The organism is Cohnella sp. GCM10020058 (assembly GCF_042683485.1).
In the GTDB taxonomy this organism is placed as follows: domain Bacteria; phylum Bacillota; class Bacilli; order Paenibacillales; family Paenibacillaceae; genus Cohnella.
In genome coordinates, this window is record NZ_JBHUJV010000016.1 from 115,344 (window position 1) to 173,014 (window position 57,671).

General features: G+C 55.4%; 47 protein-coding genes and 1 pseudogene (1 of these 48 only partly in view). 20 read left to right on the forward strand and 28 right to left on the reverse strand.

Annotation, left to right across the window (positions count from 1 at the left end; genetic code table 11):
- A protein-coding gene (locus ACFSR7_RS26965) for a glycoside hydrolase family 78 protein (RefSeq protein WP_378167009.1) crosses the window boundary here: on the reverse strand, positions 1-1,167 show its 5' end (the start). Its footprint begins 1,470 nt before the window's first position; only the first 1,167 of its 2,637 coding nucleotides appear in the window; its start codon is at positions 1,165-1,167; its stop codon lies beyond the left edge, outside the window.
- A 270-nt stretch (positions 1,168-1,437) separates the two neighbouring features.
- Between ACFSR7_RS26965 and ACFSR7_RS26970 the strand changes: the two genes are divergently transcribed.
- Positions 1,438-2,502 carry a LacI family DNA-binding transcriptional regulator gene (locus tag ACFSR7_RS26970; protein WP_378167186.1) on the forward strand — a complete coding sequence of 355 codons (1,065 nt, stop codon included), beginning with the start codon at positions 1,438-1,440 and terminating at the stop codon, positions 2,500-2,502.
- Between the two features lie 33 nt (positions 2,503-2,535).
- On the opposite strand, the gene ACFSR7_RS26975 is transcribed toward ACFSR7_RS26970, so the two are convergent.
- On the reverse strand, positions 2,536-3,519 hold the full coding sequence (locus ACFSR7_RS26975) for an AraC family transcriptional regulator (RefSeq protein WP_378167011.1): 984 nt from the start codon (positions 3,517-3,519) through the stop codon (positions 2,536-2,538).
- Positions 3,520-3,654: 135 nt separating this feature from the next.
- Here ACFSR7_RS26975 and ACFSR7_RS26980 point away from each other — a divergent pair, with 135 nt between their 5' ends.
- The gene (locus tag ACFSR7_RS26980; protein WP_378167013.1) at positions 3,655-5,070 is read left to right on the forward strand and encodes an MFS transporter; all 1,416 of its coding nucleotides are present in this window, start codon (positions 3,655-3,657) and stop codon (positions 5,068-5,070) included.
- Between the two features lie 267 nt (positions 5,071-5,337).
- Here the strand turns inward: ACFSR7_RS26980 and ACFSR7_RS26985 are convergent, their stop codons facing one another.
- Positions 5,338-5,802: a hypothetical protein gene (locus ACFSR7_RS26985; RefSeq protein ID WP_378167015.1), complete on the reverse strand. Its 465-nt coding sequence runs from the start codon at positions 5,800-5,802 to the stop codon at positions 5,338-5,340.
- 171 nt (positions 5,803-5,973) lie between these two features.
- On the opposite strand from ACFSR7_RS26985, the gene ACFSR7_RS26990 reads away from it, so the two are divergent.
- The 5 genes from ACFSR7_RS26990 to ACFSR7_RS27010 all read left to right on the forward strand — a co-directional run bounded on the left by ACFSR7_RS26990 (position 5,974) and on the right by ACFSR7_RS27010 (position 12,055).
- Positions 5,974-7,038 (forward strand): LLM class flavin-dependent oxidoreductase, encoded by a 1,065-nt coding sequence (locus ACFSR7_RS26990; RefSeq protein WP_378167017.1) that lies wholly within the window; start codon positions 5,974-5,976, stop codon positions 7,036-7,038.
- 185 nt (positions 7,039-7,223) lie between these two features.
- A complete protein-coding gene (locus ACFSR7_RS26995) occupies positions 7,224-8,261 on the forward strand; it encodes a LacI family DNA-binding transcriptional regulator (protein ID WP_378167019.1) in 1,038 nt (345 codons plus the stop codon).
- Between the two features lie 159 nt (positions 8,262-8,420).
- A complete protein-coding gene (locus tag ACFSR7_RS27000) occupies positions 8,421-9,323 on the forward strand; it encodes a sugar phosphate isomerase/epimerase family protein (RefSeq protein ID WP_378167023.1) in 903 nt (300 codons plus the stop codon).
- Positions 9,324-9,349: 26 nt separating this feature from the next.
- Complete coding sequence (locus ACFSR7_RS27005; RefSeq protein WP_378167025.1) at positions 9,350-10,579, forward strand: carbohydrate kinase family protein; 1,230 nt, start codon at positions 9,350-9,352, stop codon at positions 10,577-10,579.
- Between the two features lie 39 nt (positions 10,580-10,618).
- Positions 10,619-12,055 carry an L-fucose/L-arabinose isomerase family protein gene (locus ACFSR7_RS27010; protein ID WP_378167027.1) on the forward strand — a complete coding sequence of 479 codons (1,437 nt, stop codon included), beginning with the start codon at positions 10,619-10,621 and terminating at the stop codon, positions 12,053-12,055.
- Positions 12,056-12,542: 487 nt separating this feature from the next.
- Here ACFSR7_RS27010 and ACFSR7_RS27015 read toward each other — a convergent pair whose 3' ends face one another.
- The 8 genes from ACFSR7_RS27015 to ACFSR7_RS27050 all read right to left on the reverse strand — a co-directional run bounded on the left by ACFSR7_RS27015 (position 12,543) and on the right by ACFSR7_RS27050 (position 20,915).
- The gene (locus ACFSR7_RS27015) at positions 12,543-13,274 is read right to left on the reverse strand and encodes a glutamine amidotransferase (RefSeq protein WP_378167029.1); all 732 of its coding nucleotides are present in this window, start codon (positions 13,272-13,274) and stop codon (positions 12,543-12,545) included.
- A gap of 78 nt (positions 13,275-13,352) precedes the next feature.
- A complete protein-coding gene (locus ACFSR7_RS27020; RefSeq protein ID WP_378167030.1) occupies positions 13,353-14,675 on the reverse strand; it encodes a M20 family metallopeptidase in 1,323 nt (440 codons plus the stop codon).
- Positions 14,676-14,696: 21 nt separating this feature from the next.
- Positions 14,697-15,206: an ureidoglycolate lyase gene (locus tag ACFSR7_RS27025; protein ID WP_378167032.1), complete on the reverse strand. Its 510-nt coding sequence runs from the start codon at positions 15,204-15,206 to the stop codon at positions 14,697-14,699.
- Between the two features lie 41 nt (positions 15,207-15,247).
- Positions 15,248-16,297 carry an autoinducer 2 ABC transporter substrate-binding protein gene (locus ACFSR7_RS27030; RefSeq protein ID WP_378167034.1) on the reverse strand — a complete coding sequence of 350 codons (1,050 nt, stop codon included), beginning with the start codon at positions 16,295-16,297 and terminating at the stop codon, positions 15,248-15,250.
- Positions 16,294-17,256 (reverse strand): ABC transporter permease, encoded by a 963-nt coding sequence (locus ACFSR7_RS27035; RefSeq protein WP_378167036.1) that lies wholly within the window; start codon positions 17,254-17,256, stop codon positions 16,294-16,296. Before ACFSR7_RS27035 ends, ACFSR7_RS27030 begins: the two co-directional genes overlap by 4 nt.
- A complete protein-coding gene (locus ACFSR7_RS27040; protein ID WP_378167038.1) occupies positions 17,253-18,215 on the reverse strand; it encodes an ABC transporter permease in 963 nt (320 codons plus the stop codon). The genes ACFSR7_RS27035 and ACFSR7_RS27040 overlap by 4 nt, the downstream gene beginning before the upstream one ends.
- Positions 18,212-19,726, reverse strand: coding sequence for a sugar ABC transporter ATP-binding protein (locus tag ACFSR7_RS27045; RefSeq protein WP_378167040.1), 1,515 nt, complete (start codon positions 19,724-19,726; stop codon positions 18,212-18,214). Before ACFSR7_RS27045 ends, ACFSR7_RS27040 begins: the two co-directional genes overlap by 4 nt.
- 178 nt (positions 19,727-19,904) lie before the next feature.
- Positions 19,905-20,915 carry a LacI family DNA-binding transcriptional regulator gene (locus ACFSR7_RS27050; protein WP_378167042.1) on the reverse strand — a complete coding sequence of 337 codons (1,011 nt, stop codon included), beginning with the start codon at positions 20,913-20,915 and terminating at the stop codon, positions 19,905-19,907.
- 515 nt (positions 20,916-21,430) lie between these two features.
- Between ACFSR7_RS27050 and ACFSR7_RS27055 the strand changes: the two genes are divergently transcribed.
- Genes ACFSR7_RS27055 through ACFSR7_RS27070 form a run of 4 tightly spaced genes read left to right on the forward strand, consistent with a single transcriptional unit; the run spans position 21,431 to position 25,442 of the window.
- Positions 21,431-22,873 (forward strand): spore germination protein, encoded by a 1,443-nt coding sequence (locus ACFSR7_RS27055; RefSeq protein ID WP_378167187.1) that lies wholly within the window; start codon positions 21,431-21,433, stop codon positions 22,871-22,873.
- Positions 22,870-24,051 carry a Ger(x)C family spore germination protein gene (locus tag ACFSR7_RS27060; protein WP_378167044.1) on the forward strand — a complete coding sequence of 394 codons (1,182 nt, stop codon included), beginning with the start codon at positions 22,870-22,872 and terminating at the stop codon, positions 24,049-24,051. Before ACFSR7_RS27055 ends, ACFSR7_RS27060 begins: the two co-directional genes overlap by 4 nt.
- Before the next feature lie 4 nt (positions 24,052-24,055).
- A complete protein-coding gene (locus ACFSR7_RS27065; protein ID WP_378167046.1) occupies positions 24,056-24,289 on the forward strand; it encodes a hypothetical protein in 234 nt (77 codons plus the stop codon).
- A 55-nt stretch (positions 24,290-24,344) separates the two neighbouring features.
- Positions 24,345-25,442 carry a GerAB/ArcD/ProY family transporter gene (locus tag ACFSR7_RS27070; RefSeq protein ID WP_378167047.1) on the forward strand — a complete coding sequence of 366 codons (1,098 nt, stop codon included), beginning with the start codon at positions 24,345-24,347 and terminating at the stop codon, positions 25,440-25,442.
- A 32-nt stretch (positions 25,443-25,474) separates the two neighbouring features.
- On the opposite strand, the gene ACFSR7_RS27075 is transcribed toward ACFSR7_RS27070, so the two are convergent.
- The 10 genes from ACFSR7_RS27075 to ACFSR7_RS27120 form a co-directional block, all read right to left on the reverse strand.
- Complete coding sequence (locus ACFSR7_RS27075) at positions 25,475-25,660, reverse strand: helix-turn-helix domain-containing protein (protein ID WP_378167189.1); 186 nt, start codon at positions 25,658-25,660, stop codon at positions 25,475-25,477.
- 79 nt (positions 25,661-25,739) lie between these two features.
- On the reverse strand, positions 25,740-26,405 hold the full coding sequence (locus ACFSR7_RS27080; RefSeq protein ID WP_378167049.1) for a PspA/IM30 family protein: 666 nt from the start codon (positions 26,403-26,405) through the stop codon (positions 25,740-25,742).
- Positions 26,406-26,822 carry a hypothetical protein gene (locus tag ACFSR7_RS27085; RefSeq protein ID WP_378167051.1) on the reverse strand — a complete coding sequence of 139 codons (417 nt, stop codon included), beginning with the start codon at positions 26,820-26,822 and terminating at the stop codon, positions 26,406-26,408.
- A gap of 88 nt (positions 26,823-26,910) precedes the next feature.
- Entirely contained in the window at positions 26,911-28,221 is a 1,311-nt protein-coding gene (locus tag ACFSR7_RS27090) for a sensor histidine kinase (RefSeq protein WP_378167053.1), read from the reverse strand.
- The gene (locus ACFSR7_RS27095; RefSeq protein WP_378167191.1) at positions 28,211-28,885 is read right to left on the reverse strand and encodes a response regulator transcription factor; all 675 of its coding nucleotides are present in this window, start codon (positions 28,883-28,885) and stop codon (positions 28,211-28,213) included. The genes ACFSR7_RS27090 and ACFSR7_RS27095 overlap by 11 nt, the downstream gene beginning before the upstream one ends.
- Before the next feature lie 62 nt (positions 28,886-28,947).
- Entirely contained in the window at positions 28,948-29,571 is a 624-nt protein-coding gene (locus ACFSR7_RS27100) for a DedA family protein (RefSeq protein WP_378167055.1), read from the reverse strand.
- A 22-nt stretch (positions 29,572-29,593) separates the two neighbouring features.
- Positions 29,594-30,787 (reverse strand): MFS transporter, encoded by a 1,194-nt coding sequence (locus tag ACFSR7_RS27105; protein ID WP_378167056.1) that lies wholly within the window; start codon positions 30,785-30,787, stop codon positions 29,594-29,596.
- Complete coding sequence (locus ACFSR7_RS27110) at positions 30,774-31,934, reverse strand: MGDG synthase family glycosyltransferase (protein ID WP_378167057.1); 1,161 nt, start codon at positions 31,932-31,934, stop codon at positions 30,774-30,776. Before ACFSR7_RS27110 ends, ACFSR7_RS27105 begins: the two co-directional genes overlap by 14 nt.
- A gap of 341 nt (positions 31,935-32,275) precedes the next feature.
- Positions 32,276-33,106 (reverse strand): undecaprenyl-diphosphate phosphatase, encoded by an 831-nt coding sequence (locus tag ACFSR7_RS27115; protein ID WP_378167059.1) that lies wholly within the window; start codon positions 33,104-33,106, stop codon positions 32,276-32,278.
- Positions 33,107-33,154: 48 nt separating this feature from the next.
- A complete protein-coding gene (locus tag ACFSR7_RS27120; RefSeq protein ID WP_378167060.1) occupies positions 33,155-34,459 on the reverse strand; it encodes a COG4705 family protein in 1,305 nt (434 codons plus the stop codon).
- A 181-nt stretch (positions 34,460-34,640) separates the two neighbouring features.
- Here ACFSR7_RS27120 and ACFSR7_RS27125 point away from each other — a divergent pair, with 181 nt between their 5' ends.
- The gene (locus ACFSR7_RS27125; protein WP_378167062.1) at positions 34,641-35,246 is read left to right on the forward strand and encodes a hypothetical protein; all 606 of its coding nucleotides are present in this window, start codon (positions 34,641-34,643) and stop codon (positions 35,244-35,246) included.
- A 28-nt stretch (positions 35,247-35,274) separates the two neighbouring features.
- Here ACFSR7_RS27125 and ACFSR7_RS27130 read toward each other — a convergent pair whose 3' ends face one another.
- On the reverse strand, positions 35,275-35,598 hold the full coding sequence (locus ACFSR7_RS27130; protein WP_378167064.1) for a sensor histidine kinase: 324 nt from the start codon (positions 35,596-35,598) through the stop codon (positions 35,275-35,277).
- A gap of 161 nt (positions 35,599-35,759) precedes the next feature.
- On the opposite strand from ACFSR7_RS27130, the gene ACFSR7_RS27135 reads away from it, so the two are divergent.
- The 4 genes from ACFSR7_RS27135 to ACFSR7_RS27150 are packed head-to-tail and all read left to right on the forward strand — an operon-like array spanning position 35,760 to position 39,764.
- Positions 35,760-36,875 (forward strand): iron-siderophore ABC transporter substrate-binding protein, encoded by a 1,116-nt coding sequence (locus tag ACFSR7_RS27135; protein ID WP_378167066.1) that lies wholly within the window; start codon positions 35,760-35,762, stop codon positions 36,873-36,875.
- A complete protein-coding gene (locus ACFSR7_RS27140; protein ID WP_378167067.1) occupies positions 36,875-37,915 on the forward strand; it encodes a FecCD family ABC transporter permease in 1,041 nt (346 codons plus the stop codon). Before ACFSR7_RS27135 ends, ACFSR7_RS27140 begins: the two co-directional genes overlap by 1 nt.
- The gene (locus ACFSR7_RS27145; protein WP_378167069.1) at positions 37,912-38,943 is read left to right on the forward strand and encodes a FecCD family ABC transporter permease; all 1,032 of its coding nucleotides are present in this window, start codon (positions 37,912-37,914) and stop codon (positions 38,941-38,943) included. The genes ACFSR7_RS27140 and ACFSR7_RS27145 overlap by 4 nt, the downstream gene beginning before the upstream one ends.
- On the forward strand, positions 38,943-39,764 hold the full coding sequence (locus ACFSR7_RS27150) for an ABC transporter ATP-binding protein (protein WP_378167193.1): 822 nt from the start codon (positions 38,943-38,945) through the stop codon (positions 39,762-39,764). Before ACFSR7_RS27145 ends, ACFSR7_RS27150 begins: the two co-directional genes overlap by 1 nt.
- A 210-nt stretch (positions 39,765-39,974) precedes the next feature.
- Here ACFSR7_RS27150 and ACFSR7_RS27155 read toward each other — a convergent pair whose 3' ends face one another.
- Entirely contained in the window at positions 39,975-40,457 is a 483-nt protein-coding gene (locus tag ACFSR7_RS27155; RefSeq protein WP_378167071.1) for a winged helix-turn-helix domain-containing protein, read from the reverse strand.
- Positions 40,458-41,113: 656 nt separating this feature from the next.
- Here ACFSR7_RS27155 and ACFSR7_RS27160 point away from each other — a divergent pair.
- Positions 41,114-41,232, forward strand: a pseudogene (locus tag ACFSR7_RS27160) (thiamine pyrophosphate-dependent enzyme); the annotation flags it as partial.
- A 125-nt stretch (positions 41,233-41,357) separates the two neighbouring features.
- Here ACFSR7_RS27160 and ACFSR7_RS27165 read toward each other — a convergent pair.
- Both ACFSR7_RS27165 and ACFSR7_RS27170 read right to left on the reverse strand, forming a co-directional pair.
- The gene (locus ACFSR7_RS27165) at positions 41,358-41,654 is read right to left on the reverse strand and encodes a hypothetical protein (RefSeq protein ID WP_378167073.1); all 297 of its coding nucleotides are present in this window, start codon (positions 41,652-41,654) and stop codon (positions 41,358-41,360) included.
- A 494-nt stretch (positions 41,655-42,148) separates the two neighbouring features.
- Positions 42,149-45,973 carry an LAGLIDADG family homing endonuclease gene (locus ACFSR7_RS27170; RefSeq protein ID WP_378167075.1) on the reverse strand — a complete coding sequence of 1,275 codons (3,825 nt, stop codon included), beginning with the start codon at positions 45,971-45,973 and terminating at the stop codon, positions 42,149-42,151.
- A gap of 355 nt (positions 45,974-46,328) precedes the next feature.
- Between ACFSR7_RS27170 and ACFSR7_RS27175 the strand changes: the two genes are divergently transcribed.
- From ACFSR7_RS27175 to ACFSR7_RS27185, 3 genes are all read left to right on the forward strand, one after another.
- Positions 46,329-48,068, forward strand: coding sequence for a DEAD/DEAH box helicase (locus tag ACFSR7_RS27175; protein WP_378167077.1), 1,740 nt, complete (start codon positions 46,329-46,331; stop codon positions 48,066-48,068).
- Between the two features lie 3 nt (positions 48,069-48,071).
- Positions 48,072-48,992: a YqhG family protein gene (locus tag ACFSR7_RS27180; protein ID WP_378167079.1), complete on the forward strand. Its 921-nt coding sequence runs from the start codon at positions 48,072-48,074 to the stop codon at positions 48,990-48,992.
- 126 nt (positions 48,993-49,118) lie between these two features.
- Positions 49,119-50,021: a hypothetical protein gene (locus tag ACFSR7_RS27185; RefSeq protein WP_378167080.1), complete on the forward strand. Its 903-nt coding sequence runs from the start codon at positions 49,119-49,121 to the stop codon at positions 50,019-50,021.
- A gap of 112 nt (positions 50,022-50,133) precedes the next feature.
- Here ACFSR7_RS27185 and ACFSR7_RS27190 read toward each other — a convergent pair whose 3' ends face one another.
- From ACFSR7_RS27190 to ACFSR7_RS27200, 3 genes are read right to left on the reverse strand one after another with little or no spacing between them, the layout of a single operon-like run.
- Positions 50,134-55,836 (reverse strand): 3-keto-alpha-glucoside-1,2-lyase-like domain-containing protein, encoded by a 5,703-nt coding sequence (locus ACFSR7_RS27190; protein ID WP_378167082.1) that lies wholly within the window; start codon positions 55,834-55,836, stop codon positions 50,134-50,136.
- Positions 55,837-55,853: 17 nt separating this feature from the next.
- Entirely contained in the window at positions 55,854-56,675 is an 822-nt protein-coding gene (locus tag ACFSR7_RS27195; RefSeq protein ID WP_378167084.1) for a carbohydrate ABC transporter permease, read from the reverse strand.
- Positions 56,676-56,698: 23 nt separating this feature from the next.
- Positions 56,699-57,577 (reverse strand): carbohydrate ABC transporter permease, encoded by an 879-nt coding sequence (locus tag ACFSR7_RS27200; RefSeq protein WP_378167086.1) that lies wholly within the window; start codon positions 57,575-57,577, stop codon positions 56,699-56,701.
- Positions 57,578-57,671 lie beyond the last annotated feature (94 nt).

Consider the following 57,671-nt stretch of genomic DNA (forward strand, 5'->3'; position numbering starts at 1 on the left):
GCCTTCGCCTTTCAAAATGTAATGCTCTTGCTGAACGGCAACGCGCAGGTTGTCCAGATAAAGCGAGCCGTCCGGATTCAGCATCTCGGCATGGCTTAGCGTCACTTTGGTGCCCCGCGCGCCGCGCACGCGCAGCTCCGTCCACCCGACCATGTTTTGCCCCATATCGTATATAAAAGTGCCTTGCTCCGTCTTGCGGAGCGATATCGGCTTCATCTGCTGGGTCACGCGGATCGGAGGCTCGATCGATGCGGTCAATTGGCCGTTATAGCCCGCGCGAACGTCCGGACGCTCCCAGCCCGAGTCGTCGTAGCCGGGTTGATCCCACCCCGTCAGCTCCAGCCGCGCGTCGTACGTCTCTCCCTTGATCATGTCGGAGTAGACGATCGGCCCCTTGGCCGTACGCCAGCTGGCATCGGTCTCGACGGACTCGCGGCTTCCGTCCGCATATTCGATATGGAGTTGGAGGAGCAAAAAGGGGCGTTCCCCGTACACGTGATTGCCGAGAAATCCGACGGTCCCCGCGTACCAGCCGTCGCCGAGCACGGCTCCGATGACGTTGTCTCCTTCATTTAGCCATGGCGTTATGTCGTAGGCTTGCGTCTGCACGCGTTTGTCGTAATCGGTAAAGCCCGGGGCGAACCAATCGCCAAACCGGCGGCCGTTGATATGCAGCTCGTACAGCCCGAGCGCGGTCGCGTAAGCCGTTGCCCGACGAACTTCGCCGCGTATCCGGAATGGTTTGCGAACGTATGGCGACGGTTGGAGCTCTACGTTCGGCTGCGCCTTGCTGCCGATCCAGGATCCTTTCCATTCATCGCGAGAGAGGAGCCCCATCGTCCAGAAAAAGGCGTCGCTCCAATCCGAAGCGATGGCCTCGCGGTTCCAGGAGCGGACTTTCCAATAGTACTGCCCTTCCGATCGAAGAGGCTTTCCCGCGTAAACGATGTGCGTGCTCAGGTCGGAAGCGACCTCGCCGCTGTCCCACATGTTCCCCTCGTCCCTAGCAAGCGCTTCCAATGACGAGGCGACCAGAATGCGGTAGGCGGATTGCGATGCGCCTTTTTCATCCGATTGCAGCTTCCAAAAGAAGCGGGGCTCCTTTTCGTCAAGGCCTAACGGATTGACCATGTACTCCGTTCTTCCGTCTGTAACTTGCCATTTCATTTCCATGCCTCCAATGGAATTAATTTTAGTTATTTGTTAAGTTAAACGCGTTTTGTTAAGTTCAAATTTTAGTTTAATGATTATAAGGCCATCCTATCACCATCCAGAATAGACGTCAATATAGCGTGCATGTTAATCATACGCTCACAAAAAAACTTAAAATAACTAAACAAAACAAAACTAAACTAAACAAATCACAAACAACTTGTTTTCTTAAGTTAAACTTATTAGACTAAACTTAACATTCATAGAGGAGTAATAGTCGTGAAAATGGAGGACATCGCGAGGTTGGCGGGCGTCTCGAAAGCCGCCGTCTCTCTTGCCTTTAGCGGCAAGCCGGGCATCGGAGACGAGACGAGAGCACGCATTCTGAGCATCGCCGGGAAGTCAGGTTATAAGCCAAGAAGGAGCGTGGAAACGCAGGAGGCAGCGGCGATTGCCGAAGCGGCTCCCCAAGACGCGCCGCCTACGCTGCTGTTTTTGGTCATCGCGAACGCCGGTATCGTCACTTCCCATTATGACCGGCAGCCTTTTTTTCGCGAGCTCATTCACTTTCTGGAGCAAGGATCCCGCGCCGGCGGCTTCTCTCTGCTCATCTCGGCCATCGATATGTCGCGCTTCGACGAAGACCTTCGGACCATCGCGGACGTCCACTCGGATCGGGGGGTTATTCTGCTTGGAACCAATCTGGACAAAGCGACCTTATCCCGCATCGCGGAGCGGCTGCCTAAGCTCATCGTCTTGGACACTTGCTTCGAGACGCTCCCGATCCCGTTCGTATACACGAACAACGTGCTTGGTGGATACCAAGCCGGGACCTGGCTGTGCGGTGCCGGGCACCGGACGATCGGCTACGCGGCGTCGGACGTTCGCATCCACAACTTCGACGCCCGTCGGCGGGGATTCGACGATGCGATGCGGGAATGGTCGCTATCTGTACCGGCCGAGCATGAATTTTCGGTCGATCCGATGGTGCCCGCTCCGCAGGAGGCATTCCTCAACCGAATCGAAAAATTGCGGAGCGACGGAAAGCCGCTGCCGACGGCCATATTCTGCGAGAGCGATTTTATCGCGATCGGCGTGATGAAGTCGCTTGCGGAGCTTGGCATCCGGGTTCCCGAGGACGTATCCGTCGTCGGTTTCGACGATATCGCCGAAGCGGTCATCGTATCGCCGGAGCTGACGACCGTGCGCGTAGACAAAGAAAAGATGGTCCGCAGCGCCGTCCGGCTTGCGACCTCGCTTCGCGATTCGCCATCCGTAGGCGGCATCAACATCTCCGTCGCCACCGCCTTGATCGCGCGCAGATCGAGCGGTGCGCCGCCTTCGGCCTAAGCGCCTTAAGCTTGACCTCCCCCGCATGATGCTTCAGTCCGCAGCGGTTCCGGTCCACGGGACGGCTGAATTGCGCATCGCTTTGATATCCTGAAGCGGCGGCAGACCGAACAATCTTCGATATTCCCGATTGAATTGCGACGGACTGTCGTAGCCGACGGCCAGCGCAGCCGTCGTCGCACCGACCGGCCCGCTCAGCATCAGGCGCCGCGCCTCCTGAAGGCGAAGCTGCTTCTGATACTGCAGCGGGCCGATCGTCGTGATCGCCTTAAACTTGTGATGCAGTCCGGAGACGCTCATGTTGCAGGATTTGGCGAGCTCCTCGACGGTGAACGACCGCGCGTAGTTTTCCTTGATCCACTGGATCGCCATGCCGACGCCGTCCGCCCGTTGGTCGAACAGCACCTTTTGGAAAAACAAGTGGCCGGAATCGCCCGACAGCAAATTAAAAATCATTTCCCGCTTGAGCAGCTCGGACAGGAAACGAACGTCGTTCGGCTTGTCGAGCAGCTTCAGCAGCCGCGAAAAGATGTCCAGCAGCTCCGCATCCGACTTCCCGATAAAAGCGCCCTTGGTCAAACCCTTTTCTCTGAATTCCGCTCCGATCCCCGCCTCCATGACCACGGAAGCGATCTCCTGCGTCGTAAAGTCGATGCGCAGCCCGATATACGGCGACTGCTCCGTAGCCCCGACGACTTGCGAGGAGGCGGGTATGTCGATCAGCGATGCCAGGTAATCGCCCGCCGAGTAGCAGTACACTTCCTGTCCCAGGTAGAGCTTCTTCCCGCCTTGAAGAATCAGACAAAAAGAAGGCGTCAAAACGCCCGGGCTTCGCTGCGTTTCCCGGCTGTGCTTCACGATGGAGAAGTACGGCACGACGGTCGACGTACGTCCTTCTGCCAACGGATTCCGATCGGTTAAGGACAGAAGCTGGTCCAGCGCCTTCTTATGAATGGACACCGGCTTATCAAGCGTCGCGCTCGTATCCGCTCCCGACTCCGGCATAATATCGATCAACCTCCTTCAAACCTCCAACTATCATATTGCAGCTTTAGGCAATTTTCAAGCAGGAACGATCTACTTCCCGCTCCCGCTTCCATCCATAATACGTATCAGAGCCACACATTCTATCGGGGAAAGGAACATGCTTACATGATGCAATCAAAAGGCGTTATATTAACGATTATCATTGCGTGCCAGCTGCTCGTCGTACTGGACGCCTCCGTAATGGTGACGTCGATTCCCGAGATCGGCCGTTCGCTGCATATGTCGACCGTCAGCTTGACCTGGGTTCAAAACAGCTATATTTTAGCCTTCGGCGGATTTCTGCTGCTGGGCGCCCGGGCAGGAGACCTGCTGGGTCGCAGAAAAATGCTCGGCGCGGGAATCGGGCTATTTACGTTGACCTCGCTGCTCGCGGGATTAGCGCCGACTGCCGAAATTTTGCTCGTTTCCCGGGCATTCCAGGGCTTTGCGGCCGCGCTGGCCACGCCGGCTGCGCTGGCCCTGTTGTCAGCCACGTTTACGGAGGAAAAGGAACGGTCCCGGGCGATCGCGATGTACAGCGCGGTTGCAGGTGCAGGCGGCGGGATCGGACTGCTGCTCGGCGGATTTTTTACCGACTTTATTTCATGGCGCGTCGGCATGTTTATCAATGTACCCATCGGCATCGTTTTAATGTACCTGGTGTGGCGTTATGTGAAACAGTCGGAGACGAGGACCGGCCGGTTCGATTTATGGGGCGCGTTGACGTCCGTCATCGGCATGACCGGGCTGGTTTACGGCTTTGTCCAAGCCGCGGGTCAAGGCTGGGGTTCGGCGGAGACAGGGATATGGCTCGGCACCGGTATCGTGTCGCTGACAGCCTTCGTGCTTGTCGAAAAGCGTGCGATCGAACCGATCGTTCCGCTGCGATTGTTCGCGAGCCGCCAACGCTCGGGGGCTTACCTGGGCAGGTTTCTGCTCGTCAGCGGCAACTTTTCGCTCTTTTTCTTTATCCCGCAATATTTGCAAAATGTGCTTGGCTTCGGTTCGCTTGAAGCGGGCTTGGCCTTCCTGCCCTTTTCCACGGCACAATTCGGCATGATGTTCCTGATGCAAAGCCTCGTTCGCCGTTACGGCAATAGAAAATTATTGTTCGTCGGCCTGCTGCTGGCGGTTCTCGGGACGCTCTGGATGAGCCGGACGATCGCCATGCAAACGGCGTTTTTCCCCCAAATGTTTATCCTGATGACCGTCATGGGAATCGGGTCCGGCTTGATATTCCAGCCGCTCACCGCGCTCGGACTCTCGGACGTAGACGCTCGAGATTCAGGCGCGGCCTCGGGTCTGATCAATGTCGCGCACCAGAGCGGCGCCTCGCTCGGCTTGGCGGTTCTCATCACGGTATTTAACGCGTCGATGCATGCCGATCAGCTTTCCAAAGTACAATTCGCGCATGCCGTATCGCACAGCTTGCTCGGCTCAGCCGTCTTTCAGGCATCCGCCCTGACGGCGTCGCTGCTCCTGTTCAAAGCGGCGCGAGCGTCGGACCGGAGTCCGGGTCGAATCAGTGCGGGTAGGCGCTAATCCGTTCAGGATTCGAACTGATCCGTGATGTCCGTCCATTCCGTCCCATCGGGCAGCTTCTGCAAGCCCCAATATTCGAGAAATATTCGAATGGCTTCATCCTTGTCCCTCGTCAAAAAGCTGTAATGCTGTTCCGTCTGTACGCTCCAGGCGCAGTTCGACGTTGATCTCGCTTTCTGCCTCCGGAGACGGCGCAGCCTGCAAATACACACTTCCGTCAATAGGAACACTCGGCTCGATGACGATAAAGTCATCGGGCTCGGCTTTTTAAAAGCGATCGTCTATTTCCCACTCATCGCCGATCTTGACGATCGAATACGAAGTTTGGTCCGTTTCATCGTTTTCCCATTCTCTCGTTACGAAGATCTCCGCGCCCGGACCCTTCATATCATAGCTTTCGACTCGATATCCTGTTAAATCGTACGTTCGTGGTTCCAGATTTTTCAGAAACAATTTCATTTCTTCGATACTTTTAGAATTGGAAGCATCTCCGGAGCACCATAGATAAACGTTTTTAACGAAATCCTCGGTAGCGAACTCGCTCCAATTCTCAACATGATTAAAACTCGCAAAATAATTTTCAATCGTACGATTTAATTGTTCATTCGGCGTAAGCTCGCCCTTACGTTCGACCTTGACCTCTTCCTGCGGAGATTCTGCATTTATACGACAACCGCAAAGCATAATAACCAAGGCAAAGAAAGGTAAGAAAAAAGCGATTCGCGGTCTCATGGCTTCACCCCCTCTTTTAATGAGAAAGAAGCTGTAACCACTATTACCTTACCCCAACTTTTGTCCCGTTTCCAATTTAATCAGGCTCACCAGCAAATTATTAACTTACTAATATTGAGTTGCAGTAATATTTAAAGTATAATGAACTTATCTGGAAGGGAGCGATTCACCATGTCCGATCTTACGACCTCTACCATGGAAATAGGAATCAGCACTTTTCTCGAGGCAGCCCCGAGAGACGGCGGCGTTACACATGCAGAACGGCTGCGCCAAGCGGTCGAAGAGATCAATCTGGCCGAACAGGTCGGCCTTGACGTTTATGCGATCGGCGAGCATCATCGCGCGGATTATGCGAGCTCAGCGCCGGCCGTCATTCTGGCCGCCGCCGCGGCGACGACCAAGCGGATCCGGCTGTCCAGCGCCGTGACCGTCCTGTCATCCGACGATCCGGTCCGCGTCTATCAAGCCTTTTCGACCTTGGACGGCCTGTCGAACGGACGCGCGGAAGTTATGGCGGGCCGCGGGTCGTTTATCGAATCGTTTCCTTTGTTCGGGTACGATCTGAATCACTACGACAGCCTGTTCGATGAAAAGCTGGAGCTGTTGCTCGCGATTCGCGATTCGGAGAAGGTCAGCTGGCGCGGCGGCCATCGTCCAGCCATCAAGAATCTCGGCGTCTATCCGCGCGCCGTGCAGGAGCCGCTGCCCGTATGGATCGGTACCGGCGGCAATCCGGAGTCCGCGGTTCGCGCCGGAACGCTTGGGCTTCCGGTCGTATTCGCCATCATCGGCGGCATGCCCGAGCGGTTCGCGCCGCTCGTAGCCCTCTATAAAGAGGCGGCCGCAAAGGCCGGTCACGACGTGAGCAAGCTGCAGATCGCGACGCACTCGCACGGCTTCATCTCGGATACGACCGAGAAGGCCGCCGATTTGTTCTATCCTTCGACCGCCGCCCAGATGAACACTATCGGGCGCGAACGCGGCTGGCCCCCCTATACCCGCGATTCGTTCGACGCCGCCCGCAGCCTGCGCGGCGCGCTCTATGTCGGCGACCCCGAGTATGTCGCCGAGAAAATCGTGCTGTTGCGCCAGAACTTGGGCCTGACTCGTTTCCTTTTGCACGTGGACGTCAGCACCCTGCCCCACCGCGAACTGCTTCGCACGATCGAGCTGCTCGGCACGAAGGTCGCTCCGATCGTTCACAAGGAGCTTGCCAAGGAAGCTGCGCAGAAGTAAGCGACACCTTGCTATCACTCATATGCGCGAAGACACGCTAAGACAGACGAAGACCGGGCGACGACTGCCCGGTCTTTGTCGTCCTATTCTAACGCCCCCCGTTCATGTTGACAACCCGTCTATGTGTCCCTACTATTTAGTTCACAGGACATCGACTGCCGATAGGCGGGATAAGGAATGATGAAATGAGCGAAGAACAGGTGCGGCCTCCGGTCAAAGCCACGACATTAAAGGATATTGCCGAGCAGACCGGCTTTACGGTCAATACGGTTTCCCGCGCGCTTAAAAATAAAGGCGATATCTCCGCGGCCACCAGCAAATTAATTCAACAAAAGGCGCAGGAGCTCGGGTATATCGGTAATCTCATGGCCAGCTCGCTTCGTTCGGGCATCACCAGGACGATCGCCGTCATCGTCGCCGACGTCTCGAATCCCCATTTTTCCATTGCCGTCAAGGAAATCGAGCGGGCAGCGAGAATGCAGGATTATACGACGTTTATTTTAAATGCCTATGAAGACCAGGAAGCCGAGCAAAAAGCGATACAGTCCGCCCTGTCCAAAAACGTGGACGGCATCATCATTTGCCCTTCCCAAGGAAATGCCAACAATCTGACGTTACTTGAACGGACGGGAACCCCCTTCGTACTGCTGGGGCGCCATCTGGACGACGATACGATGGATTATGTCGTAAGCGACGACGAGAAAGGCGGCTATCTCGCCACCATGCACCTCCTGGAGCGCGGTCATCGGGACATCCTATTTCTCAATGCGCATCGTTCGATATCCAGCTCGCGCGAGCGTCTCGCAGGCTACGCCCGTGCGATGAAGGAAGCGGGGGTTGCCGTGAATCCGGATCTGATTCGCGAGGTATCCCAGCTCTCCGGCGGCGCCCGGCACGAGCTTAGCGAAGTCATCAAGTCCAAGCTGCCCTTCACCGCGCTGTTCGCCTTTAACGATATGATGGCATGGGAGTCCATTTTTATCCTGAACAAGCATCAGATCCAGGTACCCGGGCAAATTAGCGTCGTCGGATTCGACAATATTCAATCGCGGCTGTTCATCCCCTTTCCCTTGACGAGCGTCAGCAATTCCAAAGGGAAAACCTCGCGCAAGGCGTTTGAGATTCTGTTGAAAAAAATCTATAAGCAGAATCCAGGCAAGCGCTATCATGAAGTCGTGGATACGCGGCTGGTCGTCCGGGAAAGTACGAGATCGCTTCTGTAGCATCGTCCCTAATAACCGATAAGTGCTGGCGCAGGGGTTCGCCCCTGCCGGACCGGCGCTTTTTTTTATGCATTGACAGCGATTGCAAACTGCTTTAATGTTTACATTATCGTTAATGTTAACGTTAATGCTATTCTACCAAAGAGGAGAGTCTCTATCATGGCGCTCGATTTGAAGCTTGGAATCAACATGGGCTTTGCGAATAACAAATACCCCGAGCCTCAGGTTTGGACCCGCATCGTCGCAGAAGAAATGGGACTCAAGTACGTGCAGTTCGTCGCCGACCTGCTCAACGTTTATTTGCCCGACGACATTGTCGAGGAGCAGACTGAGCAGATTATCGAAAACGCGGATAAATACGGCCTATCGATTACGAGCAGCTTCCTAAGCTCCTTTACGCGGGTGAATCACTTCATGCATCCCGATGCCAAGCAACGCCAAGCCTGGCTCGCTTGGTTCAAGAAGTTCGCGGTCATTTCCGCAAGAATGGGCGCCAAGATGACGGGCGGCCATCCCGGCATCCTTACTTTTTCCGACTACGACAGCCCGGCGGTCCGGGAAGAGCGAACAACGGAAGGCATCAAGCATTGGCAAGAGCTCAGCTGGTTTTGCAAGGACTTGGGCATGACCTGCATGATTTTCGAGCCGATGTCCATTCCCCGGGAATATGCCAACACTGTCGAGGAGACGCGCGAGCTGCTCGCCAGGCTGAACGATGGGGCGGGCATCCCCTTTAAACTCTGCCTGGACCCGGGGCACGCGCCGCATCCGAGCGATCGCGATCCGTACCGCTGGATCCGCGAGCTCGGCAGCGTGTCCCCTATCATCCACCTGCAGCAGACCGAGGCCGGACATAGCCGGCATTGGCCGTTCACGAAGGATTATAACGACATCGGCATCATCCATGCGGACAAAGTCATCGAAGCGCTCGAGGCATCCGGCGCCACCGAAGCAGAGCTTATCTTTGAAATCTATCATCGCGAGGCCTGGTCTTCGGAATTCAACATTATCCCCGACCATCAGGAATCGGTTGCTTACTGGCGGCCATACGTCAAGCAATAACAGAAGGAGCCGAAGGAGATTACACAATGACGGCAAACGGCAATGAGGCGACGGAAACGGCGGATGTGCTGGTATGCGGACATATCTCGGTCGATATCATTCCAAGGTTTCTCCCAGGCGAAGCGGATAGCGGAAAAATGACACCCGGCGCGCTGATCGAGGTCGGCGAAGCGGAATTCTGCACCGGCGGAGCCGTATCGAACACGGGGATTGCGCTCCATCGGCTGGGCAAGAGCGTACGGCTTGTCGGGAAAGTAAGCGACGATTTCTTCGGAAGCCTGACGCTCAAACTGCTGGGCGAAGTACATCCCGCGCTGACCGAGGGCATCGCCCGGGTTGCGGGAGAAGCCAGCTCGTATACGCTGGTGATCAATCCGCCCGGAACGGACCGCACTTTTATTCATTGCCCGGGAACCAACGACACGTTCTCGGAGCGAGATATTGCTTGGGACAAGTGCGATGCGGCTCATCATTTCCACTTCGGCTATCCGCCGCTCATGAAAGGCATGTACGAAGACGGCGGGGACCGGCTGACCGCTATCTTGAAGAGCGCCCGGGAGAAAGGCATGACCGTCTCGCTCGACATGGCCATGCCCGGCAGAGGAACGCCGGCATATGCGGCGGATTGGACCGGCCTGCTAGCCAAGGCGCTTCCCTTTGTCGACGTGTTCATGCCCAGCCTCGAAGAGATGCTGATGATGGTGAATCGAGATCTTTACGAGCAGTTGGCCTTGTCCGGAGACGAGCTATGCGAATCGGTATCCGTGGAGACGATCCGGGCGCTTGCCGCAAGCCTGCTCGCCATGGGCTGCAGCATCGTCGTGCTCAAGCTCGGCGCCTCGGGCTTGTATATGCGCAGCGCTTCGCAATGGTCGCCTGTACTTGCCGACCGGCTGCCCCCGACTACGGTCGACGCATGGAGCGACAGAGAGCTGTGGGCGCCCTGCTTCCGCACGACCGTGGCGGGGACGACGGGCGCCGGCGACTGTACGATCGCCGGATTCATCCAAGGTCTTCTCTTGCAGTTCGGGCCGGAGGATACGATGACGAGCGCGGTGGCGGTCGGCGCCTGCAGCGTCGAGCAGCTCGGGGCGACGAGCGGGATCGTGCCGTGGGACCGGGTGCAAGCAAGAATCCGTGCAGGCTGGGCACGACTCCCCGTCGGCAGGCCGCTTGCGGGTTGGACCTGGGAAGAGCAAGCGGGAATATGGACGGGACCGGAAGATCGCAGCAGCCGCAACGCGAATAACGCATAGCATCATATTTTGGGGACTTAACCATCGGAGGGACGATCAATGGCTCAAAAACAAATCAAACGGACAAAGCTTGGCGTAATCGTGGGCAATCGGGGCTTTTTCCCGGACCATCTATGCGAATCCGGTCGTACGCAAATACTCCGCGTGCTGGAGGAGGAAGGCATCGACGCGATCATATTGGATGTCACGGATACGAAATACGGTGCGGTTATGACGCTGGACGATGCCAAAGCCTGCGGCAACTTATTTAAGGCCAATCGCGATCAGATCGACGGCATCCTCGTCACGCTGCCGAACTTCGGCGACGAAAAGGCCATTGCGAACACGATTCGCTATTCGGGCCTGAACGTCCCGGTGCTCGTCCATGCCTTCAACGACGACATGACCAAGATGGGCATCCAGGACCGGCGCGACAGCTTCTGCGGGAAAATGTCCGTTTGCAACAACCTCAAGCAGTACGGGATTCCCTTCTCCCTGACCGAGCTGCACACCGTAGATCCGTCTAGTGAAAGCTTCCGCAAGGATCTGCGCCGCTTCGCCGGGACGTGCCGCGTCGTACGCTCGCTCCGCAACGCCCGTCTGGGCTCGATCGGCGCCCGTCCGGCTTCGTTTAACACGGTCCGCTATAGCGAGAAGCTGCTTGAACGCTCGGGCATCACGATCGAGACGCTGGATCTGTCCGAAGTATTCGGCCGCGCGAATAAACGCAAAGAAAGCGACCCGGCCGTCAAACGCAAGCTGGAGGAAATCGCGGCGTATGTCGACGTAAAGGGCTTTCCGCAGGAGAACCTTGTCCGCATGGCCTCTCTCGGCGTTGTCGTCGAGCAGTGGATGAACGAAAACGACCTTGCGGGCACCGCGCTGCAATGCTGGACGTCCATGGAGGAGTACTTCGGCATCGTGCCCTGCACGATTATGAGCATGCTGAGCAGCAGCCTGATTCCGAGCGCCTGCGAGGTCGACATCACCGGTCTGGTCGGCATGTATGCGCTCCAACAGGCATCGGGTCGGCCTAGCGCGCTGCTCGATTGGAACAATAACTACGGCGCGGATCCGGATAAAGGCGTCGTTTTCCACTGCAGCAACCTGCCGAAGGAAGTGTTCGAAGAAATTCGCATGGACTACCACGAGATTTTATCCGGCACCGTGGGAAGGGAAAATACGCTCGGCACGATTCAGGGGCGTATTAAAGCGAGCCCCTTCACGTACTGCGGCATCGCAACCGACGATCTGAACGGCGGCGTCGTGGCCTATACGGGCGAAGGACTGTTCACGCGCGATCCCCTCCTGACCTTCGGCGGGTACGGCGTCGTTCAGGTGCCGAAGTTCCAGAAGCTGCTGCGCTATATTTGCGAGAGCGGCTTCGAGCATCACGTCTCCTCCAATATGTCGTCGGTTGCGGATTCCCTGGAGGAAGCGATGGGCAAGTATATGGGCTGGAGAACGTACCGGCACGAGGCGGAAAGTCCTTACTAATCGGAATGCTCGTCATCGTCTGAAAAGCCAAGGAAGATCGCAGACCGCACAAACGCCACGATCTTTTGCCGAGGTTGACCGCCTTTCGCAATGCTTCGCGCAATGCCTCGCGCACCGCCTCGCGCCCGGCTCACGTCGGGAAAGTCGCTACGGAGGCTAATACCTGCAAATATACATCTAATTTCATCGGTCTCGACCCGTTTGAGAAGAAAAGATGCGAATATGCATTTATTTTCCTCGATCTGCCCGATTTCAGGCTTGAGTGTTGAATTTACCTGCACATTTGCAGGTATTTCATCCCATGCCACGGGTCGGATGAAAATACATGTACGATTGCAGGTTTTTCGATCCGCAAAACATCAGGACATGAAAATAGCCATTCTTCTCGTTGGCAGAAGAATGGCTTTTTGTTGTTTTCGGAAGGCGGCATCCAGATTCGACGCAAATCCAGTACCTCAAATCAAAATCCGTTCAACGGCAGCCGCTTTTATTTCAAATACCGGATCAGATTGGACCAGAACGCGGGATAATGCGTCCAGTCCATGAACGCCAGCGAGCCCCAGTGCGGCGAGCAGTCGCTGGCGAACGCCGCCGTCCTGCCGGCCCCGAACGTACCGACGGTCAGGATCGCGTCGTCGCCATGGCTGAGCAGCTGCTCAGCATCCGGCTTCGCGGTCAGCCGATTGTAGCCGAGCAGCTTGGGCCACTCGCCCAGCCCGTCTACCAAAGGATGGGATGCGGTCGCGACAGGCGCGAAGCCGCTCGGCATTTCCGCGCGGTCGTCGCCGTCCGCCATGACGACCGGCAGCACCTCGGCCAGCACCGTGTTTTTATAGTTGGCCTTGCCCTCGATTCCCATAAAGGTCAGATAGCCGCCGACCATCAGCAGGCCGCCGCCTTCTGCCACGAACTGCTTGATGAGCTCGAGCGCATTCGGAACGACCTGCATCTGGTAGAAGGTCGCATTTTGCAGCAGGAACGTATTTGCGCCGACGTCGCTGAGCACGATGGCGTCATAGGCTTGCAGCTCCGCAAGCGACTGCGGGAAGCGCACCTGCACTTCATGCGCGGGCATGTACGTGACGTCGATGCCGTTGTCCCGCAGGCAGGACAGCAGATAAGTCGCGCCTTCCTCGTACTTGGTCGAGGTGAAGCTGTCGTAGCCCTTCGTATGAATCATATGAACGATCCAGGATTCGCCGACGAATAAAATTTTCATATAGCGGTGACCTCCAATTCTATCTTTTCGTGATGACTTATTCTCAAATTGCGAAGCGAGAGGCGAACGGGCCGTCAGTCAAGCCTCTTCCACGCCGCACCAGTCGACGATCGTCTTGGCGATCATCTTGACCGCCTGAATCACTTCTTCCACCGGCGTAAACTCGTCGCTGTGATGGGCCAGGCTCGGATCTCCGGGACCGAAGTTAACGGTCGGAATGCCGACGTTGACCGGCCAGCCCATGTCCGTATGGAAGCCCAGCCCCTCGATCTTGCCCGATTCGCCGATCGCCTTCAGCGACCGGACGCAGGTCTGCACGAAAGGATGGTCGGCATCGGTCTCCGCGCAGTCGGCGTCGACCAGCCATTCGATCTCCGGCGGATGCTCGAGCAGCCACGGATCGTCCTTCGCAGCCGCGGCGAGAAAGTCCGTCAGCTCCCTTTTCACGTTGCCGCCGACCAGCTTCTCATCTCGTTCAGACGGCAGGTACTGCGCGTTGAACACGATCTCCGCCTCGTTGGCGAAGGAGGTCGGGTACTCGCCGGCATTGAGCTGCGCGACATGCACCTGGCACGGAATGGACAGGTACGGATGGGTCTTGCGCGCCGCCCAGTCCTCGTTCAGCTCGTCCAGCTTGCCCAGCAGGTACCGCGCCTTCTTGATCGCATCGACCGCGCCGCCTTCCTGCCAGTCGGCCTGCGGCATCTCGATGTGTCCGCTGCGCCCCTGCACCTTGATCTTCCCCCACAAAATGCCTCTGCACAGCGGCGCGATCGTCAGCGACGTCGGTTCGGTCAGCATGCAGGCGTCGGCGCGGTAGCCGTGGTGAATGAAGTCCAGCGCGCCCATGCCCCCTGCCTCCTCGTCCACGACCGTCCCGACGACGACGGAGCCCTTCGGCTTGTAGCCGCTGCGGAGCACCGCCTCGACCGCCATGATCATGGCGGCGACGCCGCCTTTCATATCGACCGTGCCTCGTCCGTACATGTTGCCGTCGACGATCTTGCCCTCGAACGGATCGACGGTCCACTTGCTCCCCGCCATCACGACGTCGATGTGGCCGAACAGCAGCAGCGACTTGCCCTTGGCCTCCGGCGCGAACGTCGCCGCCAGATTGGGCCGGCCCGCGAAGTCTCTGCCCGGATAATACCCGGCCATCCCTTCATACTGCCTGAGCTCGTCTGCGACCGGCTCCCACAGCTCGGTGCTGGCCCCCAGCCCGGACAGCTTGTCGAGCAGAAATTCCTGCAGTTCCTTTTCCTTTGAAGGCGCCGGCTCGTCGAAAAACCACGGGTTGACGCTCGGAATGCGGATCAGCTGCTGCAGGAAAGTCAGGATCTCCTCCCGATGCCCGTCGATCCATTGCATGATGCGCTGTTCCTGACCGTTCATGTCGTTCATGCTGTCATTGCTCCTTTCCGTTCAGCCGAAGCGAATCGTGTCGTCATTTTGAAAATTCACCCACGGATTAACCATCTCGTCGCCGAACTTGTCGGGCTTCTTCTCGATGCCGAACAAATACCGCGCGTCATCCCCGGCCGGGTAAGCCGGGCTATGCCAGACGCCCCGGCCGATGACGATGGCTTGTCCGGGTCTGATCCTGAAGCATCTCACGGACGCCGGGTCCGGCTGCTCCTCCGGATCGTCGATGTCGGCGCACCGCGCCACCGGCTGGACGATCTCCCGGTCGAAGGTCAGCAGCAGCTCCTCGCGGCTGACGTGCCGCTCCATCGCGTCCACAATCGAATCCCGCCGCTGGGTGACGACCAGCCCGAAGCCGATCGGCACGCTGACGTCGAGCATCTGGATGTAGCTCCAGCAGTCCCAGCCGTCTCCGGACTTGGACGGGTCGCCGTCCGGCAGATCGATCACCTTGCCGTACGGAGCGAACGCCTCCGGCGTCAGCTCCTCTACCTTTACTTGATGCTGCATGAAAATGTCCTCCCCAATGCGTTTCTCGCGATTCGCAAAAATCAGAAGTCGAAGCTGTCCACGTTGTCCTTCGTCACCTGAAGCGTGCCAATAAACACGTTCTTGCCGTCCACGGTCACCTTGCCGACCGTCGGGATATCCATGCCGTCGGCGATCTCTTTGCCTTGCGCCAGCTGATCGAGCACATAGACGGTCGTGTACGCCAGCTTGCCCGGATCCCAGATGATGTCCGTCTTGATCGTGCCGTTGTTGATGTAGTTTTTGACGACACTCGGCACGGCGATGCCGGTAATCGCGATCTGGCCGGCCTTCAACGTGCCTGCCTTGACCGCCTGCTCGACGACCTCGGCCGCCGCCGGCGGCTCGCCGCCCGCAAAGCCGATGATGCCATTCAGATCCGGATACGTCTTGATCAGATTTTGCGCGTTGGCATAGGCCTTCTGCTGGTCATCGTCGCTCGATACGGTCGTGACGACCTCAATGTCCGGATAGTTCGCCGCGAAGTACGCCTTGGCCGCGTCCGACTTGGCGATCTGGTTTTCCGAGCCCAGTCCGGCTACCATGAAGGCAACCTTGCCCTTGCCGCCGATCTCGTCGCCGATCGTCTTGGCCAGCAGCTCGCCGACGGTCTTGTCGGTGTCCGGCGCGACGTAGTATTGGCGGTCCGTCTCCGGCGCATCGCTGTCCCAGGTCACGATCTTGACGTCCTGCCCGAGCGCCTTCTTGAAGATCGGACCGACGGCCTTCGCATCGTTCGGCGATACGCCGATGCCGTTGACCTTGCGCGTCAGCATGTCCTGAATCATGTTGATCTGCTTGGCGGAATCGGCTTCGGTCGGCGCATTATACACGACCTTGACGTTCAGATCGCCAGCCGCCTGCTCGGCGCCCTTCTGTGCGGCCGCCCAATAGGCCGGACCGATCGACTTCGGATTGATGAAGTACGTGCGGGATGCGGCGGACGAACCGGCGTTCGCGCTGCCGCCGGATGCCGGCGCCGCATTGCTGCCGCCGCTGTTGTTGCTGCTGCTGCATGCCGCCAAGCTTAACGCCATTACACCGGCGAGTACTGTCAGAACTACTTTTTTCATTGAGAAGACCTCCCTTTAAATGGTTTGTTGCTTACAGCGATGAGCAGCAGAGCGCCCAGGATAACCGCTTGATAGAGCACCGACACGCCCAGCAGATTCAGTCCGTTCCGCAGGAATACGATGATCAGCAGCCCCACGAAGGTTCCCGACAAGCTTCCCCTCCCTCCGAAAATATGCGTGCCGCCTATCAATGTGGCTGTGAGTACATCCAGCTCTATATTGGTACCTGAGGTCGCTTCCGCGCTTGCCAGACGCGACACCAGGAAGACACCGGCCATAGCGGAGAACAAGCCGCTCAGCAAAAACAAGATCATGCGCGTACGCACGACGGAAATCCCGGAATAGTGGACAGCCTCTTCGTTGTTGCCGATGCCGTACACATATGTGCCGAACCGGGTCCGCTTCAAAATGAAGTTGGCCGCCAGGAACAAAACGGCGAGGAAAATCGCGTTGAACGGAACGCCGGCGACGTACGTCTGACCCAGGAAATAAAAGCTGTCCGGGTACCCGCTGATCGGCCTGCCCTCATTGAGCACGTAGACGAGACCTCGCAGCATAACCAGCATCCCGATCGTCACCACGATCGCCTGCATACGGTGCCTTGCGATCAGATAGCCGTTGACCGCGCCGCACAGCAGACCCATCACAAGCGCGACGAGAACGCTCGCCCAGATGTTCAGCCCCTGCTCGAAGGCGATGCCCATGCAGACGGCCGAGAAGCCGAGGATCGAGCCGACCGAGAGGTCCATCGCGCCCGAGATGACGATCATCGTCATCGGAATGGCGATCAGGCCGACCTCGACCATCTGGTTGAAGACGTTCATGAAGTTCGTGACGGTGAAAAAGTAGGGAGACAGGAAGCTGAACAGGACGAGAATGAAGAGCAGCAGGAGCAGCTGGACCAGCAGCTTGTTCTGACTGAACGGGAGCCGAATCAGCCGAATCGTCCGTTCGCTCATAGCAGATCACCCTCTTTGCTTTTGTTTTGTCTGACGCGCTGCAAGGTGTTGATAACAATTGCCAGAATAATCAGAAATCCGGTCGTGGCATCTACCCAGAACGGCGAGATCTTGGAGATGATCAGCCCGTTTTTGATGGTCCCCATGAACAATACGCCGATCATCGTGCCCGCCACCGTGCCGACGCCGCCGAAGATGCTGCCGCCTCCGATGAGCACCGCGGCCATGACTTCAAAAGACAGGCTGCTGCCGGCCGTCGACGCCTGCACGCTCCCCACCTTGGAGGCGAAAATGACGGCGGCGATGCCGACCAGCATGCCGGTCCATACGTACACGGTGAACTTCGTCCGGGCGACGCTAATGCCGGCGAGCTTGGCGGCCGGGCCGTTCCCGCCGATCGCGTATATTTTTCGTCCGCCCCGGGTGAATCTCATCACGTAGATAAAAATGGCGATCAATACGAGGGCGACGAGCAACGGAAACGATATGCCGAGCAGCTCGCCCTGGCCAAAGTAACGGAAGCCCTCGGGGAAATTCGTCATCCAGGTGCCGCCGCTGATGCCGACCGCAATGCCGCGGAAGATATACATCGTCGCAAGCGTGACGATAATGTCGGGGATTTTCATCACGGCGATGAAGTAGCCGTTTACGGCTCCGCACAGAACGCCGATGCAGACGCCCATCAGCGCCGCGAGCCAAGGATGGACGCCGTGATTCAGGAATACGCCGACGGCGGTGGCGGTGAGCGCCAGCACCGAACCGACCGACAAGTCCATGCCGCCCAGCAAAATGACCAGGGTCATTCCGATCGCTACAATAAATGAAGTGATATTCTGATCCAGAATCAGCCGCGCGTTGTCGAACTGGAGGAAATCGGACGAGAGACTGGAAAACAAAGCGATGACGATAAGCGTAAATAAGATGATAGGTGCTTCGTGAATGTTCGCGATCCGCTTCATAGGTAGCCTCCTTCCGCTGTGCGCGGATGCGAAGCGCGTCCGAGCAGCTGCTCCTGGTCGGCCTCCCCGCGGGCGAACTCGTGCACGATCTCGCCCTTGTACAAAACGAGAATGCGATCGCTGAGCCCGATCACCTCGGGCATTTCCGACGAGATCAGCAGTATGCTCAAACCCTCCTGCGCCAACTGGTGTATGATGCTGTATATCTCCGCCTTGGCGCCGACGTCGACGCCGCGGGTCGGCTCTTCGAGAATCAGAATCTCCGGCCGGGCCGCGAGCCACTTGCCGATGACGACCTTCTGCTGATTGCCGCCGCTGAGGAAGTCGACGCTCTGCCTGTCGTTCGGCGCCTTGATCCGCAGCTTGTCCACATACTCCCGGCTGAGCTGCTCGATCCGTTTTCCGTTCAGCAGCGGTCCCCTGGAGAGCTCCGGCAGCAGCGGAAGCGAGAGGTTCTGGCGGATCGACATCGGCTTGATGATGCCCTGGCGGTGACGGTCCGGCGGCACATAGGCGATGCGCTTCGCCTTGGCGTCCGACGGACGGCGGATCCGCACCGGCACGCCGCCTACGAGTATGTCGCCCGTCCCTCGCTTCAGGCCGAACAGCCGCTCGGCAATCGTGTGCGAACCGGAGCCCGGTACGCCGAACAGTCCCAGAATCTCGCCTTTGCGCAGCTCGAACGACACGGCATGCGTCGCGTCCAGCGACAGCTGCCTGACTTCCAGTACCCGCTCTTCTCCGGGCGCCTGATCGCGGACCGGATAGAGCTGATTCACTTCCTTGCCGACCATCATCTGTATCAGGCTCTGCTCCGTGACCTCGTCGATGCGCATGGTGTCGATCCAGGCGCCGTCACGGAGCACGGTGACCTTGTCCGCGATCTCGAATATTTCCTTCATCCGGTGGGAGACGTATACGATCGCCACGCCCTGCGCCTTCAGCCGCTTCACCACGTCGAACATTTTCTGCACTTCGGTTTCCGGCAGGGCGGCCGAAGGCTCGTCCATGATCAGCACGTCGGCCCGAAAAGACAGCGCCTTGGCGATCTCGATGACCTGCTTGCTGTGCACCCCGAGATGGCGTACCTCGCGCCTGACGTCGATCTCGCCGCCGCCGATCGAGTCGACCAGCCGCTGCGCTTCCTCGTACAGCTTGGCCCAGCGGATCCGTCCGAGCTTGCCGACCATCTCAGGCCGGTCGATGTAGATGTTCTCCGCCGCCGACAGGTTGGCGAACAGGTTGAATTCCTGGTGGATGATCGACACGCCCTGCTTCTGAGCGTCGAGCGGGCTGCCGAACGCGACCTCCTTGCCCTTTAAGCGGATCACGCCGTCCGTCGCCCGGTAGACCCCCGAGAGAATCTTCATGAGCGTCGACTTGCCGGCGCCGTTCTCTCCCATCAGCGCATGAACCTCGCCCGGATACAGTTCGAATCGAACGTCGGACAACGCTTTGACGCCGGGAAATTCTTTGCTGATGCCTTCCATTGTTAGAACCGGCTGTACCATGTAACTCCCTCCCTATTTACATCGATGGGGCCATGGGGACTTGCTTATGGCTGATTTTGCGTACCTTTAATAAGACTAAGCGTTAATGCGGCAAAGTCCTTGGGTGTGACGATACGTATTTGATAAAAAGGTACGGGGACGTTACGATCGGAAATGTCATCGGCGTCCCCTGCACAGTTTATTTCAGCTTTTTGACGGAACCTCGCTTCAGCAACTCCACACCAAGCACGACCCGAACGGGACTGCCTTGCTCCTGCGCGTCCCTGATCTTGCGTACGAGCAGCTCCGTGGCCTGCACGCCCATCTCTCTGGTTGGTCTTCGCACGACCGTTACCTGGGGCCTCACGAACTGCGCCAGCTCGTTCTCGTCGAAGCCGATCAGCGAGATATCCTCGCCAAGCTGCTGATTCAAATCGCGAATCGCCCGGATGGCTCCCTTGCACAGTACGTTGTTGGCCGCAAATATCGCAGTCGGAGGCCGCTCGGCTTGCAGTAGCTCGGTCGTCAGCCGGTACCCGTCGTCTTCCGCCCAGTGTCCCTGCTTGTGGTAGGCGGGATCGGGCGCTATACCGCTGTCCTGCAGCGCTTGCCGGTAGCCCCAGAAGCGATCCTTGCCGTCGTTGAAGTCATGCTCGCCGTCGATGATCGCGATCCGCTCATGCCCGTAGTCCACAAAATGCTTCGTCGCCTCGTAAGCGCCGCGGTAATTGTCGATCAGCACGCCGTCATAACCGCAGTCGTTGAAGTAACGGTCCACCAAGATGGTCGGCTTCTGGATTCTCCGGTAAAAGTCCGCTTCCTTGTGACTGCCGATCATGATGATGCCGTCCACGTTTTTCCCCAGAAAGCTCTCCAGAAATTCTTCTTCCTCGTTCTCGTCCCCGTTCGTAGAAAGGACCAATGTAAAGAATCCTTCACGCTTCGCCACCTCTACCGTGCCTTCGATCACCGCCGTGTAAAAAGGATTCTGGATATCGGGCACGACGACCGAGAGCATCTTCGTCTTCTTGTTCACCATCGAGGCAGCCATCGTGTTCGGCACGAAGTTGAGCTCCTGGATGATCTTGAGCACCCGCTTCCGGGTGGCGTCGCTCACGCGGTCCAGCCCGTTGATGACGCGGGAGACGGTGGCCACGGATACGTTCGCTTGCTTGGCTACATCTTTGATCGTAATGGTACGGTTCGTCATGGCGGTCCCCCAAATCTCGGGAAAAGTAATAACGTTTTTACGTTAAAAACTTCCTTAATTACGGCATTCTCACATAAACACATATCATTTTTGTAAAAACGTTTACGCAATTTCTATTTTTATTTTATTACACTAAAAAACAGAATTCAATAGGTTTCGGAAAATAAAATCAAGATTAAAGCGCTATCAGTTAGTAAATATAACATCTATTTTAGTTTGCAAGGGGTTTCACTTCTCTTTTCGTAGTTAACGCCCGAATTGAGTCATTATAAATGACATGAAATTAGAATCCCGTTGTCCATCTCTATTAAAACGTAACATAGAAATAGAAAACGTTAGGACAAGGCCATCGATTATTTGCATAAGCAAACCCGCTCCAGGGAATAAAATACAGGAATACATCTGGAAGTCATCACCAATCGCGAAGGAGTGCTCTTATGCCTAATCAGCTTTCCCCCCCTACTGTTGCCGAAAATCTAGATCAATTGGCCGTATCCCGACGTTTAAGCGACAATATGGAAGTCCTAAATCGACTCTTCGCGAATTGCGGAGATTTAAAATCGTATCCCTGGCAATTCGGGACGGGACTCGAAAACGGAGCTTGCTCCGTTTTTCTGGATACGCTGGTTAATCATCGCAGGCATAACGACTTCAAGGATGCGCTACAGAACCTGACGACTACACGCGTCGGACCGGCCGAGTCCGTCCGTTTGGAACAAATCGTCGGCTTCTTCGAAAATCATGGCACCGCCGAGCCGGCTGCCGAGCTGATCGACAATGTCGGTCAAGTCATCTCGAAAATACTGGACGGATACGTCGTCGTGCTGATCGAAGGATGGAACCGTGCATTAGGTTTCCAGGCGCTCGATATCGCCAAACGCCAAGTGTCCGAACCGATCACAGAGCCCAATGTGCAGGGGCCGCACGCCAGCACGATTGAAGATCTCGACAGCAATATAGGCGTCATCCGGAATTTATTGAAGACGAGCAGTCTGAAGTTTCATTTCTTCAATACCGGCGAGAATAGTCGCAGGCGGGTCGCCTACGGTTATTTGGAGCATGCCGTAAAGCCGGCTACGTTGGACGAATTTCGCGTTCGCTTAGAAGGCATCGATATGGAGGAGATCCTTGATGTGTCATATTTAGAGAGTTGGATAAATAACAAGCGTCTATCCCCGTTTCCTCAAGTGCGCTATACAGAACGTCCCGATACGGTCGTCGCCGCCTTGTTGGAAGGAAAGATCGTCGCGCTCATTAACGGAAGTCCCTCCGTCATGATCAGCCCAACGAATTTTATGGAGTTTTTCGTGACAAGCGAGGATTATTATTACGGCATCGTCTACTCGACGCTCATCCGCTTTCTGCGCTTGAGCGCTTTTATCATTGCCTTGATTTTGCCGAGCACGTACATCGCGCTCACGACCTTCCATTCCGAACTCATTCCGACCGTACTGCTCCTGGCCATTTTAAATACGCGTGAAGGCATTCCATTCCCGGCTATGATCGAAGCGCTGCTCATGGAGTTTTTCTTTGAGTTGCTGAGAGAAGCCGGCATTCGGCTCCCCCGCCCCATCGGCTCTGCAGTCAGTATCGTGGGTGCGTTGGTTATCGGACAAGCTGCAATTCAATCGCAGATCGCTTCCCCGGTAATGGTTATCGTCGTCGCATTGACGGGCATCGCATCGTTTGCGTTGCCTCAGTACAATATGGCGATCGCGCTTCGGATTTTAAGGTTCCCCTTAATGTTCCTGGCCGCTTCGTTCGGAGGGCTGGGCATAATGGTCGGCTTTATTTTGATTTATCTTCATTTGAACTGTCTCCGTTCGCTCGGCGAGCCCTACTTGTCGCCGTTCGCGCCTTTGAATATGCGAAGGCTAAGAGACTCGCTATTCGTTCCATCCAGGCGCCATGCTCGGAACGCCTCTCAAAAGCGATCCGCGAACGGGCCGCAAACATGAATCTCAAGCATATTTGCAAGCTAACCACGCTTCTGTCTGTCGCGCTCGGTTTATCGGGGTGTTGGGACAACAAGGAGATGGACGAATACGGTTATGTCCAAGGCGTTGCGATCGATGCGGCGCAAGACGGAAAGTTTGCGCTTGAAACTTTATTTTATAATCCGACCAACTCACAATCTACAGGCGGATCGTCCAAACCTACCGAGAAACGAGGATTAACGATCCAAACGAACGGAGCGTCTCTTTTTGAAGCGGTTCGCGAAATTCCGATGAAGTTGGGACGCAAGGCAAAATGGGATCATATGCGAGTCATTTTGCTCGGAGAAAGACTGCTGAAATCTCACGATGCGGGAGAGATTCTGGACTTTTTCTCCAGAGATCACGAGCCCCGCGGCACCATCCTTCCGATGGTCGCCCAGAGCGACGCAGGCCGGTTCCTCGAGATCAAGCCGTTGATCGAAGAAACGATCGGCCAACAATTCAAGCGTATGGAGACGGAAGGCGCTCATTATTCGGCGAAAACGTCCGGCATACCGCTCTACGATCTGGCGATTCACCTGAAAAGTCCGGCCAGGGTCGCCATCATTCCGTTTCTGCACCAAGACGAAACCGATAAGAAAGCGATTCTCTCGGGACTCGCCATTCTGAAAAAAGGCAAGCTTGCAGGCTTGCTGGACAGCAAAGAAACGGCAACGTTCATGATGCTGGACAATCGGTATCAATCCGGTATTTTGACCATCCCCTGCAATGGGGCCGCTTCGCCGCAAATCGGTACCGCAGAATCGCTGGAAGTGCTGTCTTTTTCCAACAAGACAAAGGTGTCCTTCAATGAAGACGGAAGAGTCGACGTCGGGATGCGGATTCGAATCCGGGGCACGGCCGGGGAACTGCAGTGCTCGAAGCTCGATTCGCCTAAAGAAACGAAAAGATTCGAGGAGCAAGCCAGCGCCATGGTGGAAGAGCAGCTTCAGCATACCGTGTCTATTCTGCAGCAATATGAATCGGACGCGCTCGGGATCGGCAATCGAATCGCCAGCCGGCACCCGAAAAAGTGGCGTCAAATGGAATCGTCCTGGGAAAAAAGCTTCGCGAAATGCAGATTCCGCTTTGATGTGGAGACGGAAATCGTCGGCACGGGGATGGACATCGGGACGCCGTTCAGCCAAGAGGAGGATTAAAAAAATGTTGGAAAAATCCGCGTACTTTGCAGTGCTCGCAATCGCCATCGTATGCGCCGATCTCGCGCAGCTCCGCCGCGCCCGACGCCGCGAGCTCGCTGCATACGGCTCATTGCTGGCGGTGGCTATATATTTAGGCGTCATCTACGTGACTCAAAGGTTGACGTGGCCCAATCTGGACACTTTGTTCGATTTGCTCGAAGGCCCGGCCGGAAAACTGGTTCATTCGATGTCTTAATATTCGGTTCCGAAGGACCCCAGACCTGCATAGCTAAGGAGGAATTGACACAGCCATGAGTCAACCGTCAAATATCAGTTCCGCTCAAATGGCCACCTTGTTTCTGTTTTTCATGACCGGCTCTTCCATCGTTCTTATCCCCGCTGCGCTTGCCCATGCAGCCGGCGCAGGGGCATGGCTGTCTCTTCTATTGGCCTGGAGCATGGGAGCCGTCTATCTGTATTGCATTTTGTACCTCTACCGCAAGCGTCCGGACTTGTCGTTGCTTGCAAACTGCCGGCACCTCTTCGGTCAGGTGCCTGCAAATATCGTTATGTTTCCCGTCATTGTCGTTATGTTCTGGAACGTAGCCGGCATTGTCAGCGAGATCGGGTTGTTTTTCAAGAGCACGATGCTAAAGGAAACGCCGACGAGTGTCGTCCACGCGCTTATGTTCCTTATGATCGCCCTAACCGCAAGAGCCGGAATCGTCGTCATCGCGCGCATGTCGGCTTTGCTGCTCGCGCTGATGATTGTTTTCATTTTTGTCGTGCTTATTCTCGTATCGAATTTGTTTCAACCCGGATTTCTGCTTCCGATTTTGCCGCACGGCATCGGCCCCTTACTGCAGTCCGCCTATATCGCTTACGGCTTTCCTTATTCCGAACTGATCGTTTTCGCTTTTGTCCTGCAGCTCGTCCGGCGAGCGGATTCCCGCAAGTTAAGCAAGCATCTTTATATCGCCTTAGCCGTCAACGGTTTCCTTCTCCTCGTTTCCATCCTCGGCAGCCTTCTGGTCCTTGGCCCGTTAACCGGCGACCTCAAGTACTCTTTATTCCAACTCGCCCGGCTGATCTTCATTCGCGAATTTATCGAACGAATCGAATCGGTCATCGGCTTCTCCCTGATCGTCGGCTTTTACTTCAAAGCTGCGATTCTGCTGTTTATCCTCGTCCGCACCGTCGTCGAGTGGCTGAACCTCCGCGATGAGCGGTTGTTCACCTTGCCGGTCGCATTCGTATGCCTTCTCTTGTCCATTACCACCTACACGAAGGAATCCTCGCTCAACGAGATGGTGAACGTCGTCTGGCCGCTGCTCGATAACCTTTTTTATGTGCTGCCGATGTTGCTTATAGTCGCGGCGATGGTCTTTCGTCGCCAGGAAAAAGTCTAAATAAAGGAGCCGGCAAGCTGTCGGCTCCCATTTCAATCTCGCTTGTTACTTCGCAATCGCGGCAAGCAGCGCAAGCGGCGATAGCGCCGATTCGCTGCAATATCGGATACCGGCTTATCCGTCGTCAGCAGCAGTTCTTTGGCTTTATTTATTCTCAGGTCGGTCATGTAGGACATGGGCGTCTTATCCATCAATTGCTTGAATATTTGCGAATATATCCGATAGAGGAATCAGAAGCCTTAAACAAAGAAATGGGTATCCCCTAATAGAGATACCCGGCAGTTTGACCTAATTTAATTATGATTGAGCTTCTTGTTTCAATTCTATCAGCGCTTCTTCAATATCCGCCGTAAGGCTTGGATCCAGATATTGAGGTGCAGCACGCTTGGCTGGCGCAGAGAAATGTGCGATTGCTTCCACTTCCGCTTCCATTTTCAGTACCTTTTCTTCCACGCGTGCAAATCCTTTTGCCACACTTTCTGTTTGGAAAGATACCATCTTTTGATTCATGTCCTTGATGGAGCTCGCGACGTTCACACGGGAAGCCAACAGGAGGCGACGATGGTTGTACTCTTCATACTGAACCAGCAATTGCGCGATTTTTTCCTCCAGCGCCTTGGTTTGCTCTTGAACCGTTGCGAACTGCGTACGATAAGCATTGAGCTTCTTATCCAACAGCAGCTTGTCCTGCAAAGCAAGCCTCGCTACATGCTCCTCGCCCTGCTTAACGGCCAGCCTCGCTTGGCGTACCCTCTTTTCGAGCGCAGCTTCGGTCTCTACAATCAGAGCAGCTTGTCTTTTTTCGATAAATAGCTGATTGGCCAGCGCATGCTGTCCCTTCGAGAGCTCTTGCTCGAATTCGCGGAGGTATTGATTGGCCATGTTGACCGGCTGCTCATACTTGTCCAACCATCCGTTCGTTTCCGCCAAAAACAGGGACTTTACTCGCTTTAAGATACTCATTTAGTTCGACTCCTTTTTGTTGGTTTGTTCTCTTTCCCATTGGTCTAAAAAATCGGAGGTAGATGGCAAGACTGGCGCGCTCTCGGCTGCATATGAACCACGCGACTTCTTCCTTCTCCTGACCAACCAATACGTCAAGCCGCCTAGGATGATGAAGCCGCCTGCGGCGGCGCCGGCATCAAGACCGTCGTGCTCTTCGTGCTCTCCGTCCTCTCCCCTCAACCCTCTCTCCTCGCGATCGCCAGTTTTGTTCCAATCCTCTCTGCCCTGTGCCGATGTCGAGTTTTCAATATTTTCCTTTTCGCGATTAAACGCCAGGTGCTCGTTCTCTGTTGCCCAATGGATGCCGACACCGACAATAGCGACGATTCCGGCGGTAATCAGCAGCCGTTTAAACCAAGGTTTACCGGATCCCATGTTTCATTCATTCCTTTCCATGTCGTTTGTTTCTACATGCTTTAATATAGTCTCGAAAAGTAAAAGCTCGGTAAATGGGATACGCTCGCTAGACAAGGGGGAACTTTACGATAAACTTGCTTCCTTCTCCGATGGAACTCTCCACTTCGATCGATCCTTGTTGCACTTCGACAATCCACTTTGCGATCGATAAACCGAGACCGGCGCTGCCTAAGTCGCGTGAACGATGGGCCTCAACCCGATAAAATCGATCGAAAATCCGCTTCCGTTCGTTCTCCGGAATACCGATGCCCGAATCCTGCACGATAAAAACCCATTGTTTCTGATTCCTGCTCAGCATAACGTCGACCGTCCCGTCATCCTCCGTATACTTAATGGCGTTGTCCAAGAGGATATACACCAATTGCTTTAGGCGTTCGATATCCGCATGAACAGCCATTTTTTCAGGTAGTCTCGTCACCAGCATAATCCGTTTCTGACGAGCTGCTGCTTCAAAAGCTTGAACCCATTGGCGAATTTTCGGCACCAAGTCCAAGGATGTCGCCTGGAATTCAACTGCGCCGGCGTCAGAACGGGCCAACATCAACAAATGCTGAACCATTCCGCTCATCCTCCCAATCTCTTCTTGCATATCCGACATGACTTCGCTTGTATAAGGCGTGAAGCCGCTTCCGTTCTCGAATTCAATGACTTCCAATGATGTATTCATAATACTAAGAGGGGTTCGGAGCTCATGCGAAGCATCAGCTAAAAATTGCTGCTGCTGCCGATACGCGCGCTGGATCGGAATCATTGCTTTTTTGGACATTGAATAACTTAGCCATACTGCAATCGCTATAAATCCAGTAAAAATGAAAAATAGAACGATCAGCAGGTTTTGGAACGCCTCTAAGTAAAAGGTGACGTCCTTAGCTGCATAAATGACAACTTTTTTCCCATCCTCCATGATATAAGGACGCGCGCCCACGAATAACAGCCGATCTCCTTCACTTCTGAATTCCGCTTCACGGTGGCTATGCGACTCAGGCAACCACTTCAACCGGTATCCCGTTCGATGAGGATTCCAATGCTCAATCGTCTTTAAATTCAGATTTCTTTGATCAGGAGAGACATCGCTCCCCGCGATCACATTTCCGTTTCCTCCAACAAAATACATAAAGTATAAACCTCCGCTGGAGGCGCTCAAGAGGTGCGGTACCTCTACCTGCCCGCCATCGGCTGCATACAAAGCGTTCTGGAGCGATTGGCGCTGTTCACGATACGTCATCCCCAGAAAAAAAACAGAAACAATGGAGGCAAACAATAATAAGAACACGATGATTAGCCAGGAATAGGAAAAGGTTAACTTTCTTCTCGTTTGCAAAAACAAGTCGGCTTTTTTCATACGATTATTTTTCAAACCTGTACCCCACTCCCCTTACGCTCTGGATAAGGGGTTCCCCTTGCTCGGCCTCCAGCTTGTCCCGGAGCATCTTAACCGTAACATCTACATTCTTATAGGAGACCTCGTTCCCGATTCCCCAAATTCGGTCCAGGATGACTTCTCGTGTGAGCGCATTTCCTTTGTTCTGAAGAAACAAATCGAGCAGCTGGTACTCCCTTTGACTCAGTAAAATCTCTTCATCGTTTTTAAATAACTGATGTGACGTCCGATTAAGTGAATACGCCCCAAATGTCATTAAATCCGATTTTATAGGAGCAAAATTACGTCGTGCGATGGAACGGAGGCGGGCAAGCAGTTCGTCCATCTCAATCGGCTTTGTCAAATAGTCATCGGCGCCGGCGTCCAATCCGAGTATTTTATCCTTCAGCGCGTCCCTGGCGGTTAACAGAAGGATGGCCTGCCTATAATTTGCCGTTCGTAAACTTTTACAAACCTCCACACCGTCCTTGCCGGGCAGCATCCAGTCCAAAATCAATACTTCATAGGATGACCCTTTGGCGTAATCCAGGGCATCGTTGCCGTTGTCGACCCAATCGACATAATAGCCTCCTTTCTTCTCAAGTATATATTTCACTAATTTCCCTAATTTTTTGTCGTCTTCAGCGAGTAAAATATTCACTTTGTCACCGCCGCTTGCGGGTAGGATTTGTGGGAATGGATGTCTGCACGGAAATGTCCCTCTTATTTTTGTGTCGATTGCTCCCGCCTGCGTTTTAGCAGCCACCACGCAATCGCGCAAACCGTCGCCGCGGCCAACAAATAGCTGATAGGGTGCAAAAACTTCTCTACCGCGTCCCAATGGTCCCCTAGCTTATATCCCAGATAGACCAGCGCTGCATTCCAAGGTATACAACCTAAAAACGTGAAGAGTAAGAACCTGCCTGCATTCATCCTTGCGATGCCGGCGGGCAGCGAGATGAAGGTGCGAATAAAGGGCAGCATACGCGTAAAGAAAACCGTTCGCTGGCCGTATTTGTCGAACCATCGCTGGGCATGTTCCATATGCTGCGCCTTAAACAAGATGTATTTGCCGTATCGTTCGAGGAGCCTCCTACCGCCGATCGCACCGATATAATAGGCGATCACGGAGCCGACCAGATTGCCAAGAACGCCTGCCGCGACCGCTTCCGCAAAAGTCAGACTATGCTGCGCGACCAGAACGCCGCCGCTCAGCATCAGAACCTCGCTGGGGATCGGAATACATGCGCTCTCCAGCACCATGCCGACAAAAATGCCCCATACGCCCATTGCGGCAATCAAATGGAGCGCGCTGTCCGTAATCCAGTTCATGACATGTTGCAACATTCATCACCTCTTGTCCATCGACTTAATAGGAAGCGGCATTGGCGCGATGTCGCCGGCCGATTCCTGTCATATACAGAGCGGCGCAAAGTCCGAACAAGGCGGCACACCCCCACATCGGCGCCGACAAATGATAACGTTCCGCCAGCCACCCGCCCGCAATCGGGCCCAGAATGACGCCGATTCCTTCTACCGACGACATCAGTCCCCAACCTGCGCCTTGGGCATTTTCAGGTACATAACCCGCCAGCAAAGCGTTCCAGGCCGGAAGCAGCGCAGCATAGGAGACACCGATCAGAATGGCCAGCAGCTCGGCCTGCAGGAAGCGGTGGGTAAACGGAAGGAGAAATATAGCGACTGAGAGGGTACTGAATCCGCCGGCCAAAAGACCCTTGCCTGCCAAACGGTCGTTCAGCTTGCCTAGCGGAATAAGACTCAGCCCCGCCGCGGCGCCTCCCGATATCATGACGATTGACAGCTGTGCAGGCGTCAGGCCGATACCGGACCTGGCAAACCGGGACAGTACCGGCAGCAAAAGTCCCCCGGCCAACGTCTGGACCATCATGATCGGAAGCACGATCCCCATTGATTTGGCGCGGATGAAAAAGTCCGAGCATTGCTCTTTGAATCCCATAGTCGTAACTGCAGGTGCCGGGCCGGACGGACTACTCAGCGCGATCGGCATAGCCCCTGCAAGCAAAATGAGGATTACCAGGAAAGCCGCGTGGTACCCGAATCCCAGCGCGAAGTTAATCGCGACCGGACCCGCTCCTAGTCCGGCAAGCCAAAAAAAGTAAAGCACGCCCATCTGTTCCGATCTGCGAACCGGATCGATTCTGGTGAGACAAGCGATCCATAGCGGTGAGCCGCCCAGACCGAGCAGCGCCGTCGAGAGCACCAAACGTCCCGTAGAATACGAATCCTTTATTAAGATCAGACTGAAGATACTTAGCGCTAATCCGATGACGATGATTGCCTTTTGCGACATACGGTCCATGATAAAGCCGATCCATAGTTTAACGCAGCTGTCCGCCAGATAATGTACCGAGACCGCGATTCCGACCGCGGAGACGGTCAATCCCAGCCGATCCGCTGCATAACCCGGCAGATAGGATACCAAGATCGCGCCGCGAGCGAATTCGATCAGAAAGAGGACCAGGTATAATCTGTCGAACGGGACGCCATTAAATTGATTCTTGACTCGTTTAATGAGCTTCATGTACAACTCGCCTGCCTAGCATGTGGTTATCCGCTCGCTGTAAAGCGCGATGCGCAGCGTCTTCGCGGAGCACTTCATTTACGATAGCTTCAGATGCGTTGCCAAAGTCGCCGTTTGCCTCAGCGACTGCCTTTACGGATAAGAACTCTTCCACAGTTGCCCTGGTCGATTGGGTATCGTAAGTGGAGCGAAGTACATAACGTTCTTCCCAGTAGTCGGCATTGCTCTTCTCTTGTCCCGGTATTGGCCGGTATACGACGACCGGCACTCTCATCGCGATCGCCTCGGTTAATGTAATACCGCCTGCTTTGGTCACTATGCAAGCCGCGACCGACATGTATGCTTCCAGGTGGTCAACGAATCCGATCACCTGTACGCGGTCCCTGTTAGCGTAGCATTTCGTTAACCGGCGATAGAGTTTGACGTTTCGCCCGGCAACGAGAAGCAGCGTAACGGAGGACGGAAGTTTTAGCAGCTCCGTGATGAGACGCTTGTGATCCTTTAATGCATTTGCCATGACTAGAACATACGTCCGATCAGGATCCCGGCTATCCTCGCGACAGACCTCCAGCCGGGAACGATAAGTGGACCGGAATTGATGGCGAATGGGAATGCCCGTGACATGAATGCGTTCCGCACGAATGCCGGTATCCATCAGTTGCGCCTTCAACTCGTTCGTCGCCACAAAATAACCGTCCGTCTGCGGATGCACCCACCTGGTGTGCAGATCATAATCTGTAATCAGCGTGTAACTGGGTATGGTGATTCCGCTCCTTTCCATCACCGAGTAGACGGCAAGAAACGGGAACGTGTGAACGATGACGTCCGGATTGATCGTTCTTAGAAGTTCCTCCATTCTGCGACGCCCCATCGCATGTATCCACCTTCCGAATAAGCGATCGTGCTTCATACCGTTCGTGAGGTTATAGCTCCAACCGTAAACCTTCGGAAACCAGACCATACTCTTAGCGTACACCGTCCGGGAAATGGCATTGAAGACGGGGTGAGCTTCCTCAAAAAGGTCGACAAGATGCACGACGGTTTGCCCTTGCATGACAAATTGTTGTTCCAGTGCTTTCGCCGCCTGATAGTGACCTTCCCCGAAGCGGGCAAAAACAATAAGAACCGTCGATTTCCGTTCCCTCATCGCCGCTTCCCCTTTCCGTTATGCAATCGAAAAAGCGCCTTGAAGCAGCAGGCTTATGACGATCCAATTTTCCACGTTCGATTCATGACAAGATAAAATGGAACCTTTACAAATTGAGCGGCAACGATCGCGCTGACAGCCGCAAGAAGCGGGAAGTTGGATAGGATCGACATTGTTACGGACCTCCACTTGCGAATGAATACGGCCTCTTCAATATAGGCAAGAATTCTAAAGTGCAAATGAAGCGTTTCTTAACTAAATGTGAACTGAAGCCATTCAAAAAAAGAGCCATCCGAATGAATCGGATCGCTCTATACGGATTGGCGCTTGCGGACCAGAGACTAAGCTCCGCCCTTTATTATTAAATAAATAAAGAAGACGATTGCCAGACCGAAACGATAATAGGCAAAAGGAGCAAGCTTGAATCGTTCAAGCAGCTTCAGAAAAGTGAGGACAGCCAAAAAGGCCACCGCAAACGCGACGATAAAGCCGACAGCGAAAAAGCCGATATCCGATGACGTCAACGTAGAGTAGCTTTTTAACAACTCATAGCCGCTCGCCGCAAACATCATCGGAATCGCGATCAGGAAGGAGAAATTGGTCGCCGCACGGTAACTTACGCCCGTGATCAGACCGCCGACGATCGTCGCCCCCGATCTGGAAAACCCCGGCCATAGGGCCAGACACTGATACAATCCAATCCATATAGCTTGCTTATAAGTCAGTTGATCCATGCCTTCGGCTTGAACCGCCGGTTGTCTTTTTTGACCGAATATCATGAACACCCCGCCAAGCACGAGCCCGACAAGCACCGTGTAGGGCGAGAATAAATACGATTTAATAAACGAATGCAGGAGTAATCCAAGAATCATGGCCGGCAAGCAAGCCAGGATGACATGTATGAGATTTAATCTGGACGCGGAATGCGGCTGGGAATTGCTCGAGGATTCGATTCCGACTAATCCGAATAAACTCAAGATGCGACGCCAGTAAATGAAGGCTACTGCAAGAATCGCTCCCAATTGGATGACAATTTCAAACGTATCGGCTTGCTCCCCCGTAAACCCGAGCAATTTACCCGTCAATATAAGATGCCCTGTCGAAGAAACGGGTAGAAACTCCGTCAGTCCTTCTACGATTCCCTGAATGATTGCATTTCCGATATTTTGCACGAACTGGACACGCTCCTTCGTCAATTCGATCAACTTGCAAAGCGTTGGTTATGCATTCGCCTGATTCAGCGAATTAAGCGATTCTTGCAATACGTTTTCACACTTGCTTTCGTTCGGCTGTTTCGCTCGCGTAGCCGCCAGGACGTCATCGATCGTCCCGTCGATCCCGGTCCACGTTTTTCGATCGATTTTTCTTAACTTAGGCTCCGCTTTATCCCAGTCATGCTCCAATTGATTCGCGTCGGTTTTAGCTGTGGCGAAATCGCCTGTATGGACGGCCTGAAGCATTTCATTCTCTATTGCAATGAAATCCGCCAATTGACCGCTTAAACTCGTTTGGGACGCATCGACTTCCGGCACGATATTTTTAGTGCACCATTCGTACCCTCCGATCCCGACAGCCAAAAATACGATCAATGCCGCAGAGGTTTGCAGGAACACGCTCTTCGCGCTTTGATTGCCTGACTTGGGCGTGCTCGATTCCTTGTTCACTATGACGTCGACTTTCGATACGCCCAGGAATACGATAATAGCCACAATGGCGATCAAGAAAATCACACTGGTGATGGTGGCTCCGAGCGCAAGGCCGCCGTTCACTTTGGATTGCGATAAGTAATCCCCTAGCGAGGCGCCAAGCGGACGGGTAAGAATATAGGCGATCCAGAACGCCAAAACCTCGTTGAGCTTTCCCTTCCAAGCGGCAAAGACAACTGCGATAACCATAAGGACGGCGATCCCCGTTTTCAGATAACCAAGGCCGAGCTGTTCGGAGAACAAGTCGCCGACCGCGGTTCCAAGCGCGAACGTAAACAAGATCGTCAGCCAATAGAAGGCTTCTCTTCGTATCGTGAAGATCGAATGAATCGAGAGCGTCTTTTCGCTCATGTACCACAAAAACAAGGTTAGCGCTAATAATCCGCTAAATACGATCGTACTCGTCTCGAGCGGCACGCCCAGCGCGTCTGTTAGATTATCCGTGACTAAAGTTCCGAAGACGCTGATCAGCACGACGGTAAGCCAATATAAAATCGGCACGTATTTGCTTGCTTTGAATTGAAGAAAAAGAACGACGAGAAAAGCGACTCCCATTAGAACCGTCGTGAGCGTCAAACCCAATCCTGCGTTGATGTTCAAAAAATCGGAAAAAGTCTCGCCTACCGTCGTACATAAAACTTTAATGATCCAAAAGAAAATCGTAACTTCCGGTACTTTGTTAAGCCAACTTTTGGGCTCGTTTCGATGAATCGTCATATCTTCTCCCCCTTCAGCATCAGGAACGAGTCCTATGCTAAAGGATAAAAATAAACAAATTCTTAACTGGGGATTAATTTGAAGCGTCATTTTTGACTTCATGCACGTAGATTTCCCATGCGGAATGGCTATTGTCATAGATAATAATTGTTGTTTAAATCATTTTTAACTCATCATGCTAGGCGGGATGGTTAATAGAGAGTTAAGAAATGCGTGTTATTTTAATAAGAAAACGAATCACCAGCGGGGAACCGTCTTCGATTATTGGGGGAGAATGGAGCGATTGGAGCGGCGCAAGTTCACATATCGGAACATCGTACATGGCACCATTGTCGTTTCCGGCGATTCTGCCCTTTTATGGCTGTACTTTCCCTACTTCGCAGCAACGGCGGTTGAAGCATTTCCACGGCTCAGAGTATTTGCGTTTACGTTCAAGAAGTCCGCTTTTCTCAAATATGCGGCAATTGGGCTCTCGTTACAGACAGGAGTTGCTTTTCTTTTTCCTACGAATGTAAATCCAACCCAATACCCGGTGGAAGAAATGACCTATATTATTGAACATACAACTCTAGGAGAACATCCAAAAGTCATGGCGCCCTATGGAAAGTCCGGTTATGTGCTCTTTCGAGGCGGAGATGCGCTTAGCGATGGAAGACAAGATCCGTTCATTACAGATGGATCCAAAGGCATTTACGGTTGGACAGCTTTTGAACGGTCGATGTATGGATTTTCTGAGAGGTTACCTGCAATCGTCCATTCAGATCAACCAGATTACATAATCGCTCAGCGAACTCAGTCATCGTTGTTGCTTGACGAATGGACCAAGCAATTCGGTAAGCCAGTATTTAGAGGCCGGTTCGGCAGCGTTTATCAAGTACTGAGCAACTGAGGTCTTGTTAAGATCTTTTGACAATAGTTCAGCCTTTGTTCTTCTGGTCTACAGGCAGATGCAAGATAACCTCCGCACCTGCACCAACTGAGCTTGCAATGCGGATCTTGCCATGGTGTTCGCTAACGATCGATTTAGCGATCGACAATCCAAGCCCGGTCCCGCCGGTCTTACGGTTTCTGGAGGAATCGACGCGGTAAAAGCGTTCAAAGACATTTTCGATATCCTCTTGCGCGATGCCGATCCCGTAATCTTTGACCCTTATGATGGCATTCGCCGCCTCTTTCGTCACATAATGTCGATGGATTTTTCGGTGTATTTTAACGCGTTGTCGATGAGAATGGGTTTCCATATAAGCGCCCCTTCAGTGCAATTCGAATAACCAAAACGGACGACGCGGTCAAACGCTCGAGGTTGACAGGTCGTTTCAAAGTCTGTATAGTCTATTGAGGATGAGAATCATTATCGTTTATTAAACAACAAACAGAACAGAAAAGGAAGGGTTCAACATCTATGAACGCAAAACGTAAGTCCTCATTCTTCACCTTGTTCGTAACTGCGTTATTGGCAGTCTCACTCGCCGCTTGCGGTGACGGCAATTCCAACTCGAATGGCAGTTCGTCGGCTTCTCCTTCTTCATCGGCGAGCGCTTCCGCTAGCGCCCTTGCCTCCCCTTCTGCAGCTTCTCCTTCCGCCTCAGACGCCTCCCAAGAAGAGGTCCAATATCCGATCGTCATCAAGCACGCCTTCGGCGAAACTGTCATTGAAAAGAAACCGGAGCGCGTCGCAACCATTCAATGGGCCAATCACGATGTAGCCCTGGCGCTCGGCGTCGTGCCGGTCGGCTTCTCCGCTGCGAACTACGGCGTTCAGGACGGCAGCGGTCTTCTTCCCTGGACGGCTGCGAAGCTCAAAGAGCTTAACGTAAGCGCCCCCAACATTTTTCAAGACACGGACGGACTTGATTTTGAAGCGATCTCGGATTCGAATCCGGACGTCATTCTGGCCTCCTACTCCGGCATAACGCAGGAAGAATACGATACGCTTAGCAAGATTGCGCCTGTCGTCGCATATCCGACCACGCCTTGGCTGACGACATGGCGCGAGCAGGTCACGATGAACGCGACTGGCATGGGTATGAAGGCAGAAGGCGAGCGGCTTATCAAGGATACCGAAGCGCTCGTACAGGAGAAAGTAAGCCAATACCCGGAGATCAAGGGTAAAAAAGTCGTTTGGGTTAACTTCTCGGCAAAAGACTTGTCCAAGCTGCATATCTACACGCCTGCCGACCCGCGCGGCTCGTTCCTGGTCGAGATGGGCCTGGAATATCCGGAGAGCGTGACGAGCAAGATTGAGGATCCGACCAGCTACTCCATGAACCTCAGCGCAGAGAATGCAGATATGCTGAACGATGCCGATATCATTATCGGCTACGGCGACGATGCGTTATATCAAGCGGTTAAAGCAGACTCGCTGCTCGGCAAGATTCCGGCGATCCAGCGCGGCTCCGTCGTATTCATCGGCAACGGCACACCGCTCGCCGCTTCCGGCAACCCAAACCCGCTGTCGATCGCCTATACGATCGACGATTATCTGAAGCTTATCTCTGAAGCCGTTAAAAAAGCATAATGGATCGTTCGCCGATTCCAAATCATGCCCCGCTAATCTCCCGTATACCAAAGCATTTCGCTTTGGCACTCATTATCGGTATCGTCCTGCTGTCGGCGTGCGTCGTCGCCTCCCTCGTTTTCGGTTCCCGCTCGGTCAGCTGGCATGAGCTGGTCGACGGCCTGTTCCGACCGGAGGCGGACTCTTACGGGGCGGATGTCGTCCGCAAGCGGATCTCCCGCACCGTATTCAGCTTGTTCTGCGGCGCCGCGCTCGGCGTGTCCGGCGCGCTCATGCAGGCGGTCACCAGAAATCCGATTACCGACCCGAGCATACTGGGCGTGAACATGGGCGCTTCCCTGTTCGTCGTCTGCGGCGTCGCCTTCTTGAACATCAGCACGGCCAACGAATATATTTGGATCGCCTTGGCCGGCTCCGCGGTTACCGCTGTGTTCGTATTCGGAATCGGCTCCATGGGGCGTGGCGGCGCCACGCCCATTAAGCTTGTGCTGGCGGGGGCTGCGACGAGCGCGGCATTGTCCTCCCTCGTCACTGCAATCATGATCCCTCGGTCGTATGTCATGGATCAATTCCGCTTCTGGCAAGTGGGCAGCGTCGGCTCGGCTACCTGGAGCGGGATCGAGACGTTTTTGCCCTTTCTCATCGTCGGACTCCTAATCGGATTCGTAGCGACACCCGCGCTGAATGCGCTGGCTTTGGGGGACGACGTGGCTACCGGACTGGGCGTTCGCACCGGCACCCTTCGCTTTATCGCGGCGCTTGCAGGCGTTTTGTTATGCGGCGCCGCGACGGCGCTGGCTGGTCCCATCGGTTTTATCGGGCTGCTCGCGACCCATGTCATCCGCTTGATCCTCGGTCCCGACCTGAGATACATCATTCCGATGTCGGCCATGTCCGGCGCCATCATATTGACGGTATCCGACGTGATCGGGCGACTGATCGGCAGTCCCGGAGAGCTTGAAGTCGGCGTGGTCACGGCCTTCATCGGCGCTCCAATACTAATCATAGTTGCTATGAGATCGAAAGTGCGTTCATTATGACAAATCATTCGATAGCGATCATTCTGGCTGGCAGACGTCAACGGCGCCGCAGATGGATGCTGGTGACCGTAACCCTTTCTTTACTCGCATTATTGCTCTGCTGTGCCATGCTGCTGCTGGGAAATACGATCTATCCGTTACGGGATGTCGTTCGGGTACTTCTGGGCGAGCAACTGAAAGGCGCAACTTTTGCGGTGCATACGATCCGCCTGCCGCGCATGCTGGCCGGGCTGATGGCCGGTTTTGCTTTTGGCGTGGCCGGCTATGTTTTTCAGACCATGCTTCGCAATCCGCTTGCCAATCCGAACGTCATCGGCATTACTTCGGGATCGAGCGCGGCGGCCGTTTTTTGCATTACGGTCCTTCATGCGAGCGGAGTTCTTGTCTCCGTGGCCTCCGTCCTGGCGGGGCTGGCTACGGTCATCGTCATTTATGCCTTGTCCAGAGGAAAAGCATTCTCGATCGGACGGCTGATCCTCGTGGGGATCGGCATTCAGGCGATGCTTGACGCGGTAATCTCCTATTTGCTGCTGATCAGCAAGGAACAAGACGTGCCCGCAGCCGTCAGATGGCTCACAGGCAGCCTGAACGGCGTCCAGTTGGATAAGCTCCCGCCTCTGTTCGTTACCATTATGGTTTTTGCGCCCATCGTCATCGTTTTAGGCAAGCATCTCAGCCTTTTAGAGCTTGGCGAACAATCCGCCACCTCGCTCGGCGTCAGTACGGATCGGACGAGAATCCTGCTGATCGTGAGCTCCGTCTTCATGACAGCCATCGCCACTGCAACTACGGGGCCGATTGCCTTCGTTTCCTTTCTTGCCGGTCCGATCGCCAAGCGGCTCGTCGGCGTCGGTTTCTCGAACGTCATTCCGGCCGGGTTGGTCGGCGTTAATCTGGTGTTGGCGTCGGACCTGATCGGACAATTCGCCTTTGCATACAGATTTCCCGTCGGCATCATCACCGGATTGCTTGGAGCTCCGTACTTAATCTTCTTGTTGATCCGCATGAATCGGAAGGGAGAATTGTGATGAAACCGACGCATCGTTTTCAAGCCGAGCAGGTGGTAGCCGGCTATGAAAATAAAACGGTTATTCACGGCGTAGATCTTGTCATACCGAATCATCAGATCAGCGTCATCATCGGCTCCAACGGCTGCGGGAAGTCCACCCTTCTGAAAACGCTGGCCAGGCTGATCAAGCCTATTTCCGGCAAGATCACCCTGGACGATAAACCGCTCGGCAAAATTCCGCCTAAGCAGTTAGCCCGCGTCGTCGGCCTGCTTCCCCAATCGCCGATCGTTCCGGAAGGCATCTCGGTTACCGATCTGGTCGGGCGAGGAAGATTTCCGCATCAATCGCTGCTGGGCGGTTGGAGCAAGCAAGACTATGAAGCCGTTGCCGAAGCAATGACCCTTATGAACATTACCGAGTTGGCCAATCAAAATATCGACGAACTGTCCGGCGGTCAACGCCAGCGCGTCTGGATTGCCATGGCGCTGGCGCAACAGACGGATATCCTCTTCCTTGACGAACCGACGACCTTTTTAGACATTACGTATCAGATCGAGATTCTCGACTTGCTGACGGACCTCAACCGCAATCACGGAACGACAATCGTCATGGTGCTGCACGACATTAACCTGTCCGCACGCTATGCAGACCATATCTTTGCGCTCCACCAAGGCAAGTTGGTCGCTGAAGGCGCGCCTTCGAAAGTCATCACAAGCAATTTGGTAAAGGATATATTCGGACTAAACTGTACCGTGATACAGGATCCCATTTCATCCTCCCCGCTCGTGGTGCCAATAGGACGTTACCATGTCAACGAGCAGTCCGCGGTTAGGTTATAGCTCAATGCTGTTTGAGGGCAATATATGCAGCTTAAGGGTCTATCCTTTACGGATGACCCTTGTCTTCATTTATAACAGACGTTATTTTTTCGGAAAACCAATGTAAAACAAACAAAGCCGTTTTGATTTTCAGCCTTAATAGTCCCTCCATAAAAATCTACAATCTTCTTGGATATGCTTAATCCTAGTCCAAAGTTTCCTTTTGTGCCTTTATAAAACCGTTTTCAAATCATGGGAAATACTTTGTAAAAACTTTCTCTCTTCTTCATCCGCTATTTTCAGAGATTCTTTCATATCCGCCATGGAGTCGGCTAATCTATTTCGCGGATACACTGATGCTTGTTTCCAGACGATTTTCCTTGACATGATCGAAGACAACCAGTCTACGTATTGTATCGTAGACGACGCGATCGGATCCGAAATAATTGGTTCCCCACACTTTTCAAGAATCTGTTCCCGGGTAACGACTATATTTCTGTTTTCAATAAAATATAAAAGGAATGCGAATTCTTTATTGGTAAAAATAATTTTGTCGTTACCGTCAAAAACCGTTCGTTGCTTACGATCTACGATATATTCCTCTAAATGGGTAATGACAGGCTGCTCTTCTTTATTACCATACAAGATTTGACAGATATCGTCGCTGCCCAACTCCAGGCCCGCAACGCATAAGCGCGCGACTTGCAAGCGCACCTGAGACGGACGTTTCCAACTTGCCTGATTCCCTCAGGTTGACGAACGCATCCGTTGACCGTACTGCCGTCTTCCGGGAAGCCGGCAGCACCGAGGAACCGCAAGGGTCGAACAACAGCGAACTCTTGAAGGGCCGGATAGTATTGGTTTTTCAACGTAATCTTAAAAGTAGATTCGTCAACGACTTCTGTCGTCTCAATCTCTCTGATAACGCCACGTCATGCTTGCATGTCAACGATTAGCAAGAATCGTGTCAAAATTCTTTTTGACAACATCAGCGTTAAAATCCGATCCGTCCGTAAATTTAAAGTTCTTGCGTAATGGAAGGTGTAAGTTTTGCCGTCTGCCGAGATATCCCAAGATTCGGCAAGCTTAGGAACAAGTTTGCCGCCTTCACCATAATCGATAAGCGGCTCGTAATACATTCCTTGCGCAAAAATTCATTCGGCGCGTACTGATGAGGATTTAAAGGCCCAATGTCCTTTGGCCATGAGATCGTAAGCGTCTTCTCCCCTGCCGGTACACTTGCGGCAACCTCAGATGCCGAAGCGTTGTTGTTGCTGCTGTTAGACGTACAGCCAGCAAGAATGATGGCTGACATGTGAAAAACAAAAATGAATAAACGTAACCCTTCTGTGCCACTCTTCGTTTGCCCCCTCGTTATTTCCATTAACGGGGACGGGGGAGCGCAGATGTGTGCCCAAGAATTAGCGATCTGCGCGATCAAATTCCAGTTAAAATGGTCGTCATTAATAATCAAGTTTTGGCTTTAATATTGACAGCATCACAGTCGGATCCAGCGAGCAACCAGGCGTCTCTCTGATGAACAAACTGATTAATGTAATTCAGGTGTCTCGATATCCGAATTATTGCGTGGCCAGTTGATACTGTCCTTAAGCCTCAGTGTTCAGTCGACGTGAGCAGCTCTTCGACTTCTCTGTCAAAGCCTGCACTAATATAAAATTGGATCAGATCCATATTGGAGTAGCGGTCCAGTTCCTTTTTGAACGCTTGGCCGTATTTCTGGCGAATCCGCCCTCCGATTTCATGGAGAAATAGAACAATCATTTTATCCTCGAAACGCGTGTCACCGCTATTTTTTAGGCGCAATGCGGATGCCTCCGCCGTTGCCATGCCCACTCGAATATTTTGGACGAGCCCCACGAGCTCCGCTCGATCCTTGTCTTTAATGCTCACATCTTTACTCCTCTGCCTTTTAAATTTTGCAAAGTTTCATTATAGACGAACGTTGCTTAGTTGGTAAAGGAAGCTATCTCCGCACGATGCTAGAAGCAGGAGACGATCTAAGGATCCTGTGTTCATCGCCATCAAGGCTGCGGACTACTCTGCCGCAGTCTGGCTCCGTAAAAAGCGTCTTCGCATAGCCATGAGCAATTCTTCCGGCAAAGTCTGCAATGCAATGAACCTGCGGGGAACCGAAGGTGTCCGCTTAGTGGCCCCATTCTGCCGCTTGAGGCGGATCATGCCGATCCGTTTCAATCTCGATTAATTCGCTTTTTGACTTTATTAAAAAGCCTAGTCCCATTAATAAGGACTAGGCTTACTTCATTATTTTCATGCACTTATTTATTGTTTTCTAGCCACACATTTCGCCAGTTGCTTCTGCACTTCCGCCATGTATCGATCAGAGAGATAGATACATCAAAAATCAGGCGTCAGTTAAAATATGGTCAGTTGCACTTGCTGTAACCGCAATTCGTACACGTCTTGCAACCCTCGACGTTAATCAGCGAAGCCGAGCCGCAGGACGGGCACAAGTCCGTCGAAGTATGACCGGACTTGCCGTAACCATAGGCCGGCGGTGCCGGGATAGCGGTCGCGGCGATCGACCCCGCGGCGCTGCCGGCCGCACCGGCATCCAACGCCTCGGACGCAGCCGCTTCCTCTGCGAGAATCCCGGCGTGCAGCTCGAGCGCCTTGGCGACGGCGTCGGCGATCGACTCGACGCGGTTTGGTCCGAAGCCGACCGCGCCGGAGCCGCCGATGCCCTTGAGGTGCTTGACGAGCAGCTGCACCTTGTCGCCGTGGTCGCCGTACCGGAGGAACAGCGAACAGACGCGGCCGAGCGCCTCGGCCATCGCGAACACGTCGGAGCCGGCCTTGCCCACGTTCAGGAAAATCTCGCCAGGCGTGCCGTCGAGGTCGTTAACCGTGATATACGCCATGCCGAACGGGGTGTTGAACTTGTAAGTCGCGCCCCGCAAGATTTTCGGACGGCTCTTGTAGGCTTTGTCGACTGGAGCCGATACGACGGGCGCTGCCGATACGACAGGCGCAGCAGTGGGTGCGGCTGGAGCGCTAGGCGCCGCTTGGGCCGCGGCAGCCGGCAATACGGCTTGCACCGCAGCTACCGCTTCGGCGATCGGAGCGGCTTCGTCCTTGTTTTCCGCCTGCTTTTCTTCCTTCTTCTCGTCCTTCGCCGTACTCAGCACCTGCACGTCACGGCTGCCGTCGCGGTAGATGGTAACGCCTTTGCAGCCCAGCTCGAAGGCAAGCTCGTACAGCTCGGCCGTCTCTTCGACCGTAAAGTCGGCAGGACAATTCGCCGTCTTGGAGATCGAGCTATCCACCCAGCGCTGGATCGCAGCCTGCGCGCGGATATGATCCTTCGCGGACAGGTCCATCGCGGTCACGAACCATGGCGGCAGCTGTTCGCCCTGATGCGTGTCCTGCCATTCCTGCGCGATCGGAACGAGCTGCTTGTCGTAACCGAGCCGGCTCTGCCGGTAAAACTCGAACGCGAAGTACGGCTCGATACCCGTCGACGTTCCGACCATCGTGCCCGTCGAGCCCGTCGGCGCCTGCGTCAGCACGGTAACGTTGCGCATGCCGCGCTCGCGCACCGCCGCGCCCACTTCCGGATACGTCTCCGTCAAGTTTTTCATGAAGCCGCTCTGCAGAAACGGCTCCGCCTCGAATGCCGGGAACGAGCCCTTTTCCGCTGCGATGTCCGTCGAGGCCAGGTAAGCCTCTTTGGCCATGAAGCCGTACAACTTGTCGAGGAATGCCAGGCTCTCCGGGCTGCCGTAGCGGATCTCGAGCCGGATCATCAGCTCGGCGAGCCCCATCGTGCCGAGGCCGACGCGTCGTTCGAGCTTCTGGTTCGCTTCATTTTCCGCAAAGTGGTACGGCGTCTTGTCGATGACATTGTCCAGGAAGCGCGTCGAATACCGGACGACCCGGCCCAGCTCTTCCCAGGCGACGTCGTGCTTCGCTTCGTCGTAGAAGCGCGACAGATTAACCGCCGACAGGTTGCAGACGCCCCATGCCGGAAGTCCTTGTTCACCGCAGTTGTGGGCCACGATGCCCCCCGCGATGAGCGAATGCGTGACAGGCTCCGTTATGTCGTAGACGGTCACGGTTTCGCCAGGCGATACATTAACGACACGCGACATGAATTTCTCGCTCTTGCGCGAAGGACGCGCGATTCGCTCGAGCGCTTCTTGCTTGCGGCTAACGAGACCGAAACCGATCTCGTCTCTAAATGCGACGATGTTGTTGCCGCTCAATATCAATTCGTAGAAAGGATTGCTGTCATACGTACGAAGCTCTCCTTCGAGTGTCGTGTACGAAAACTGCGACTGCGCCTTTTTCGGTCGGCTGTAGATCGTACCGTTGATTCCGTAGTTAAGCAGCAGCAGTTGAACGCCCTGAAGCAGTTTTTTCGACGAGGACGTCAGCCGAAGCGTGCGATGCATCTCATCCTTGTCGTAAACCGTGCCGTCGCTGCAAAACAAAGCCTGCAAATAAGCCGTGACCGTTGTCTTGGACGCCGTGAAAATCGCGTCCGGCACTTCCTTTAAGGGCGCTTTGACTTGCTTAACGCCTAGCTCCAGAAGCTTTTCGCGGAACGCTTTTTTCCACCAATTGACTTGCTTGGTCCCATTCTCGCGTTCGAAAACTTTGGCTCGTACCCCAGACAGCCGCTCTCCAGCTTCAACAAGGCGATCGAGCGCTTCCCCGTCTTCGGATCCGAACACCATGCCGATGTCATCGCGCTGCGATATCCACCCATCGCCGGTCAGCCATCCCAGGAACAGGCCCCATTCCTCGCCAAGCTCGTCTTTTTCCGAAAAACGGCCATGTCCGGATTGAATATAAATTTCATCGTCAGTCGTTAAGTGCTGCGCTTCCTTCCAGCCTTTATCCGTATAGAGCCGGTGATCCGGCGTAACCTTGAGTTCCATTCCGTTTTTTAATTCGACCACGACCGTCTCCTTGACGCCCGTCGGAAATACGACCGCCTCACGCATACGTACGCCGGGAACCTCGTAAGAGCGCCCGCCAACGACTCGCGCCTGCTCTACGAGCCGTTCATCTGTCGCAGTAAGGAACGACTTCCCCGCCATTCTCCGGTGCAATTCTTCAATCCGAATCAGGCCGAATTCCGTCGAGATGCGCGTATCCGGATGAAAGCATGGATTCGTGCAAATGATTGGATTGAAATACCAGCTATTCGACATCTGATTGTAGTATTCCATAAAAACGACGCCTGGCTCGGCCGACTTCCAGGCCGACTCGATGATCGTGCGCCACACCTCGCGCGCGCGGACGGTGCGATAAGGAATGACCGGCTTGCCGAGCGACTTCCATTTGTCCAGGTCGCCGTCCCACAGCGCGTCGTACTCGGCGTCGGACGTATCGGGGAACACAAGCTCCCAATCCAAGTCCTCTTTGACCGCCTTCATGAAGCCGTTGCTCACGCATACCGACAGGTTGGCGTTCGTCACCTGTCCCATCGTCTGCTTGACCGTGATGAAGTCGACGACGTCGGGGTGCCAGTCGTTTATCATCAGCATGAGCGCGCCGCGCCGGCTGCCGCCTTGTTCGATCAGCCCGGTCGTGTAGCTGAACAGGCCGCCCCAGGACACGGCGCCGCTCGAGGAGCCGTTCACGCCCCGCACGATCGACCGGCGCGGGCGCAGCGACGACAGATTGATGCCGACGCCGCCGCCGCGCGACATGATCTCGGTCATCTCGGTCAGCGTCACCATGATGCCGCCGCGGCTGTCCTTGGGCGACGGGATGACGTAGCAGTTGAACAGCGTCAGCTCGTCGCTGGCGCCTGCGCCCGCTGCGATGCGGCCGCCCGGCACGAGCTTCCAATCGTCGAGCAGCCAGCGGAACCGATCGCGCCAGATTTCCTGACGCTCCGGCGCTTCGACCGAAGCCATCGCGCCGGCCAGCCGGTCCCACATTTCCTCCGGCGACTTTTCAATCGTCAGCGTCAGCTTCTCCGGCGACGTCTCGACCAGATCGCCCACGCGCGTGCGCACCGTCACCCGCCTGCCGTCCCGCGCGACGACCTCGCCGACCTCCTTGGCCGGGAACTTCGGATCGTCCTTCGTCAGCGCCAGCACCGTGTCGCCGACCTTGACCGCGTTCGTATCCGCGTTTTTCCAGGCATACCGGTCGAGGAAAATCTTTTCGCTCAAGCCTTCGAGACGACGGCCTGCGGCCTTGCTCGCTCCGTCGTTTTCCAATGAGATACTCACTTCGCCACTCTCCCCATAGGACACAATATATTGCGACGACACCCATTATACGCTACAAAATATAGATATTCGAGTGACCTTCCCGTGAATTGCTACATTTGTCCCACAAAATTCGGACCGCCGACACAAGCTGCCGAACCCGCCCGATTTATGCCGCCCGGAGGTTATGAAATTGCCGCGCTTGCTCATACTAGAAGAATAGACCCAAGAGGAGGAGTAGCGTCTGCGCCCCCCATTTTATCATCCGCACGGCTCCGAGGCCGAAGTAAAATCGACCGGCGGCATCGCTCCTTCGTTCGCGTCGACCGACGGCGCATCCCATACTGCCGCACAGCAAAATGCCCTCCCAGCCGGCGTGCACCCTGTAAATACAGCCGCTTCGCCGGACGACGCCGCGCGCAATGCGCGCAAGCTGCATCCGCTCGTCGCTCTGCATGTCGACCGCACCGCCTTCGAGGAGCTCGAGCGCAGAGCCGATCGTGGCGGACCGTGGGACGACTGGTCTCTCTATAAGATGTCCTGGGAAGCCGAGGAAGCGCAGCTTGTAACGGATTTCCACGAGCTGCAGTGCATGCGGGTGCTGCCCGGCCTTACGCCGCTTCCTCATCAGGAGGACACGGCGCGGCGCGTTCTTCACGAGATGCGGGGCAGAGCGATTCTCGCGGACGAGGTCGGTCTCGGCAAGACGATCGAAGCCGGGCTCATTCTGAAGGAATATATGGTTCGGGGGCTTGTGAAACGGACGCTCATTCTCGTGCCGGCCTCCCTCGTGCTGCAATGGGTTCGCGAGCTGAACGCCAAGTTCGGCATTCCGGCCATCGCGCAGAAAAAGGCGTACCACTGGAACAACGATGTCGTCGTCGCTTCGATCGACACGGCCAAGCGCGACCCGCACCGCGAGCTGCTGCTCGATACCGAGTACGACATGCTCGTCATCGACGAGGCGCACAAGCTCAAGAACAAAAAGACCGGCAATTACCAGTTCGTCAGCGATATTCGCAAAAAGTATTGTTTGCTGCTGACGGCGACGCCCGTGCAGAACGATATGAACGAACTCTACAATCTCATCACGCTGCTCAAACCCGGCCAGCTCGGCGGCGAAGGCGATTTCTCCGCGAACTACGTGGCCGGCAAGCGAGTCGCCAAAAACGAAGACAAGCTGCAGGAAGCGCTCGGCCAGGTCATGATCCGCAACCGGCGCACCGACGGCGGCGTCGAGTTCACGAAGCGATTTGTCGCCAACGTCCCGCTCCGGCTGTCGCCCGAGGAGCAGGCGCTCTACGAGGCCGTCACCCGCTACGTTCGCGAGAATGCGACTGTCGAAGGCGTCGACATGTCCAGCATGCTATCGCTCGTTACGCTGCAGCGCGAAGTATGCTCCAGTCGGGACGCCGTATTCCTGACGCTCATCAACCTTTTCAAGAAAACGCCTGAAGACTCGCCCCGCCGGCCGAAAATCTGGGAGCTTGTCGAGTTCATCCGCCAGGTCAAAGCGAATACAAAAGCTGAAGCGACGATGAAGCTGATCAATGAAATCGGCGACAAGGTTATCGTATTCACGGAGTATCGCCAGACGCAGGAATATCTCCTCCGTTTTTTCCAGGAGCACGGGCTGACCGCCGTCCCTTACCGCGGCGGGATGAACCGGGGCAAAAAAGACTGGATGATGGACCTGTTCCGCAGGCGCGCGCAGGTGATGGTGGCGACTGAGGCCGGCGGCGAAGGAATTAATCTGCAGTTCTGCCACCATATCATCAACTTCGACCTGCCATGGAATCCGATGCGCGTCGAGCAGCGGATCGGCCGGGTGCACCGCCTCGGGCAGACCGAGGACGTGAAGATCTACAATCTCTGCACCTACGGGACAATCGAGGAGCATATCGTGCACCTGCTGCACGAGAAAATCAATATGTTCGAGACGGTCATCGGCGAACTCGACGAGATCGTGGAGCGCATGGAGCGCGAAGAATCGCTCGAGAAGCGCCTCGCCAAAATGATGCTGGACGCCAAAGACGAAGGCGAACTGCGAAGCCGCATCGACGGTCTTGGCGAATCGCTCCTTCGTACCAAATCGCAGGTAGAGAAGGAGGTCTAGCGCATGAACGCCAAGCAGGTGGAAAAGTTCGTGATGTCCTACCTTGAGGCGACGGGGTGCGACATTATCGAAAAAGCGAAGGGGAGCGTGACCGTCAGGCTATCGCCGGAGGCAGACAAACGGCTGACGAACCGTCCCTACTACTGGGGCTTCGTAGAACGTACGGGGACGCCGCCCGAGACGCTGACGTTTTCCTGGCATTTCGGGCAGGACGACGAGACCGGGGACGCCGATTCCGCCCCGGAAACCGGCGAGCCGCAGGGTTCGGCTTCAGCTGCCGGGCTATCTCCCCTCGGCTTTGGCGTCGCGCCCGTCCGCGTGCTGCGCGAGGACTTGTACTTCGGGTCGGGGCGGCTGGCGCAGATCTTCGGCGCGGTTCGAGACGGCGGCCGCTGCGTCGCCATGTTCGAGGAGCCGCCGAGGGGAAGGGCCGACCGGCTCGGCTCCAATCCGTACACGGCATGGCTCGGCGTCAATTTCAAGGTGGACTATGAATGCGACATGAAGCGCGAGGAAATGTACGGCTGGGGCATATCGCTGGCCACCGGCTATATCGACGAGCGGTTTTTGGAAGGGCTGCGCGGACGGAGACTGACGCCGAAGCTGCCTTCCAACGTGCACCTGCTGCCGAACGGGCTGTCGCTTAAGAAGGCGATGACCCAGCTCGAGCAGGCGCTCGAGCGCAAGCTGAAGTCCGGCGATTTCGTCTGGGCGGCCGAAGCCGAGGACCGCAGACAGGACGAATTGCGCCGGATCCGCTCCTATTACAATCCGATGATCGGACGGGCATTGACCGACGAGGAAAAGGAGACGCTGTCGCAGCGCCTCGCCCAGCGGGAGTCCGAGATCGACTGGCAATATCGGCCGAGAGTGACGTTATCCGTCATGAACTGCGGCCTGTTCCACTTACCGGGCATTCATTAGCCCCGATGCGACAAAAATAGAAGCCCTTCCCGCTGCGTCGCCGGACAGCATCCGGCACCATCGGCGGCGCCGCTCCGTTACAATGAACGGACAAGCCCGAACAATCCAACGACTAAAGGTGATACGATGCGAAAAGCCAATCGGTCCGCCGCCGGCAGACCGCTGCTGCTCGTCCTACTGCTGTCCGTTTTAAGCATCCTGTCCACATCAAGGCCGGTCGCGGCGGCGCCCGTGCCCGCGGATACGACCGATCCGGCCCGATGCGCGCAGGCCATCGTCTCGCAGCTGTCCGGCCAGCCTGGCTTTGCAGCCTGGAAGACCGGCTCGCCCCGCATCGAGTCGCTCGGTCCCGGCACGCACGGCTGGCTCGCGACCGTGGTCGGTCCGAAAGGTTCGCCGCTCGGATACGTCGTCGTGTATGCAGCCGAAGACGGCACCTGCCGACTTGGCGAATACGGCCTTGGCCCCAAGCCGCTTTTCGATACGACGACGCTGCGCATGGCGCTGGCAACAGGCGGCTACATTCCGGCTGCGAATTCGAACGCTTTTCGCGCAGTCAAGCATTATATCCACCCCCTCGCAGCCGCCTGGGAAGTCAAGCTTTCAAAGGAGACGATCTGGCTGGATGCCAAGTCTGCGGAGCTGCTTCCCGTAAGCAACGAAGCCCAATGGCTGGCGGCTGCTGCAAGTGAGCCGTACATGCCTGAAGCCGCGACGCCGGGCAAGCCCGGCGAGCTCCGTCTACTGACTGCTGCCGAGACGTTCGACCCCTATGAAAGGCTGTCCTGGCTGCTCGGCGACAAGCCTTTCGCGCCTCAACAGGAACGGCTGATCGCCCGCGTCAAGGCGAAGGACCGCCTCGTATACGTTGCCGAGCCGCTCGGCGACAAGATGCTGTATGCGTTGTCCGTTGTCGGCTACCAGCGCTGGCAGAGCGGCCGGCTCGATCTCGCGCTCGACATGAGCGGTCAGCGCTTCATTCCGCTCGATTCCTTAACCAAAATCAACAACGGCCTTTTTTATCGCTAATTAATTTTTGTGCAAAAAGAACAAAAAGAGCCCTTCCGCATCGGACGAACAGTCATCCGTGCGGAGGGCTCCTTTTTTTTATACCGTCCAGTTATGTCGCGTATTTTAATCGTTACGAGCCTATCTTAGCGTAATTCAAATTGTCAAAATAGCTGGTGCTGTCGTAGGCGAACAGGCCCATCTTGCCGCGCGAATATTGCTTGTCCGTGACATCGATGCGCAGGACGTTGTTCAGATACACCTTGATTCGCGGTCCGACGGCCTCGACCTTAACATTGTAAGCGGTATCCGTCGCAACCGGTAAATAATAGGCGCCAAGTACGGCGTAAGGCTTCGTCGCCAGCTTCAAGATGCCTCCGCTGTCCAGTCTGTCGAGAATAACCGTATAACCGCCCGTGCTGTAGTCGTTCAGGCGGAAGCCGAGTCCCGCTGCCGTGCCCGAATGGATGGTCAAGTCTGCGGACACGGTCATATTGTCGCCGACGACATCCTCATAGATTTGCTCGCCGCCTGCAGTCGTTGCGCTTCCCTGCCTGTAGTTCGAACTATTCGACCATGTTCCCCCTACCGCCCGCCATCCGGTCATAGACGAAGCATTGAAGCTGTCCGAATAACTGCCGGCCGGCGCAAGGAACGATGCCTTTAAATTGTCGACGGTGCCGGTTGAACTATAAGCGAGTAGGCCGAATTTCCCTTCCTTATAGGTGGAAGCCCCGTAAGAGTCGATGACCTTCGTTCCGTCTACATAGGCCTGGATATGCTCGCCGGAGGCTACGACTTTGACGCGATAGGTCTGATTGGCGTTGAGTGCGTACGAGGCGCTGGCAAGCAAGACATAAGGCCTCTCGGCAAGCTTGACCACGCCCCCGCCCTGACTCAGAATCAGATCGTAGCCTTGCGTAGCGGCGCCATTCAGGCGGAAGCTGAGCCCCACGTCGCCCGAGGCGAGCGTGACGTCCCCTTCGTAGATGAAATTGTTAGCGCTGGCCGCGCCGTTCGTCAGAATCGCCGTGTTGCCGGCGCCCGTATTGAACTGCAGCTTGTGCGAGGCGTTCGTCCACGCCCCCGAAGCGGTCCATCCGTCCAGGCTGTTGTCGTCGAAATTGTCGTTCAAAAGAATTGCGGTCGCCTCGACATCGTCGAATTCGGCGGTCGACTGAAAAGCCATCAAGCCGAATCTCCCGCGAGAGTATTGGTGATTGGTTGCAGCGCTGATCTTCTCGACGCCGTCCAGATATACTTTGATGCGCGACTGCTCCGCCACCACTTTAAGCGCGTACGTCTTGCTGGCGCTATAGGTATACGAAGCGGTGCCGATCGCGCCGCCGTAAGGTCTTGCGGCGAGTTGGATGTTGCCGCCGGTGTCGATCGACACATCGTAGCCTTGCGTCCCCGCATCGTCCAGACGGAAGCTGAGCCCTGCCGAAGCGCCGCTTTTCAGCTTGATTTTGGCGCTGTATGCAAAATCGGCGGCCTCGGCCATGTTGTTGACGCTGTAGGCGAAGCCTTTCGGACTGGCCACCTCCACGCTTCCGTTCGCCGGAATATCGTACCAGGCCCCAGCGTAGATGGACCACGTGTTCATGAAATAAGCGTCGGTGCTGAAGTCTTCGCTCACAAGCTTGACGTCGACAGCTGCCGAAGCGGTATAGGACCCGTCCGCTGTCGCAGCTGTTACGACAGCCGTTCCCTCGCGGACGCCGGAAACGACACCGTTCGCGGATACGGAGGCGATCGACGGATCGCTGGACGACCAGGTCACGGTTCGATTCGCCGCGTTCGCCGGAGCGAAGTTGGCCCGCAGCGTCTCTTTGAAGCCCGGCGTCAAAGTAAGCGAGCTTTTGTTCAGCGATACGCCGGTGACAGGCCGGAGCAGCGTAGCCGACAAGTTGTCGAACGCGACGGCGCCGTTATCGTAGCCGAAGATGCCGAAGCGATCGCATGCGCTGCAAGGGTTGTCGCTATCTCCCGGGAAAAAGTCGGGGAGCGTCGTCGTGAATACCGGTGTTGACATATTGTCCAGGTAAACTGCAGCGCTCGTGCCCTGGACGGCCAGTTTGACATGGTAAGTCTGCCCATAGGCAAACCCGCCCGCAACCGGCCGATAATCGACAATGCTGTAAGGCCGCTTGATGATTTTGATCGTACTGTCGCCTTTGTCGACGACGAGATCGTACCGCTTCGTGCCGTCGTCGTTCGACCAGAAGGTCAACCCCGCCGCGCCGCGGGGCGTGCCGGACTGGGAAGCGATCGACAAATCGCCTTCGTACGTAAAGCTTTGCGCCCGCGGCCCCCGGTACAAGGCATAGGCGTCGTTCGCGCCTGACGTGCCCACCTGCCCTTTGCCCGACGCGGTTGACCACGTTCCGGAAAATGTCCGTTCCCAGCCCGCCAGATCGCCGGTCGAGAAATCGTCGGCAAGCAGCTGCGAAGTCGAGCCTTGCACGCTGCCGTAGCCGTTCGCCGTCGAATCGTTGTGTGCCGATACGAAGCGCGCATGCACGAGATAAGGCATCGTTTTGCTCCCCGGCACGACATCGAACGTCTGCGTTGCCGTGCTGCCGGCGCCGATGGTTACGCTGCCGGAGCCGGACGACAGCGTCGCGCCGTCTGCAAGCAGCGACAGCGTACCTGTCACACTACCGCTTCCATAGTTGTGCAGCGTCACCGTTCCCTGCTTCGCATGCCCCGTCGTCAGCGCTGCCGGCACCGCTACGGTTACGCCGACATAATCGGCGAAATCGACGGACCATTCCAGGCGGCCACCGCCGACGACGGCAATCGGACGTTCAATCGTCGACGAGCCGTACGTCACGCTGACCGTGCCCGATTGGCCGAGCGGCAGATTCGTCACCGTCACCTCTCCGCCCGGACCGGTCGACGCCGAATGCGGCGCGGCCAGTTGGACGTTTACCGATGCCGATACCGGACTGCCGTTGTTTTTGGCCGTGATTTTCAGCTTGAAAGGGCCTTCCAGAAAAGCCAGGCCGCCTGCATAGCCAAGTCCGTGCGGGATATAATCCTCGTTGAACTGCAGCAGCCCGTTCGGACGCAGGATGCCTTTGGGGGCGTCGGGCGACAGCCGAACGTCCTTCTGCACGAACTGGTCGACGGCGCTGAAGCCGTTGTAGCCGCTCCCGTCAGGCGCCTCGCTCAGTCCGCCGAAGCCCTGGAAGGAGCGCTCGCCGATATTCTTCAGCAGCGATCGCGAATCCCACGCCGTCTCCTTCGGCGAATTCGGAATACCTGGATTGAGGCCGACGACGAATTGCAGATTGTTCTCCGCCAGCTTCTGATATGCAGCATCCCCGAGGAAATTGCCGATTTCCAAAATGTTCTTGGCGATCATGCCGTACAAAGAAGTGGCTCCGTGCGCGATCGATTGAAAATACTTGACGTCCCGGTAGGCAGGGTCGGCGTAAGCGGCTACCGGATAAATGCCGAGCGGGTTGTCCGCGGCCGTCTTCTTGATGTAATTTTCGCCGTAGGTGCGCACGACATTGTACCATTTGGCTACGTTCGCGTGGCCGGGATCCAGCTCGATCAAATCCATGAACCCCTTCAGATTCGTCGGTTCGATGTAGCCAAGCAGGATGCCGTACGCCTGAATCCAGTCCTTGACGAAAGCATTGTCGTAGCCCTCGAATTCGTAGAAGTTGCCGTAGGCCGGGCCGACCGGATTGTTAAAATCCGTGAACTGGCGTTCCGCAACGGAGTCGGCCAACTCGATCGCCGTATTCTTATAGTCCGGATCGCCCGTCAGCTTGAACATAAGCGTATTCGCCCATAAATAAGTCATTTTTTCTTTGGTCTTCATCGAGGTCGGCATCGTCCATGACGCGTCGGGAATGTAATATTCGATGCGGGCGCCGCGTGACGTGTACGTCAGACCGTTGCCGTCTCCGTGATAATCGATCTCGTCCAGCGGATTGTAGCCGCCCGGCGAGCCTTTTCTCGCCTGAATCATGTCATAGGCGGCTCCCGCCGCATTCAGGTAAACGCCGTTCGACGTAACCTGATAAGCCCGCGCCAGCGCCGTCATCGCGTAAATGGCGTCGTGAAGCGTCAGCACCTCGTAGCCGCCCCAAGGGTTGGGGTACAAGTCATGCACGAACCGGCCGTCCGGCTGCTGGGCCGCGGCCAAATAATCGGCGCCGTCGGCGATCAGATTGTGAAGCCTCGTCTGATTGGCCGGCGACAATTGCGCATTGAAGTTCTCGTAAATGTCGACCAGCGCGTTCGTGGCGATGATCATCGACGTTAACTCACGGATGTCTCCCGAGCTGTCCAGCCAGCCTTCTTTGCCCGGAACCGCCCGCGCCTCCAGTTGATCGAGCGCGATCGTGATGAGCTGATTGTTATCGGTCATCACATGGTCTCCGATATCGAAGTCCGACGACACGAGGTCGTCCAACTGCACATGCAGATTAGTGCCGGCCGTCGTATAAGCGCTGAAATCGAGCACCCACCAGTAGCTGCCCCACTTCTCTTGGCGGCTTGAAACGGTGCCGCTGCCGAGCGTCGTGCCGCCCGACTTGATCTGGAACGTTCGGCCCGCCGGATCGACGTCCGGATTCGCTTTGGCGCTGCGCAAATAAATTCGCTTGACGCCGTCGGTATGATAACCGACCTGGCTTTCGAGAATGCTTACATCCTTTTCCATCGGAACCGCCGATGCCAGCCGAAAATCGTCCGCCACCATATGCGCACGCCCCCCGCTGCCGTTGTCGACGATGGCGATATGGACCGTTTGACCTTGATAAGCGGATACATCCCATGCTTTGACGGACATGTAATCGTTATTTTCCCCCGTCTCCTTGTACAGCATCACATTGTCGGAATCACGCACGAGCGCGACGTATTCGTTCGCCGCATCTTCCTGGCCGGCCATCCGGAAGGTGATGTAATGGTTGTCGACCGTAAAAGAGTCGGACACAATCATGCCGACGAAGCTGTCGTCGATAATCGTTTGGTTGCCCGGAAACAGCTTGTAGTTCGAAGCGAGCGAGCTCGAGCTGAAATTGTCGGTGTACACGTTGGAGACAAAGGCGCCGCCGGCGAAGTTATTGAGCGTCAAATCGTCGAACGTCGCTTTTGTCGTGTTGGCGGTAACGCCTGCATAAACGCCGTTCGGCTGGAAATAGAACGGCTGCGAAGGCTGGTTCACGTCCGTGTAATTGAAAACGTTCGTTCCGCCTATGTACACTTTAATGACGACATTGCCACCCTGGCTGTAGCTCTGCACCTTGACGGTATAATCGGTGCCGGTATTAAGCGTATAGGGCTGCGTATGCAGCAGGTTGCCCTCTCCCATATACGGAAATTTGACCAGCGCCAGCTCGTCCGAGCCCGGGTACAGCAGCAACCCGTACGCTTTCATATTGCGGTCGTCCGCGCGGAACTTGAGACCAGCGGTCGCCCCGCCATCGGCGATGTTAATGACGGCCGACAGCTCCATATCTGCCGAAGCGGCCGCATTCAGGCGCTGTACGAACATGTCGCCTTCTTCGCTCTGGCGGTTCAGATTGAGCTTGCCGCCCGAGATCGTCCAGCGGTCCTTCATGACGCCCGTAGCCAAGAAATAGTCGCCCTGCTTGTTGCTGTCGACGGCGGCGAGATTGGCGGGTGTCGTGGGCGCCGCGCCGGACGTCGTATGAACCGTCCAGCCGTTGCCCGGTCCCGTCAATCCGCCGGTCTCCAAATTGCCGTTCTTGATGACCGACGCCGCATAAACAGGCCGGGAAGACGAAGGGCCGAAGCCGATCGTCCCCCAGGCGAGCAAGGCGCACATACCGATTTTGAAGAAAGATTTCATGGTCCTGTCCCTCCTTTTTATTTGAGGCCGGAAATCTTCAATCCTTCGATAATGTATTTCTGGAAAACGAGAAACAAAATAATGATCGGCAGCGCCGCAATCGTGCTTCCGGTCAGCCACATGCCGATCTCCGAGCCGTATTGATTGCGGAAATAAGCGAGCAGCTGCATGATCTGGAACAGCTTCGGATCGGAAATGGTCATGATCGGCCACACGAACGAGTTCCACATGCCCAGAAACGAACCGACGCCGACGATGACGAACGGCGGGTGGGACAGCGGCCAAAATATTTTCGTATACACCTGAAAATAAGAAGCCCCGTCAATGATCGCCGCTTCTTCGTAAGAGCTCGGAACGTTTAAATAAAATTGCCGAATGAAAAAAACGCCGTAAACCCCGACGATAAAGGGAAGCATGAGGACGAGCACCGAGTCGACCAGATGCAGCTTGCTGACAATAATGTACGAAGGAATCAGGATGGAGATCGCCGGGACGAACAGCGGAATCATGACGTAGGCCCAAAGCGACTTTTTGAAAGGGAACGTCATCCGCGCGAAAGCGAACGCCGCCAGCGAGTTGAAGAACAGCGACAGTACCGTAGTCACGCCAGCTACGAGAAAGGTTGTGGCCAACGAACGCAGAAATGCTTCATCTCCCAAAAGGGCAACATAGTTTGCCGGATCCCACACCTTCGGAAAAAAGCGGAAGGGAACCGCCAATATTTGCGAATCGCTCTTAAATCCGGCGATAATCGCCCACAGCAGCGGAAACAGCGCCACGAAGGCGATCAATAGGCCGAACAGCCGCAGTACGATTCCGTCGATAGACCGACTAGTCATCAGGGTAAACCTCCTTCAAGCCGCTACTCCTGGGCTTTCTGCGAATTGATCAACTTGAATATAAACGCGGATACGGTACCGAGAATGACGAACATGACCAGCGAAGCGGCAATGGAAAAATCGAGATCGGAATCGATCAGATATCGCCTGTAAATGAGCAGCATCGGCGTGGTCGTCTTGTCCATCGGTCCCCCGTTCGTCAAGATAAGCGGCAGATCGAAAAACTGCAGCGTGCCGATGACGCCGGTCACGATAATGAATACGAAGAGATTGCGCATGAGCGGAACGGTAATGAAGATCGTTTGTCTCCATGGGCTTGCGCCTTCCAACGACGCCGCTTCGTAATAGATTCTCGGAATATCGTTGAGTCCGGCGAGAATGAGCAGGGAGTTATAGCCGAGCGAGATCCAGATGGCCGGCAGCACGACGGCGAAATCGACGAACTTCGGATCGATCAGCCAGGCGATCTTCTCGATGCCGAACCAGCCGGCAATCGAGTTGAGCAAGCCTCCCTCGTAATAGTACATAAAAGAAAATAGCAGGCCGGTGACGATCCCCGACATGACGTAGGGGATGTAGATGCTTGTCTTGACGAATGAAGCCGTTTTCCCCTGCAGTCTGCGGAGGAGGAGACCGAAAATAAACGCGAGCACCACTTGCGACGGCAGCAGGATCGCCACGAACTTCAGGGAAACGAGCATGGCGTCCCAAAACTTGTTGTCCGACAGCACGCGGGCGTAGTTTTTCAGGCCGACAAAAGTGGACTCCGTGTAGAAGCTCCAGTTGAAGAAGCTGACAACGGCGGAATAAATGAGCGGCAGGATCACGAAAGTCGTGATCGTAATCAGCGCCGGCAGCAGAAAAACATAGGCCTGCAGCGCTTCTTTTTGTTTGGCCTTCATGGTCGGTTCACCTCGTTAAAGCGCATAAAAGACATGGAACGGAACAACGGGCCGGGTAGCCGTGCGCGAGCGGGCTCCGGCCGTTGCTTCCGGA

Bases quoted from the DNA above. Each gene is read 5' to 3' on its own strand.
- ACFSR7_RS27055 (WP_378167187.1), top strand. From the start codon at position 21,431: ATGGAAGTCCTAAATCGACTCTTCGCGAATTGCGGAGATTTAAAATCG.
- ACFSR7_RS27025 (WP_378167032.1), bottom strand. From the start codon at position 15,206: ATGCAGCATCAAGTAAAGGTAGAGGAGCTGACGCCGGAGGCGTTCGCT.
- ACFSR7_RS27190 (WP_378167082.1), bottom strand. From the start codon at position 55,836: ATGAAATCTTTCTTCAAAATCGGTATGTGCGCCTTGCTCGCCTGGGGG.
- ACFSR7_RS26995 (WP_378167019.1), top strand. From the start codon at position 7,224: ATGAGCGAAGAACAGGTGCGGCCTCCGGTCAAAGCCACGACATTAAAG.
- ACFSR7_RS27110 (WP_378167057.1), bottom strand. From the start codon at position 31,934: ATGAGGGAACGGAAATCGACGGTTCTTATTGTTTTTGCCCGCTTCGGG.
- ACFSR7_RS27040 (WP_378167038.1), bottom strand. From the start codon at position 18,215: ATGAAGCGGATCGCGAACATTCACGAAGCACCTATCATCTTATTTACG.
- ACFSR7_RS27070 (WP_378167047.1), top strand. From the start codon at position 24,345: ATGAGTCAACCGTCAAATATCAGTTCCGCTCAAATGGCCACCTTGTTT.
- ACFSR7_RS27030 (WP_378167034.1), bottom strand. From the start codon at position 16,297: ATGAAAAAAGTAGTTCTGACAGTACTCGCCGGTGTAATGGCGTTAAGC.
- ACFSR7_RS27145 (WP_378167069.1), top strand. From the start codon at position 37,912: ATGACAAATCATTCGATAGCGATCATTCTGGCTGGCAGACGTCAACGG.
- ACFSR7_RS27100 (WP_378167055.1), bottom strand. From the start codon at position 29,571: ATGTTGCAACATGTCATGAACTGGATTACGGACAGCGCGCTCCATTTG.
- ACFSR7_RS27015 (WP_378167029.1), bottom strand. From the start codon at position 13,274: ATGAAAATTTTATTCGTCGGCGAATCCTGGATCGTTCATATGATTCAT.
- ACFSR7_RS27150 (WP_378167193.1), top strand. From the start codon at position 38,943: ATGAAACCGACGCATCGTTTTCAAGCCGAGCAGGTGGTAGCCGGCTAT.
- ACFSR7_RS26985 (WP_378167015.1), bottom strand. From the start codon at position 5,802: ATGAGACCGCGAATCGCTTTTTTCTTACCTTTCTTTGCCTTGGTTATT.
- ACFSR7_RS26980 (WP_378167013.1), top strand. From the start codon at position 3,655: ATGATGCAATCAAAAGGCGTTATATTAACGATTATCATTGCGTGCCAG.
- ACFSR7_RS27120 (WP_378167060.1), bottom strand. From the start codon at position 34,459: ATGAAGTCAAAAATGACGCTTCAAATTAATCCCCAGTTAAGAATTTGT.
- ACFSR7_RS27185 (WP_378167080.1), top strand. From the start codon at position 49,119: ATGCGAAAAGCCAATCGGTCCGCCGCCGGCAGACCGCTGCTGCTCGTC.
- ACFSR7_RS27045 (WP_378167040.1), bottom strand. From the start codon at position 19,726: ATGGTACAGCCGGTTCTAACAATGGAAGGCATCAGCAAAGAATTTCCC.
- ACFSR7_RS27020 (WP_378167030.1), bottom strand. From the start codon at position 14,675: ATGAACGACATGAACGGTCAGGAACAGCGCATCATGCAATGGATCGAC.
- ACFSR7_RS27105 (WP_378167056.1), bottom strand. From the start codon at position 30,787: ATGAAGCTCATTAAACGAGTCAAGAATCAATTTAATGGCGTCCCGTTC.
- ACFSR7_RS27085 (WP_378167051.1), bottom strand. From the start codon at position 26,822: ATGGGATCCGGTAAACCTTGGTTTAAACGGCTGCTGATTACCGCCGGA.
- ACFSR7_RS27195 (WP_378167084.1), bottom strand. From the start codon at position 56,675: ATGACTAGTCGGTCTATCGACGGAATCGTACTGCGGCTGTTCGGCCTA.
- ACFSR7_RS27005 (WP_378167025.1), top strand. From the start codon at position 9,350: ATGACGGCAAACGGCAATGAGGCGACGGAAACGGCGGATGTGCTGGTA.
- ACFSR7_RS27200 (WP_378167086.1), bottom strand. From the start codon at position 57,577: ATGAAGGCCAAACAAAAAGAAGCGCTGCAGGCCTATGTTTTTCTGCTG.
- ACFSR7_RS26970 (WP_378167186.1), top strand. From the start codon at position 1,438: ATGGAGGACATCGCGAGGTTGGCGGGCGTCTCGAAAGCCGCCGTCTCT.
- ACFSR7_RS27000 (WP_378167023.1), top strand. From the start codon at position 8,421: ATGGCGCTCGATTTGAAGCTTGGAATCAACATGGGCTTTGCGAATAAC.
- ACFSR7_RS27140 (WP_378167067.1), top strand. From the start codon at position 36,875: ATGGATCGTTCGCCGATTCCAAATCATGCCCCGCTAATCTCCCGTATA.
- ACFSR7_RS27130 (WP_378167064.1), bottom strand. From the start codon at position 35,598: ATGGAAACCCATTCTCATCGACAACGCGTTAAAATACACCGAAAAATC.
- ACFSR7_RS27050 (WP_378167042.1), bottom strand. From the start codon at position 20,915: ATGACGAACCGTACCATTACGATCAAAGATGTAGCCAAGCAAGCGAAC.
- ACFSR7_RS27135 (WP_378167066.1), top strand. From the start codon at position 35,760: ATGAACGCAAAACGTAAGTCCTCATTCTTCACCTTGTTCGTAACTGCG.
- ACFSR7_RS27065 (WP_378167046.1), top strand. From the start codon at position 24,056: ATGTTGGAAAAATCCGCGTACTTTGCAGTGCTCGCAATCGCCATCGTA.
- ACFSR7_RS27010 (WP_378167027.1), top strand. From the start codon at position 10,619: ATGGCTCAAAAACAAATCAAACGGACAAAGCTTGGCGTAATCGTGGGC.
- ACFSR7_RS27060 (WP_378167044.1), top strand. From the start codon at position 22,870: ATGAATCTCAAGCATATTTGCAAGCTAACCACGCTTCTGTCTGTCGCG.
- ACFSR7_RS27180 (WP_378167079.1), top strand. From the start codon at position 48,072: ATGAACGCCAAGCAGGTGGAAAAGTTCGTGATGTCCTACCTTGAGGCG.
- ACFSR7_RS26990 (WP_378167017.1), top strand. From the start codon at position 5,974: ATGTCCGATCTTACGACCTCTACCATGGAAATAGGAATCAGCACTTTT.
- ACFSR7_RS27035 (WP_378167036.1), bottom strand. From the start codon at position 17,256: ATGAGCGAACGGACGATTCGGCTGATTCGGCTCCCGTTCAGTCAGAAC.
- ACFSR7_RS27080 (WP_378167049.1), bottom strand. From the start codon at position 26,405: ATGAGTATCTTAAAGCGAGTAAAGTCCCTGTTTTTGGCGGAAACGAAC.